53 protein-coding genes (1 of these 53 running past the window's edge) are annotated in these 57,671 nt (G+C 48.4%); 24 read left to right on the top strand and 29 right to left on the bottom strand.

Features of this window, described 5'->3' with window-relative positions; genetic code table 11:
* The 10 genes from PN498_RS11365 to PN498_RS11320 form a co-directional block, all read right to left on the bottom strand.
* Positions 1-561: the 5' portion of an acyltransferase gene (locus PN498_RS11365; protein WP_272062880.1), read on the bottom strand. The gene continues 195 nt to the left of window position 1, outside the view; the window shows 561 of its 756 coding nt (coding positions 1-561); its start codon is at positions 559-561; its stop codon lies off the left edge, out of view.
* A 79-nt stretch (positions 562-640) separates the two neighbouring features.
* Positions 641-1,666 (bottom strand): NAD-dependent epimerase/dehydratase family protein, encoded by a 1,026-nt coding sequence (locus PN498_RS11360; RefSeq protein WP_272062879.1) that lies wholly within the window; start codon positions 1,664-1,666, stop codon positions 641-643.
* 69 nt (positions 1,667-1,735) lie between these two features.
* Positions 1,736-2,524: a class I SAM-dependent methyltransferase gene (locus PN498_RS11355; protein WP_272062878.1), complete on the bottom strand. Its 789-nt coding sequence runs from the start codon at positions 2,522-2,524 to the stop codon at positions 1,736-1,738.
* Between the two features lie 61 nt (positions 2,525-2,585).
* Entirely contained in the window at positions 2,586-3,410 is an 825-nt protein-coding gene (locus tag PN498_RS11350; protein WP_272062877.1) for a hypothetical protein, read from the bottom strand.
* A 125-nt stretch (positions 3,411-3,535) separates the two neighbouring features.
* Positions 3,536-4,090 carry a metal-dependent hydrolase gene (locus PN498_RS11345; RefSeq protein ID WP_272062876.1) on the bottom strand — a complete coding sequence of 185 codons (555 nt, stop codon included), beginning with the start codon at positions 4,088-4,090 and terminating at the stop codon, positions 3,536-3,538.
* Positions 4,090-5,811 carry a glycerol-3-phosphate dehydrogenase/oxidase gene (locus tag PN498_RS11340; protein WP_272062875.1) on the bottom strand — a complete coding sequence of 574 codons (1,722 nt, stop codon included), beginning with the start codon at positions 5,809-5,811 and terminating at the stop codon, positions 4,090-4,092. Before PN498_RS11340 ends, PN498_RS11345 begins: the two co-directional genes overlap by 1 nt.
* Before the next feature lie 383 nt (positions 5,812-6,194).
* On the bottom strand, positions 6,195-6,833 hold the full coding sequence (locus PN498_RS11335; protein ID WP_272062874.1) for a glycosyltransferase family 4 protein: 639 nt from the start codon (positions 6,831-6,833) through the stop codon (positions 6,195-6,197).
* 46 nt (positions 6,834-6,879) lie between these two features.
* Positions 6,880-7,443: a glycosyltransferase gene (locus tag PN498_RS11330; RefSeq protein WP_272062873.1), complete on the bottom strand. Its 564-nt coding sequence runs from the start codon at positions 7,441-7,443 to the stop codon at positions 6,880-6,882.
* A 969-nt stretch (positions 7,444-8,412) separates the two neighbouring features.
* Entirely contained in the window at positions 8,413-8,709 is a 297-nt protein-coding gene (locus tag PN498_RS11325) for a YggT family protein (protein WP_272062872.1), read from the bottom strand.
* Between the two features lie 135 nt (positions 8,710-8,844).
* Entirely contained in the window at positions 8,845-10,233 is a 1,389-nt protein-coding gene (locus PN498_RS11320) for a metallophosphoesterase family protein (RefSeq protein WP_272062871.1), read from the bottom strand.
* 114 nt (positions 10,234-10,347) lie between these two features.
* On the opposite strand from PN498_RS11320, the gene crtD reads away from it, so the two are divergent.
* Both crtD and PN498_RS11310 read left to right on the top strand, forming a co-directional pair.
* Positions 10,348-11,856 carry a C-3',4' desaturase CrtD gene (gene crtD / locus PN498_RS11315; protein WP_272062870.1) on the top strand — a complete coding sequence of 503 codons (1,509 nt, stop codon included), beginning with the start codon at positions 10,348-10,350 and terminating at the stop codon, positions 11,854-11,856.
* Positions 11,857-11,992: 136 nt separating this feature from the next.
* Positions 11,993-12,619 carry a precorrin-8X methylmutase gene (locus tag PN498_RS11310; RefSeq protein ID WP_272062869.1) on the top strand — a complete coding sequence of 209 codons (627 nt, stop codon included), beginning with the start codon at positions 11,993-11,995 and terminating at the stop codon, positions 12,617-12,619.
* Between the two features lie 59 nt (positions 12,620-12,678).
* Here the strand turns inward: PN498_RS11310 and hpsL are convergent, their stop codons facing one another.
* Positions 12,679-14,343 (bottom strand): hormogonium polysaccharide biosynthesis protein HpsL, encoded by a 1,665-nt coding sequence (hpsL, locus tag PN498_RS11305; RefSeq protein ID WP_272062868.1) that lies wholly within the window; start codon positions 14,341-14,343, stop codon positions 12,679-12,681.
* 181 nt (positions 14,344-14,524) lie between these two features.
* Complete coding sequence (locus PN498_RS11300; RefSeq protein ID WP_272062867.1) at positions 14,525-15,901, bottom strand: pentapeptide repeat-containing protein; 1,377 nt, start codon at positions 15,899-15,901, stop codon at positions 14,525-14,527.
* 268 nt (positions 15,902-16,169) lie between these two features.
* On the opposite strand from PN498_RS11300, the gene PN498_RS11295 reads away from it, so the two are divergent.
* Positions 16,170-17,045: an SDR family oxidoreductase gene (locus PN498_RS11295; RefSeq protein WP_272062866.1), complete on the top strand. Its 876-nt coding sequence runs from the start codon at positions 16,170-16,172 to the stop codon at positions 17,043-17,045.
* A 539-nt stretch (positions 17,046-17,584) separates the two neighbouring features.
* Positions 17,585-18,907 (top strand): hypothetical protein, encoded by a 1,323-nt coding sequence (locus PN498_RS11290; RefSeq protein WP_272062865.1) that lies wholly within the window; start codon positions 17,585-17,587, stop codon positions 18,905-18,907.
* A 105-nt stretch (positions 18,908-19,012) separates the two neighbouring features.
* Here the strand turns inward: PN498_RS11290 and psb35 are convergent, their stop codons facing one another.
* On the bottom strand, positions 19,013-19,234 hold the full coding sequence (psb35, locus tag PN498_RS11285; protein WP_272062864.1) for a photosystem II assembly protein Psb35: 222 nt from the start codon (positions 19,232-19,234) through the stop codon (positions 19,013-19,015).
* 483 nt (positions 19,235-19,717) lie between these two features.
* Here psb35 and PN498_RS11280 point away from each other — a divergent pair, with 483 nt between their 5' ends.
* The 5 genes from PN498_RS11280 (at position 19,718) to purU (ending at position 25,031) form a co-directional block, all read left to right on the top strand.
* Entirely contained in the window at positions 19,718-20,380 is a 663-nt protein-coding gene (locus tag PN498_RS11280) for a glutathione S-transferase family protein (protein ID WP_272062863.1), read from the top strand.
* Between the two features lie 119 nt (positions 20,381-20,499).
* Complete coding sequence (locus PN498_RS11275; RefSeq protein WP_272062862.1) at positions 20,500-21,312, top strand: ABC transporter permease; 813 nt, start codon at positions 20,500-20,502, stop codon at positions 21,310-21,312.
* 53 nt (positions 21,313-21,365) lie between these two features.
* On the top strand, positions 21,366-23,288 hold the full coding sequence (locus PN498_RS11270) for a Gldg family protein (protein WP_272062861.1): 1,923 nt from the start codon (positions 21,366-21,368) through the stop codon (positions 23,286-23,288).
* 4 nt (positions 23,289-23,292) lie between these two features.
* Positions 23,293-24,120 (top strand): DUF4340 domain-containing protein, encoded by an 828-nt coding sequence (locus PN498_RS11265; RefSeq protein ID WP_272062860.1) that lies wholly within the window; start codon positions 23,293-23,295, stop codon positions 24,118-24,120.
* Between the two features lie 44 nt (positions 24,121-24,164).
* Complete coding sequence (purU, locus tag PN498_RS11260; protein WP_272062859.1) at positions 24,165-25,031, top strand: formyltetrahydrofolate deformylase; 867 nt, start codon at positions 24,165-24,167, stop codon at positions 25,029-25,031.
* Between the two features lie 58 nt (positions 25,032-25,089).
* Here the strand turns inward: purU and PN498_RS11255 are convergent, their stop codons facing one another.
* A complete protein-coding gene (locus tag PN498_RS11255) occupies positions 25,090-25,323 on the bottom strand; it encodes a DUF4327 family protein (RefSeq protein WP_272062857.1) in 234 nt (77 codons plus the stop codon).
* Positions 25,324-25,896: 573 nt separating this feature from the next.
* Between PN498_RS11255 and thrS the strand changes: the two genes are divergently transcribed.
* Together thrS and PN498_RS11245 are read left to right on the top strand one after the other, a co-directional pair.
* Positions 25,897-27,696 (top strand): threonine--tRNA ligase, encoded by a 1,800-nt coding sequence (gene thrS, locus PN498_RS11250; RefSeq protein WP_272062856.1) that lies wholly within the window; start codon positions 25,897-25,899, stop codon positions 27,694-27,696.
* Positions 27,697-27,973: 277 nt separating this feature from the next.
* Positions 27,974-28,450, top strand: coding sequence for a M67 family metallopeptidase (locus tag PN498_RS11245; RefSeq protein WP_272062855.1), 477 nt, complete (start codon positions 27,974-27,976; stop codon positions 28,448-28,450).
* Here PN498_RS11245 and PN498_RS11240 read toward each other — a convergent pair.
* Positions 28,447-28,887 carry a Fur family transcriptional regulator gene (locus tag PN498_RS11240; RefSeq protein WP_272062854.1) on the bottom strand — a complete coding sequence of 147 codons (441 nt, stop codon included), beginning with the start codon at positions 28,885-28,887 and terminating at the stop codon, positions 28,447-28,449. The genes PN498_RS11245 and PN498_RS11240 overlap by 4 nt on opposite strands.
* Before the next feature lie 273 nt (positions 28,888-29,160).
* Here PN498_RS11240 and PN498_RS11235 point away from each other — a divergent pair, with 273 nt between their 5' ends.
* Entirely contained in the window at positions 29,161-29,697 is a 537-nt protein-coding gene (locus PN498_RS11235; protein WP_272062853.1) for a ferritin-like domain-containing protein, read from the top strand.
* A 159-nt stretch (positions 29,698-29,856) separates the two neighbouring features.
* Here PN498_RS11235 and PN498_RS11230 read toward each other — a convergent pair whose 3' ends face one another.
* The 6 genes from PN498_RS11230 to PN498_RS11210 form a co-directional block, all read right to left on the bottom strand.
* Positions 29,857-30,456 carry a (2Fe-2S) ferredoxin domain-containing protein gene (locus PN498_RS11230; protein ID WP_272062852.1) on the bottom strand — a complete coding sequence of 200 codons (600 nt, stop codon included), beginning with the start codon at positions 30,454-30,456 and terminating at the stop codon, positions 29,857-29,859.
* On the bottom strand, positions 30,453-30,710 hold the full coding sequence (locus tag PN498_RS28585; RefSeq protein WP_442951414.1) for an Asr1405/Asl0597 family protein: 258 nt from the start codon (positions 30,708-30,710) through the stop codon (positions 30,453-30,455). Before PN498_RS28585 ends, PN498_RS11230 begins: the two co-directional genes overlap by 4 nt.
* A gap of 592 nt (positions 30,711-31,302) precedes the next feature.
* Positions 31,303-33,009, bottom strand: coding sequence for a mechanosensitive ion channel family protein (locus PN498_RS11225; RefSeq protein WP_272062851.1), 1,707 nt, complete (start codon positions 33,007-33,009; stop codon positions 31,303-31,305).
* 200 nt (positions 33,010-33,209) lie between these two features.
* On the bottom strand, positions 33,210-34,088 hold the full coding sequence (locus tag PN498_RS11220; protein ID WP_272062850.1) for a YihY/virulence factor BrkB family protein: 879 nt from the start codon (positions 34,086-34,088) through the stop codon (positions 33,210-33,212).
* A gap of 51 nt (positions 34,089-34,139) precedes the next feature.
* Entirely contained in the window at positions 34,140-34,673 is a 534-nt protein-coding gene (locus PN498_RS11215) for a DUF421 domain-containing protein (RefSeq protein WP_272062849.1), read from the bottom strand.
* A 791-nt stretch (positions 34,674-35,464) separates the two neighbouring features.
* Positions 35,465-35,635 (bottom strand): hypothetical protein, encoded by a 171-nt coding sequence (locus PN498_RS11210; RefSeq protein ID WP_272062848.1) that lies wholly within the window; start codon positions 35,633-35,635, stop codon positions 35,465-35,467.
* A gap of 159 nt (positions 35,636-35,794) precedes the next feature.
* On the opposite strand from PN498_RS11210, the gene PN498_RS11205 reads away from it, so the two are divergent.
* The 4 genes from PN498_RS11205 to PN498_RS11190 all read left to right on the top strand — a co-directional run bounded on the left by PN498_RS11205 (position 35,795) and on the right by PN498_RS11190 (position 42,490).
* Positions 35,795-36,955, top strand: a complete 1,161-nt coding sequence (locus tag PN498_RS11205; RefSeq protein WP_272062847.1) for a baeRF7 domain-containing protein — start codon at positions 35,795-35,797, stop codon at positions 36,953-36,955.
* A gap of 682 nt (positions 36,956-37,637) precedes the next feature.
* Positions 37,638-39,401, top strand: a complete 1,764-nt coding sequence (locus PN498_RS11200; protein WP_272062846.1) for an alpha-glucosidase — start codon at positions 37,638-37,640, stop codon at positions 39,399-39,401.
* Between the two features lie 95 nt (positions 39,402-39,496).
* On the top strand, positions 39,497-41,149 hold the full coding sequence (locus PN498_RS11195; protein WP_272062845.1) for an alpha-glucosidase family protein: 1,653 nt from the start codon (positions 39,497-39,499) through the stop codon (positions 41,147-41,149).
* 48 nt (positions 41,150-41,197) lie between these two features.
* Entirely contained in the window at positions 41,198-42,490 is a 1,293-nt protein-coding gene (locus tag PN498_RS11190) for a hypothetical protein (RefSeq protein ID WP_272062844.1), read from the top strand.
* 142 nt (positions 42,491-42,632) lie between these two features.
* Here PN498_RS11190 and recQ read toward each other — a convergent pair whose 3' ends face one another.
* A complete protein-coding gene (gene recQ, locus PN498_RS11185; protein ID WP_272062843.1) occupies positions 42,633-44,867 on the bottom strand; it encodes a DNA helicase RecQ in 2,235 nt (744 codons plus the stop codon).
* Between the two features lie 167 nt (positions 44,868-45,034).
* Positions 45,035-45,442, bottom strand: coding sequence for a tetratricopeptide repeat protein (locus tag PN498_RS11180; protein ID WP_272062842.1), 408 nt, complete (start codon positions 45,440-45,442; stop codon positions 45,035-45,037).
* 600 nt (positions 45,443-46,042) lie between these two features.
* Between PN498_RS11180 and PN498_RS11175 the strand changes: the two genes are divergently transcribed.
* The 3 genes from PN498_RS11175 (at position 46,043) to PN498_RS11165 (ending at position 48,502) form a co-directional block, all read left to right on the top strand.
* Positions 46,043-46,399 (top strand): hypothetical protein, encoded by a 357-nt coding sequence (locus PN498_RS11175; RefSeq protein WP_272062841.1) that lies wholly within the window; start codon positions 46,043-46,045, stop codon positions 46,397-46,399.
* A gap of 91 nt (positions 46,400-46,490) precedes the next feature.
* Positions 46,491-48,005 (top strand): stress-responsive protein Ycf46, encoded by a 1,515-nt coding sequence (gene ycf46 / locus PN498_RS11170; protein ID WP_272062979.1) that lies wholly within the window; start codon positions 46,491-46,493, stop codon positions 48,003-48,005.
* Between the two features lie 146 nt (positions 48,006-48,151).
* Positions 48,152-48,502 (top strand): DUF1257 domain-containing protein, encoded by a 351-nt coding sequence (locus PN498_RS11165; protein ID WP_272062840.1) that lies wholly within the window; start codon positions 48,152-48,154, stop codon positions 48,500-48,502.
* Positions 48,503-48,723: 221 nt separating this feature from the next.
* Here PN498_RS11165 and PN498_RS11160 read toward each other — a convergent pair whose 3' ends face one another.
* Complete coding sequence (locus tag PN498_RS11160; protein ID WP_272062839.1) at positions 48,724-49,065, bottom strand: hypothetical protein; 342 nt, start codon at positions 49,063-49,065, stop codon at positions 48,724-48,726.
* A gap of 261 nt (positions 49,066-49,326) precedes the next feature.
* On the opposite strand from PN498_RS11160, the gene PN498_RS11155 reads away from it, so the two are divergent.
* The 4 genes from PN498_RS11155 (at position 49,327) to PN498_RS11140 (ending at position 53,216) form a co-directional block, all read left to right on the top strand.
* The gene (locus PN498_RS11155; protein ID WP_272062978.1) at positions 49,327-50,100 is read left to right on the top strand and encodes an ADP-ribosylglycohydrolase family protein; all 774 of its coding nucleotides are present in this window, start codon (positions 49,327-49,329) and stop codon (positions 50,098-50,100) included.
* Between the two features lie 24 nt (positions 50,101-50,124).
* Positions 50,125-51,165: an isochorismatase gene (locus PN498_RS11150; protein ID WP_272062838.1), complete on the top strand. Its 1,041-nt coding sequence runs from the start codon at positions 50,125-50,127 to the stop codon at positions 51,163-51,165.
* Between the two features lie 147 nt (positions 51,166-51,312).
* Complete coding sequence (locus PN498_RS11145) at positions 51,313-52,683, top strand: FAD-binding oxidoreductase (RefSeq protein WP_272062837.1); 1,371 nt, start codon at positions 51,313-51,315, stop codon at positions 52,681-52,683.
* 86 nt (positions 52,684-52,769) lie between these two features.
* Positions 52,770-53,216, top strand: a complete 447-nt coding sequence (locus PN498_RS11140) for a hypothetical protein (RefSeq protein WP_272062836.1) — start codon at positions 52,770-52,772, stop codon at positions 53,214-53,216.
* Between the two features lie 11 nt (positions 53,217-53,227).
* Here the strand turns inward: PN498_RS11140 and PN498_RS11135 are convergent, their stop codons facing one another.
* On the bottom strand, positions 53,228-54,193 hold the full coding sequence (locus PN498_RS11135) for a trypsin-like serine peptidase (protein ID WP_272062835.1): 966 nt from the start codon (positions 54,191-54,193) through the stop codon (positions 53,228-53,230).
* Between the two features lie 135 nt (positions 54,194-54,328).
* On the opposite strand from PN498_RS11135, the gene PN498_RS11130 reads away from it, so the two are divergent.
* Entirely contained in the window at positions 54,329-54,862 is a 534-nt protein-coding gene (locus PN498_RS11130; RefSeq protein ID WP_272062834.1) for a hypothetical protein, read from the top strand.
* Between the two features lie 245 nt (positions 54,863-55,107).
* On the opposite strand, the gene PN498_RS11125 is transcribed toward PN498_RS11130, so the two are convergent.
* The 4 genes from PN498_RS11125 to PN498_RS11110 all read right to left on the bottom strand — a co-directional run.
* Positions 55,108-55,473 carry a DUF2200 domain-containing protein gene (locus PN498_RS11125; RefSeq protein ID WP_272062833.1) on the bottom strand — a complete coding sequence of 122 codons (366 nt, stop codon included), beginning with the start codon at positions 55,471-55,473 and terminating at the stop codon, positions 55,108-55,110.
* A gap of 157 nt (positions 55,474-55,630) precedes the next feature.
* On the bottom strand, positions 55,631-56,077 hold the full coding sequence (locus PN498_RS11120; RefSeq protein WP_272062832.1) for a hypothetical protein: 447 nt from the start codon (positions 56,075-56,077) through the stop codon (positions 55,631-55,633).
* A gap of 30 nt (positions 56,078-56,107) precedes the next feature.
* Positions 56,108-56,623, bottom strand: a complete 516-nt coding sequence (locus tag PN498_RS11115; protein ID WP_272062831.1) for a DUF6232 family protein — start codon at positions 56,621-56,623, stop codon at positions 56,108-56,110.
* Positions 56,624-57,453: 830 nt separating this feature from the next.
* Positions 57,454-57,671, bottom strand: a 218-nt coding sequence (locus tag PN498_RS11110) for a hypothetical protein (RefSeq protein ID WP_272062830.1), incomplete at its 5' end; no start/stop codon positions are given.

The raw sequence follows: 57,671 nt of genomic DNA, 5'->3' as shown, positions 1-57,671 counted from the left end.
CATCATGGGAATATCTGTGCGGTCTGTGATGTACCGACCTCCACCGATGTAGCAGTTCCCAGCAATAAGCACAGAATTGCCGACGATGATTCCATTTCCAGACGACAAAATAACGTTGCAGCCAATGTCAACTTTAGCCCCCAGTTTGACAGAACCTGTCTTGCCTTGAACAACGCAGTTTCTCGAAACAATCACATCATTGCCAAACACCAATCCCGCATCGCCTGCACCACTGGCGTCAAGCAATACACCATCATCAATAGCAACGCGATCGCCTAAGCTAATACGATTGGGATGACGCAGGACTACGCTTTGTCCCAAAATGACGCCGCTTCCAAACTGTCTAAACAAACTTTTGAAAAAGCGCTTTCTAAAGACATACCCCAAGCTGCCGGGCAAGTTGGCAAAGAGCAAGGTCGCCAGTTCATAGCGAATGAGGTCAAAGACGGTGCTGTTCCCCAGCACCTTGCTCTGATAGCGCTTCAAGAGAGAGGTGTTGGTAGAGCCGAGCTGTTCGGACAAAGGAACTTTAGAGATTACCTTAATGTCGTCTGAAGTCATCCGCCTTTTCCTTCTCCGTATGCTTCCGTATGCTCGTCATTCAATAGTTGTAATGCTTGTTCAATCGTTTGGATCCAGATTATTTGACTGATAGCCATTCTTGATCCAAATACCATTGGGCTAACTCTTGCAGTCCAGTTTTATCAGGGTGCTGAGTCGAGAACCCCACCATGTTTCTCATTTTTGAGGTATTAAAAGAGCGATCCTTGGTATAGAACGCCAGACGTCTTCTATAGATAGGAGGTTCTATACCAAACGGACGACAGAGAGTCTCCAAGATATCGCCAACAAAAAATAGGGGTGCCTTGGGAAACTGCAAAAACTTAACCTTCACACCATAGTGTTCGCTGATCAGCTCAACCATATCTTTGAAGGCCATCGCCTTCTCGCTACCGCAAATGAACGTTTCGCCAATGGCTTTTGGATGAGTAGCAGCCACCAGAAAGAAATCGGTCAAATCATCGACGTGAATAAAGTGCAACAAGTTACTGCCGTCGCCAATCAACGGCATCCAGCCCTGACTAGCCCATTTGTAAATTTTGAAAAGTCGCTTATCGCCTGGCCCATAGATGCCCGCAGGTCTCACCACGGCAATCGGTAAACCAGTCTCTTGACTGAATTCTTTGATCCAAACTTCTCCTTCAAGTTTGGTCTCCTGATAGATATCGCCAGGTTCTGTGCGATAGGTTTCGTCTGCGGGCGGTTCGGCAACGTGGCCATGAATACCGATGGTAGAGACATGAACAAATCGCTTAAAGTCAGGCTGCTGTAGGGCGGCCTTTGCCAATAGCTGAGTGCTCAGAACATGAACGTTGTAGAACTGGGTATCGGGTGCTTTGGCTTCTCGAAAAGGGGTCACCATGTGGAAGACATAGCTGACCCCAGTCATCGCTTTGTCAATCAGTTCTGGGTCGGCAACATCTCCCTTCAACCAGGTGATCGGCATGCCGTCAAATCGAGAGAGGTTTGATGTTGGACGGGCGATCGCAACGACATCAAGGTCCATTTCAACCAATTTCTTGGTCAGATTAGACCCCGTAAATCCAGTTGCGCCCGTCACCAAAACTTTTGTGCCAGGAGCAATTTGATAGTCCACTTCGCTCATAGTTCAGACTCCGCACTTCATATCAAGAACAATAGAATTTTCAGTTAAGCCAATTTTCGAAAGGGTACCTTAGCTAGTTTTTTGTCCTTTCAGGATGACCGGAGAACCTAAGAGTGCCGTCAGACCAAACGGTCTAACAATACCCTCTAGCAATGAGGACAATTGAGGTGATTTCAGGAGGCGATGCAGCACCATTGGCCAGAAAAACTGGGCATAGCGATCGCTTGGCTGATTGTCTATTGACTTCAAATACTCCAAGATCTGTCGTTCTTCATAAGAAATGTAGGGGCGAGTATTTTGTTCAACGTTCTTCTTGAATTTGAATAGCAGAGGAGCGATGGAGTTAAAGCTTCGGACTGTCGGATAGTCCACCATGATTGCCTGCTTTGCCACACGGTTAAGCTCTGATAGAAATGCCTGCCACTCAGTTACATGGGCTAAGAATCGATAGCTGATCACGACATCGAATGCATCATCGGGATAGGGCAAAGCCAGTACATTGCCAACTTGAAAATGACAAAGTCCCTGGTCAATCAGCGGCTTGATTCGGTTCTGACAGCTTTCGTCACTGCCCAAGACGGTTACCTGATATCCAGCTTTGACTAGTGCCGGTGTTAACTGACCATGTCCACCGCCAACGTCTAAGACACTGCCATTGGTATAAGGGCGCAGCATTTTGAGCGTTGCCTGCTCCTGAACAGACAGCAGCCAAGACCCAATTGACCCAGAGAAACGTGCCGCATAACTATCAGAAGCGGTTTCGATATCAGCAGTTTCCGGAAAGCCATTGGATGAATTAGTGGCGTCGGTGGCAGAGACGCCGCCCGATATCGTGGTTCCTTTGGGGGTTTCAGTCATGGCACTTTCGTATAGTGGGGCATGTGGACCGGGTAATCAGAAAAGATTGTGCAGCGATGTCTTAAGCTCGCAAAGCAATTTGATTTTTAATAAACCGCCAGGGCGTTTCCAGGTTTCCATAGGTGAGAGAGGGAGGCGATAAAGACTGGAGTCTACTCATTACCGAAGCGGCTGGACGGTCTTGGTCCACACTGCCCGACAATTGCAGTCCAAAGCTACCCACTCGTGAACCTTCCGAGGGCAGCGGGAGGGGGTCAGTTCCCGGTAGGATCGGAATTCCTTTCTGCTCAGCAACAGAAAACTGCACGGGGCGTCGCCAACCTAACGGACGCCCACTATTGTCCCCAAGAAAAACCTTAGGAGCATCATTTGCTTGCAAAAAGTCTGCAACTAATTTGCCGCGTTTGCCAATCCATTTCCCTACACCCCATGGCAAGACAGGAATGCCCTTTTCGGTAGCGATCGCGTGGACCGTCTGAGTCAAAGGTTGACCATCTGGGAATGTTTTGTCAGTCAATAAAGCGAGCACCTCAAGACGTTCCTGTGTCACAATCTGCCGCCCTGCAAAGAGAACAAGCTCGATTCCGTTTGGGTGAACAGCCAACAATGAAAATGGCTCAGAAGTAGGCTTTAAAGACCAGTTTCTATCAATTGATATGGGCTTTGACTGCTGGTGTACGGCTTCAAACTGTCGAGAAAACCAGTTCTCACCAGCCATCTCCGTCAGACACAGGAAAGCTAAAAAATTCTCCGCACAGCCCAGTTGAGCGGCTCTGGCTGAAAAATTCTCCGCAGCTTTGGATAATACTTGACCAACGTCAAAGCATTGGTGCAAGTGAACATGAGTATCTAATAGTATTAGCGGCTCTAGGGCAGATGTCGTCATCTTTTGGAGAACCAGTAGGGTTAATAATATAAACGTTTCCTAAACTGCAAAATCCGTTTTTGAGGTTAGTGCAAAGGTGATTGATTTATCGAAATGAATGATTTGAAGTGAACAAATTGTTGATTCTAAAGTGATTTGGAGGCTTTCCTAATATCAGCTTTTCTGTGAAAGCGAATAGACCAATGAGTTATCAGTAGGATGAGTGCAGCATAGGCGGTTTCAAAGAACAGAAAAAGAACGTGACCACGATAAAAAAGACCTTCTGAATGATGAACCTGAGGAAACAGTGCCCATGGCAGTTGAATCGTTGCGTTTGTAATAGGCCAAAAGACTGGAATGCCGCTTCCGCCCGCAGTTAATAGATCCAAAAATAAATGTGACCCATAGCTAACGAGGGCAAGAATCATGACAGTCAGGAATTGCTTCCGTGACTGTCGAGCAAAAATGCCGCTTACTATCACACTACTCAGTATTCCCACTCCGAGGCTGTGGGTAATACCACGGTGGAGAGATAAATCTGAAAGAAGTTGCGGAATGAAATCAATATCAGCGGCGATCGCACTCCAAACCGCTATGCCCAGCATCGTTTTTCCAGACGGCAAAGCTGGCTGAGCGGGAAACCGTCGCCAAAACTGACCTAAGCAATAGCCTGTAACAGCGTGAGCGATCGGGGATGGCATTAAGCAGTCCTCAACTCAGCAACTTCTTGGTCAGCAACTTCTTGGGAAGAACCTTGCGGTAGTCTCTTGGCATAGAAATTGTGTACCTGTTCCAGTTCTTCTTGGTACTGGTGCTCACTCCAAGCCAGTTCTACCGCCATAATCTCTGCACAAAATGCTATGTCGGACTCTTCTGGCTTTCTGGCCGATCCTAAATCAGTTCGTCTTAAAACAACATCCGATAAATGCTGAGCCATTTCCTGGTGGACTGCATACCGAACTTGTGAGGCAAGGAGGTTTTGCCATGAAGAGCGCTCTGACTGGGGTTGGATCCCATCAAGAACTGTTTGATATTCAGTTCCATAGGTATACACCAAGCTCTTCATGGTGCTATCTGATAGACCAGTTTCGGTATTTTGATTTGCTTGCTGAAGGAGTCCGTCAAAATTATCAATAGCTCCCCCGTAGACAGGTGTTTGATGAGTTTTGCTGGCAGGGAGAGAGCGTCTCAGAATGTGTCCAACTCGACCGATAACCTTCTCCGCGACATCTCGGGCTGTTGTGTACTTAACTCCTGAAACAGTTAGCAAACCAGGCATTCCATCCTGACCGTGATCGATGAGGTGATAGTGCTTAGCGAGCTGTACATCTCCCGTTTTCCGAGAAACTCCGCTGCTGGGTAGTAATCCACAGTGGACATAGGAAATATCGCTTAGTGTCAGGTCTGCTGGTGGATAAGCCGCATTGATGTCATCAAGACAGATCTGTAATTCGGCTCCTGAAACGCTCAGTTGTTCAGGAGATTGACGGTAGGGAAAATACCAAGTGCCCAGCATCGAAGCGTCTCGCCACGGCACTGTAAATAAAAATCGACTGCCTTTGTCGACGAGAGCATCTTGATCGCGATAGTCGACCTTGCTGGATAGACCTACTGCATAGTGCTGAATAAATTTCGGAACAACAACGTTGACGGCTTTAGCCAACAAAACGTCGTCAGGTGGTGTTTTGCCTTGAGCTAAGGCTTGAAGTTGATGAATCCAGGGTCCCGACGTGTTGATAACGAGCTTTGCTTGAATATCAAAATCTTGTCCTGTTAGCTCGTCGTGAACAGTTGCTCCGGCGATGCGATCGCCCTGACGAATAAAGTCCTTCACTGTGGCATAGTTCGCAATCTGAGCACCAGCGTCGTGTGCGGATCGCAGAAATGCGAGCGTCAGCCGTTCCGAGTTATAAACTTGAGCATCTGTGAAGAGAGCGCCGCCTGTTAACCCCTCAGCAGACAATCCTGGTAGCTTCTTGAGGCACTCGTTTTTGGCAATGATTTGGCCTGTAGGAATGTGGTGGGACGTATTTTCAATGACCCAGTTGCGATCACAACTAATCAAGTCATTAAGCAACAGCGCGATCGTCATTGCCTCTCTCCCTTTGACCCCATGCCCATAAGTGGGAACCAGAATTGGTAATGGATGGATCAGGTGAGGCGCAATTCGTAGCAGGTTCTTACGCTCGCGAATGGACTCACGCATCCGTTTCAAGTCAGCATGTTGTAGATATCTCAGTCCGCCGTGAATAATCTTAAGGCTGTTTGCGGACGTTGCTGAGCCAAAGTCTTGCTTTTCAACCAGCGCGACTGATAATCCTCGGGAAACGGCCTCCCAAGCGGTACACGCTCCATAGATTCCGCCACCAATAATGAGCAAATCATAAGAACGATTAGCCAGATTTGAAAGAGTGCGCTGCATCGTTGTCTGCCTAAATAGAAATTAAATTCTCACGAAGGAGTTAACAGGGTTTCTGGCATCGAGAGACTCAGGTGCTGGTTAGTGCAGTAGTTTCTATCTGCTCAGATTAGGGTGTGTCTCTGACAATTTTGAGCCGATAGAACATGCCTTTCGCATCAACAGCAACCAAAAGTATCGCTTTAATCAAGGTTATGCAACCACTAACAGCCGTGTGTCTGGGCCTCGCCGCCATCTTCTCCGAACGGAGCTAGTGACGGCTACATCTAGTTAGACGAGCTTTCAGTTTTCTGATGCTCCTTCCTGATGCTTAACTCCAAAAGCTTCCAATCCTGAAAGGCCATCAGCACTGGAAGCTTGAAGACATCAATAAGGTGCTTACGTACCTACGGCTTGACAGTTGAAGTAATGTCTTTTGAAAGGGTTCCCTGTACCCAGTCCAATAATCGATTAGCACGCTCAGTAAAGGCTTCGAGTGAAAAGTTTTCACGAATCATGCTTTGACCAGCCTCGCCCAAGGCCTGCCTCAGGGAATCACTCTGACTCAACTCAAATAATCCTTGAGCAAACGCGGAGGGATTAGGCTCAACCAACATTGCCAAATCATTGGTCAAAACCTGAGTATGGGTCTCAAGATTTGTCGCAATGACAGCTTTCCCACTTCCTAAATAGGAATAGATCTTCATGGGAGTATTTTTCCCCTTAATGCGAGGAGAAGCTAGAATATCTGCTTGTTCCAAGTAATAGGATAAGGACTTAACAGGTCTAGGTCCTAGGAAATGTACATGGTTGGCGATGCCTAAATCTTGCGAAAGTTTCGTGTATGCTTCGATGTCGGATTGCTCGCCACCAATGACAAATAATTCTGCCTTGATATCCGCTTTCACCGACAGACTAAATCCTTGCAGGAGTAAGTCAATACCTTGATAGGCCTCAAGATTACCGACATACATGACAACCAAATTGTCTGAGTCGCTTAGTCTATCTTTGATGACTTCATCGATAATATTTCCGTCGTAACTCATAGCAGCAATGTCTATATCTATGGGAACCAATTAGAAGTAGAAGAACCTATCCGACTAAAGAAACATCCGGTAGAACAACTACCTTACGAGGATTATGGTGTCGAATATCTTCAGCAAGGCGATCGCAAACAGGGATAACAACCTCTGCCTGTTTGACAGCAATCCCTTCCAAGAAACCTAGGACTCTCGAAACAAACGTTAGCTTTGGATACTGCTCAACGATTTGTTGAGACAGGGAAGAATCCATGTCATAGAGGTAAGGAATACCAAAGAGGAGTTTGAGTACGAGTGCAATGAACACGGACTCTTCGACCGCATGAACAAACTGATACTTACGAGTAGTCACCAAGTGCAGTGCTTGAAAAAACATGCAGGTATCACAGACCAGCTTTTTCCAGGAAAAACCAGGTCTGATGTTGGAAATTAGGGGAACACTGGGAGTTCTGATGAGTTGAATATTAGGATGAGTGACGTCTTCACCTTCGTGATAAGTGATCACGTCAAGAACGTCGCCTCTTTCCGAATACACCTTCAGCATCAGATTGACTGCGATCGGTGTTCCGCGATCCTGGTAAAAGGGTTGAGGCGCGAGAAATAGAATTTGTTTCAAACCGCTGCCTGTCCGATTGAATCTTGCCTTGGTTGTAGATGACCTGGAACCGTAGCTTAAATTCCAATTAATCTTTGAGGTCCGACGTCTCAGGTACATGCTTTCTAGCCATCCTAAATCAGAGTTTAGACAAAGATTAGCCCTTGCCACAATGGTAAGAAGACTGAAGTTTCTTGCCTGCATAGGCACTTATTCAGGAGCTTAATCGTGTCAAACAGATGCTCAAGTAGACTCGCGGAAACCTACAATTTAGGGGGCTTTACCACTCTAATACTGCTAGATAATACACGATTTTGATTTAAGCGTCCTGCGGCGAGATGATTCAATATCAAGGGCTGTATTAGCTCAATAGTATGATTTGACTTGAACCCAACGGTCTTTTTATGAGAGATTTCACGCAAACTTTATGGCTACTCAAACGCATATAAAGGCGCTACGAAGGTCTTCCGCAAAACACTTTAGGATTTTTTGATTAACAAAAAATACCAGTTAGTCTGCTATTATTTGAGTATCTTTTAAACAGCTTTACTCCGTAAGCAAAATAATTCAATAAATTTCTTCTATCACAATACAGTTGTGTGCTTTAACACCCGAAATTGATTTTGCAACCGTTGCTTAGACCCGCTATCTAGAATGGCACCATCCAAAAAATTGATATAAGCCTCTGAGTAGAGTTATCTAAAGAGAGTATTATTGAAGCCACGATCGCTTCTATCGGAAATATAGCTTGAGTTAAATAGCCCACTATCTTGTCTCAGCGGAACTGGCAACGGCGATACCTCCCAACAATTTGATCGCTCCTCTACAGTTTCGCTTCATGAAAACTCTGTTCCCAAACAGGCTAAGTTCAAGAAAAATTTATCTAATGAGTGACTCGTCGTCCATAGAGTATCTATCAAAACGTTGTAACCAATTAACGAATTTTTGACGCAATTCACCCAAATAGATCGAGAGTTTGAAGACGGGTAATTATGCAAGAATGCGTAGCAATCCTTGCTGACCCAGTAATATTTCTCGCAGGAGCGTGGCAATGCCAACCCAAATGATGGGAGAAATATCAACACCACCAAAGGGCGGAATCACCTTACGGGTTGGAACCAGCAGGAACTCAGTAGGCCAAACAATCAGATTGAAGGGAAAGCGATCACCCTCCGCCTGAGGATACCAAGTCAACACAATACGCACGATAAAAAGCAGCGTATAAATCCCCAGCAGTGGACTCAGAATCCAATCAGCTAGATGGTTCAGCGTAAAGAGATTATCCATAAAAGCGAATTAGGACAGATGACGTCGTCGAATAGCAGCGCGTGTACTTAAGACTGACACACTGCAATCTTTCTTCATCATAACGATCCTTGTCCTGTTGCAGATCACCCAGATCAGAAGATTTCTGTGGGCCGTCTAAAGTACAAGTGGGTCAAACTCCGTTCTCGTCCAAGTGTCACGGTAGAGTTCAGTGATAAAGGGGCGAATAACAAACTTGGGGCGATCGCCTGCTCGGACATCAATTCGCAGGAAAGAATAAGGCCAGTGAGTATCGCTGCCTATGCCCCAACGACCCATAAACAACTGAGATTTAGCAATGACGGGACCCTCCGTACCATTGTTTTCCCGGAGGGTTGTTTCGCCATGCTGCGCTCGCAATCGCGCACCGCTGCCTCCGCAAACAATCCAATTTAAACAGCGATCAGCATGGCCCGTCTCTACTGTTCTGAGATATTCAAAGCAGTGGGCATGTCCGCTGAGCACCAGATCAACGAGTGGTTCGTGATGTTGAGCCCCCAATTTCTCCGCAACAGCATCCATGACCCAGCGCAAATGCCGACGCGCTGAAAGACAGGACACATCGTGATATTTCGACCCCTCGGTCACGTAGGGAGGATGATGGAAGTAAAGAATTCGCCCTCGAATTTGAGGATTCCTAAGGGAGTTGATTAGGCGATCACGCAGCCAAAATAGCTGTGCCCAGTCGAGTTCCGTAGAAAGGTCGCCTGACGGCTCCTCTGCCTTCAAAACTGTCGCTCCATCCACGTCTACGGGGCGATTGAAAGTGCTGGAATCCAGTCCAATAAAGTCAATATCGCCGTAGCGGAAGTGATAGTAGCGGTTCGGTAAAGACGTAAACTCACCAGGCTGGTAGGTCAATGCGAAACCTGTATCAGTCTCGCTGGCGTAGTGCTGTTCGAGATGGTTTTCGAGATCATTGCCCGATAGGTCTTTGAGATAGTCCAGGAACGCTCGGGCATAGGCGTCGCCTGAAGCCGACCCCCGCAGGCTAACATTGTCGGTTACTGGAACCTTGAGATACTTTCGTAATGGTCTAACTGCTGCGACTAGAAGACCATACGGGAGCGGGACGTTGTAATAATCGTGGTTACCAGGAACCGTCAGAAACGGTTTTTTGAATACTAGGTTGCGATACTCTAGGCAATCGCTTCGTTCGCCACCCACTAACCATTCCTGATACGGCTCGATGAAGTTAGCGGGATATTGGTCAGGGGATCCCATTTGATACACCACATCACCTGTGTGTAGCAGGAAGCGGCACTCTTCCATTTGCTCTGCTAGGGATTGGGCAATTTCTCTTTGGGGATGCCCAAACGGTTGTGGACCAAAACCCGTATCCCCAATGACCAGAAAAGAAAAGGCTGACGTTTGCGCCAGCCCATCTGCAATCTTTAACCGTGTTTGATCGATGCCTCTGTCTTGAACTTGCCGTGCTCCCCAACGGACACGCGATCGCATTCTTTGAACCTTAGTGGATGTAGGCGGATCTAACAGTAGTCCCATAGTGATATCAAGTCCATCTTCTCTGCACTGTAACGATTGTTAAGGGCGATCGCCAAGATCCTGCCCACACAACTCAAGTTAGACTATTAAAAGATGTAACGAATCAAACTTTTCATGGCCGTTGAGCATTCCTTACAAAAGCGCGTTGTCGTTGTCGGAGCAGGTATTGGCGGTCTCACGACAGCAGCCTTACTGGCTCATCGTGGCTATGAAACCCTTGTATTTGATCAGGCCTATGTTCCTGGAGGATGCGCTTCAACCTTCAAAAGACGCGGCTTTACTTTTGATGTTGGGGCGACTCAGGTCGCAGGTTTGGAATTAGGAGGCGTTCATCAGCAAATTTTTGAAACGCTCAATATTCCTTTGCCAGAGGCTTCCTGTTGTGATCCTGCCTGTGCAGTCTATTTGCCTAACGAATCAACGCCGATTTCAGTCTGGCGCGACCCTGAGGCATGGCAAGCAGAGCGTCAGCGACAGTTCCCCCAAAGCGAACCCTTCTGGCAATTATTGAAGACGCTCTTTCAGGCAAGCTGGCGCTTTCAAAGTCGGCAACCCGTTTTGCCTCCCCGCAATCTGTGGGATACCTGGCAGATGATGTCTGCGCTACGACCGGACACCTTCATCACGGTTCCCTTTACCTTTTCAACCGTAGGGCAGTTGTTGAAGGCGTTTGGACTGTATGGCGATCGCCGCCTCAAAACCTTTCTTGATATGCAACTCAAGCTCTATTCGCAAGTGGGTGTTGATGAGACTGCACTCCTCTATGCGGCCACTGCGTTAAGTGTTTCTCAATCACCCCAGGGGCTTTTTCACCTGCAGGGAAGCATGCAGGTTTTAAGCGATCGCCTAGTTGCTGCTTTAGAACGGGATGGCGGCAAACTCCTAATGCGCCATACGGTTGAGCAGATTCACGTGGAGAATGGCCAAACTACAGGTGTAACTGTGCGCAATCAAAAGACGGGCGAAGCGTGGACAGAAGCCGCTGATATTGTCGTGGGCAACGTCACGGTGCAGGATTTGGTCCAGTTGCTGGGAGAAAAAGCGCCTGCTGGCTATCGACAACGGGTCGACACTTTGGAGGAGTCTTCAGGTGCCTTTGTGGTTTACCTCGGCGTTGATCAGGCGGCTATTCCTGAAAACTGTCCGCCCCATCTGCAATTTCTCTATGACTACGACGGACCTATTGGAGAGAACAATTCTCTGTTCGTCTCGGTGAGTCGTCCCGGAGACGGTAGAGCACCCGAGGGAAAAGCGACGATTATCGCGTCTTCTTTTACAGATTTGGGACAGTGGCGATCGCCTAAAACCTACAGCACCCTCAAGCAGGAATACACCAACACGGCTATTGAAAAATTGGGACGATATTTCGACCTGAGTCCCGAAAACGTGGTGCATGTTGAGGCGGGGACTCCTCGGACATTTGAGCGATTTACGGGGCGCGATCGCGGCGCGGTGGGTGGCTTGGGTATGCGGGTCAAGACCTTTGGACCGTTTGGGTTTGCCAACCGTACTCCCATTCCCAATCTCTGGCTAGTGGGTGACTGTACTCACCCTGGTGAAGGAACCGCAGGCGTGAGTTATTCAGCCTTGACAGCAGTACGACAAATTGCAGCCCAGGATTAGACCGTCGGACGAGAAAGAATTGCTCTGGATCAGAGCAATTCCCGGTAGTGCTGTGTAAACAATTTCAAAGAAATTGATTCTTCCTGAGAGCCTATACTATAGGCACAAACCTGTGCCGCTATGTTGGGAGTCAGCAATGGAATGGCATATCAGTGATGCCCAAAGTCTAAGGGTAATAGACCGCCAAATAGGTGACCATTTGTTTACTCCCTCTGAATACGAGCTGGTGCGGCGGGTTATTTATGCAACTGCCGACTTTGAGTTCGCTTCCCTAGTTCACTTTTCAGAACACGCATTGACATCCGGTGCCGCTGCATTAGCTGCTCGGACAACCATCATCGTGGATGTACCGATGGTGCAGGTGGGAATTGCGCCACCCATCCAAAAAACATTTGCGAATCCGGTCTATTGCAGTATGGATGCCTTGACCCGTCCTCAGAAGGACAAGAGTCAAACCGCTTGGGGCATTGAGACGCTGGCACAGCGGTATCCAGAAGGCATTTTCATTGTGGGCGAATCTCAAACGGCCCTAGAAGCCCTAATTGATTTAATTGAAGCTGGTCAGATTCGTCCGGCTTTGGTGGTGGCTACTCCGGCCGGCTTTTTAGATATTGATGTCCTCAAACACCGCTTGCAGGACTCCATGATTCCTAATATTCGCATTGAGGGGCAGAAAGGCAATCCGGTCCTAGCAGTCTCTATTATGAATGGGCTGATTGATTTGGCCTGGCAAGCTTATGGCAATGCGCCTAAGGCTATGTAATCTTTTCCAAACCGTTTTTGGGTCGCTCGTCTTCGAAGAGGACTGGAGAGTGTGGGCAATTATTTGAACTCGACCGCAGCTTGTGATTTTTTGAGCTGCTTGAGTTCTTTTTTAGTCAGCTTTCGCGCAGAGTCTTCCTCTTCGCTCTGTCTCAAGCGTTCCTGGCGGTCAATATCCGGTAGCTTCAGGGCAATGCCTGCTGCTAGCCAGTAGTAGACGTTAACCGGATCGACATCAAGTGGGTAATAGTAAGGAAAGTAGCTGATGAACAACACGAAGGTGAACATCGAGGCTCCATATCCGCGTAGATTGGGATCTTTGATCGAGCGATAAGCCTTAAACGTCGTGATAACCAGGACGGTGTAGACCCCCAACATCAAAAACAGACCAATTGGGCCAATCTCATAAAGAACTTTGGAATGATAGGTTTCAACGAGAACGGTATCTCCGAAAGTCCGAGCGGCGTTGGTTGCCCTTCCCAAGCCTCGACCCAGTAAGCCTCGCTGTTTATTTATTGCCCACTCAATCTGCTCGATAATAAACGTCTGAGGTGGAGCAGCATTCCAGCGAGACTGAAAGCTTTCAAAACTTTGAGTTACAACTTCTGAGTATTGGATAGCGGCAATGCCAAGAATCACCGCTAAAGCGATACCGATGGGCAAGAAGCGTTTGAGATTGAGAATCTGACCCGTTAGAAAGAGAAGCAGAATAATAACGAAAGGGACGAGGGCAAGGGCAATTCGTTGGCCTGAGAGGACCGCCATGATGAAGACCATTGCCATGGAGACGAGGCCTAGGATACGCCAGAGGGGAGAGCGATCGCTAAACGACGTGCCGAAAGTGAAAAAGGCACTTGAGATTAGAAACCAACCCCACTGCCACGGCGCAACAAAGGTACCTGGTAAGCGTATTTGTCCCTGTGCCGGTGCGTATAGTAGTGCTCCTCCAACGAGGCATCTGGAGTCGAGTGATGCCTTAAACAGTTCATCTCCTGTTCCTATAGTTCCTTGACAGTACCCTGTTTTCAACATCAAATACTGTAGCAGTGCTAGTCCACAACAGATGATGATCAGAACCACCTGAGAGCGCAGCAGAAAATAGAGGTCTTGCTTAGTTCGAATTAAATAATAGATGCAGGTAATCAGCAGCAGATATCCGACCAGGGCCTTGATTCCCAAAACACCAACCAACAGGGGAATTCCACCAGAGTTAGACAACTGCTGGGAGCCATTCACGAACAGAAAAACAGCAGTTAGAAACGTGCCGTAGATAATCAGCGGGATCTTCAAAGCGGCGGGAATGATAAGGGGCTGCTTGTACTTAGCACAGAAGAGAACAACGGCAACGAGTGCGGGAAAAAAGATGGCGTCTTTTGCCAGCTGAAGAATAGCGCTGCCGCCTAGGGCATAGGTGACGGTGCCGCTAAAAGGCAAATAGAAGATGAATCCATAGATGGCATAGCGAGGGAAACGAGCTGAAAGCGCTAGACAGGCGATCGCCAGTCCGGCACCGATACCCAATTTAGGCTCCAGGACGAAGCTGGCGACCAAGGCAATGATTGCCGAGATGATGGCCACAGTCGTCGCGTATTGAATGACGGCCTGACGGTTTCTAACCCGTTTCCTCTCAAGCTTGCGCTGTTCCTTGCGAGAGAGTTCTGGCGTGCCGTTGTGGGATGCTTGAGAGTGATTTCCGTCCTTTTTTTGGGCTCGTTTCTTCCGCATGTAACCAGCAAAGTGAGTGATAGCAACGATGCCAAAAGGCTCGACGGAGCGATCGTAGAAGGCACCGTTTCAAGAAAAGCTTGGAGGCGTCTGTGCTTTGAGCAATATGCCCTAACTGGGCGAAACAGACTCACCCCTCTAAAACTTTTACAGAAAAGTATACGCCAACCCGCAAGATTTCCTACCGGCCCAAACAATTAGGAATGCCTTCGCAACCGCCTGGAATGGTTTCACGGGTTTTTTCGCCGCCCCAGCGACAGCAGTACTGGCGCTGCTCCTCAGACATCCGCTTCACATTGGAGAAGTCAGCGTCCTCAACGACCGCTCCGGTATATTCTCCAGTCTCGAAGCTAGGTGGAGCTATCCGACTACGAGGAGAGGCGACATCAGGAGACCCATGAAAGAATTTCGCCCCCATGATGTCGGCTTTTGCTAAATTTGCCTGATAAAGAATGGTTCGCACAAAGTTGGTTCTAACTAAGTCGCAACTGCTTAGATCGGCCCGAATCAAATTGACATCACTTAAATCGGTCCATCTTAAATCGTTGTTGCCGAGGTTAGCATTTGCCAAAATCGCACCCAAATCAATGACTTTGACGCCTCGTTCACGGTCTTCGGCGTATCCCCCTTTGCCATCTAAAATGGGACGTCCCAAATGCTCATCACGCTTAAGCGGTGTCAAAAGTTTCGAGCGAGACAAAAATCGAATAATTTTGGCTTTTCCAGGTGCATCGATACTGCTCAAAATAGCGGCAGTTCGAGCCTCAGCAATGATGCGCTCTTGAGGCCAATCTTCTAGCAGTCCTTCATCATCAAGCACAAGGTCTGAAATGCCTTGAAAGTAGGCATCAATGGTTTGCTGCTGAGTAATTCGATTTTGCTGAACGGTCAGATCACGGGAAATGATGTACTGCCGCCATGCGACAAACAGGGCCAGTAAAGCGACAAAAATTTGCCCGATCGCTCCTAAAAAATCCCCAAAGGATCCTAAGATAGTCCACGGTAGCGTCACACTCCAAGTCTGAACAGAGCGATTGATCCCGATCGCTTCCGATAAGCCATATAGTCCAATGACAAAGGCGGGAATGGCAACAATGATAGAGCGTTGCTGAGGCGACAAATCTGAGAGCAAGCCCTGTAAGGACGGCCACATCAGCCCCCAAGACAGCACCAGCGTCAACAAGGCACCAATTAAGGTTAGCCAAGACAGATTGAGAACAACTCCCGAAACGATACAAGCAATGCCGCCCAAAATGACTATTACGGCAGGTGGGCTTTTACTAAGTTTCGCACCCCCACTAGTAGCTGCGTTGTCTTGAGAAGTCAGAAGAGCAGTTGCCTCCTCCTGAGGACTGACTTTGCCATTTTGAGCCGATGCCGCAGGTGCAGCAGGAACGATTCGTCTTTGAACTGGATGCGTTTCGGTCCCAACGCTCTGAGAAACGTCTTCATCAACATTCTGACTACTAGCCTCTCCATTACTGTCAGAAGAGGCTGGAACCGAAGTGTTATCGTTCCGAGCACTTTTTTTATTCTCAGGATAAGGACCAGAATTCATGGAGGAGTTCTTTCCAAGACCAGATTCACCGCTCAATGTAGCCTGTTCTGACAGAGTTAGACAATTCTTCTTAGGTCAGACGTCATACGGATAATCTATTTATAAACTGGAGCGAAAGATGGACGCTTAGACCATAAAACACAAGTATTTTGATAAGCGTCCCAATGATTACAGCTGCACGTCTGATTGACCTATATTTTATCGATTAACGTTGTTGCAATCCGTACAGAAAGTATTAGCGCGTCAACCGACGGCAATGGAGTGAAGAGTGCGATCGCTTTTGATTACAGGAGCCAGTGGTTTTCTAGGAGGGCACGCCTGTCAACAGTTGGGTAATGACTGGCAGATTTGGGGAACTTATCATACTCAGCCCATTACTTTGACAAATGGCACAGCCCAGCCCCTAGACTTGACTGATAAAGCCTCTATTCGGACTTGTTGGGAAACCGTGAAGCCAGAGGCAGTGCTGCACTTGGCTGCCATTTCAAAGGCTGATCAATGTCAGCGGCAACCTGATATCAGCCATCAGGTGAATGTAGATGGTGCGGTGGAACTAGCTAAGCGCTGTGCCGCAGACGGTATTCCATTTGTTTTTGCCTCAACTGATTTGATTTTTGAGGGGACTCAACCGCCTTACTTGGAAGATGATCAGCCTACGCCTGTGAATATTTATGGGCAACAAAAGGCTGCTGCTGAGGTAGAGATTGCAACCCTCTATCCTGACGCGGCCATCTGTCGATTACCACTACTGTTTGGAGCCGCAGCCCCTACAGCAAACTGTTTTTTGCAAGATCTTCTGGCTCAGGTTGCCGCCGGTGAGACCTTGAATCTTTTCACCGATGAGGTTCGCACACCTGTGGACGCTGCCGATGCGGTTCGTGGGTTGAATTTAGTACTACAAGAGGGCATTACGGGATTGCTGCATTTAGGAGGGCGGCAACGTCTCAGCCGATACGAGTTTGGTCTGATGATGGCGCAGGCTTTTGGCTTTCCCGAGACGGTTATCAAACCTTGTCTTCAGTCTTCAGTACAGCTCTCTGCTCCTAGACCCAAAGATGTTTCTCTCAATAGTGAACAGGCGTTTTCACTGGGCTATGCGCCGCAGGCCGTTGAAGAAGCTCTACGGGCGATCGCAGCAGCTTGACACTGAAGATGTGGCTTTGGCTCTCTAGGCTTGTGACCCAATAACGTTCGGATGCTGAAGGCATGGCTAGATGGCTCGCCGTTTTGTTCTAACGGAACTGGCGACGACTACAAGCCAAACCCTTATAGGACACGGGCTATGAAGTAAAGCCGTTGGTGAGTCAGGCAGTGTTGTCCAGCTGAGGCGGTCATCGCAGGAAGCCGGATTCATCTTACGGGCCTAAGATTCCGGAGAAGACCTACCAATCTTCTGACTGTCTGTCAGAAAAGAAGGTTTCCAGGAGTGTCCGAATGGATCGGACTGAAGCGCTTATAACAGCAGAATACTTTGACCGTAAGGGATCATAGCGTCTGACAAAGGACGGTGCTAATCGTTCGTACTGGCATGAGATGTCCACTCAACTGTCACACCCTCAAAGAGTGACACACCCCCACATCCCCATCCCAGGGTCCCTAGCTACAGTAAGGTTACTTCGACAGAAGTGAATGCGATTGACGCCCCAGGGCGATCGCCCCAACCCCTAGTTTTGTGCGCTACCAATGCTTATGAATCGCTCAATATCGACTGCTTCTATAACGACCCTTTGCACTCAGCAGCCCGACTACGTAGGCGGGAATCAATCCAGTAACGTATCGATTGGTCATGCAGGAGTTCATTCTACTTCTTCCCAGACCAATCCTGAACCTATTAAAGATAGTTCTCCGGAGGTTCCTCAGCCCTCTCCAAGATTCGTTGATTGGATTATGGACGAGTTTCGACAAAGTCTGCCGGACAAAGTGAGTAGCTTGAAGCCTGTTGCGACTCGGCTAGCCAATGAGGTAGAACGTATCTGCCGTATGAGTTCTCGGATTCAATCCTCGGGCGAAGTCGAGCACTGGCAGCAATCCCTTGCTCGCCATCGAATCACTAAATGTTTGGCCTATTTCAATCTTGGTTCCAGTCGGGGACGGGTGGAACTGCATAGCACACTAAGTGCGATCGCCTACCGCTACATTGCACCTCGTAAGGCTCAGCTTGGTTTTGATGGACGCTACACCTTGTTAGAAGACTTTTTACAGGGCTTCTACATTGAGGCATTAAAAGCGTTTCGTCGAGAGAACGGAGTGGATAAAGACTATTCTCCCCGGACACGCTTAGAGCTGTCAGAGTACATGACTTTTTGTGAGCAGTATGCCAAGCGCCGCATCACGATTCCAGGCGCGGTCAATCAGCAAATTATTGTTCTGAGAGCGCAAACTTTTGCCCGTCGGCAGCCCGACGAGACTTCCGTTGACATCGAACGGGCTATGGAGTCAGCTAAGGCTGATGAAATGGATGGTGCCAGTCGCTCGACAGCACTTCAACAAGTGCGAGAACAAATGGTGACTGACTCCATTGATCCAGCTGATCAAGTGCTGCGCGATCGCATTATTCAGGAACTCATTGAATATCTAGAGGCTCAAGATCAGCACGACTGTATCGATTATTTTGTGCTGCGATTACAAGACCTACCCGCTGCTGAAATCGATGAGATCCTAAATCTAACCACTCGTCAGCGGGACTATCTACAGCAACGCTTTAAGTATCACGTTGAGAAGTTTGCTCAGGTCCACAACTGGCAGCTCGTGCACCAGTGGTTGGGTATTGACCTGGAACATAATTTAGGTCTATCTGCTGATGAATGGGGAGACTTTGTTGATACGCTTGAGCCATCTCATCAGCGCTTGCTTCAGTTGCGTCGCAGCCAAGTTAGAGCAGGCCAGCTAGAAATGGATGCCGATGAGCTTTCTGAGCTGTTGGACTGCACGCCCAAGCGCGTGAACCGTCTATGGGGACAAATTTTGAACCTCGCCTGGAAATACCGTAATCAGCGAGGAGGCTAATGTGGCAGAGCATCAATCCAGCGATCGCTCTAAAGAATGTGCGATCGCTGTGCCACCTATCTTTGGCTTAGGACAGTTAGCGTTTGCCCACCTCCAAGCCTATGATTAGCGCTCTGTCTCGGTCTTCTGAGGTTCTACATTCTTATTAACATCGGGCACCCAATCTGGTTTTTGGGCATCTTCCCAACCAGCAGGCTTTTTAGAGTTATACCAGGCAATAGAGCCAGCAGTTACGGCGGCAATGAAGCCTCCTACCAGAAGCAGGACCAACGTAGAGTTCAATGCTGCGGTGTAGCCCACATCCGCTAGGGTCAATAATCTAAACATGAACCTTGTTCCTCTTTTTTTAACTTTTGATAGCGACTTGTCAAAAACCGCGCAATCTGTGTCTTTCCAAACTCAAAAAGTTACAGAAAGCAAAGACAGTCAACCCCCAGCTGAATAGCTGAACCTACAACACCGTTATGCACGCGATTCTCGATCACTTATGAGGCGAAGTATATCAAAAGGTCTCGTACTCAAACTCTGGCCTGAGAAAGATATAGTTTTAGCCATCGAGGAAGTGCACTTGGTACCTGGTCCATAGCCAAACGGCTCACCGTCTTGCCCTAACGGAACTGACGAAGGCTGTAGCACTTCTACTTGATTTTTTGGAAGAGGGGATATCAACAGTGGCTTAGAACGATTCGGTAGTCGTTCAATGCACATGGCTTCGAGGTCAGCTGCTTTCTTATATAAATTGGGTCTATCAATGAGGTCTCTATTTCCAAGTTCTAAGATGGGCAGATACTGACCATTGGAGGCAGTTGAATGCTGACTTTGTACCATACCCCTCTGTCTGTAAACTCACGACGAGTTTGGGTTGCTCTGTTGGAAAAGGAACTCCCGTTTGAAACGGTAGAGATGCAGCTTTCTGGCGACCAAATGCAACCCGACTTCCTCAAGCTAAATCCTTTTCACCACATCCCTGTGCTAACGGATGACGGGTTTACGGTAATTGAGTCTTTTGCCATCTTGGATTATCTAGAAGCAAAATATCCAACGCCTTCACTACTACCCAAACCTGCGGAAGCGATCGCTACCGTTCGCATGGTAGAGATGGTCACTCTGAATGAACTGGTTCCAGCCTTCAATCCACTGGTTAAAAAAATGATGGGTTTTGGACAGGAGGATGAAGCAAAAATTAATCAAGCGCTACAGAAAGCAGAAGTTGTGCTCCAGTTCTATGCTGACAAATTGGGAGAAGGTCCCTTCTTCGGCGGTGAGCAGTTGACCTTGGCTGATGTGGTTGCAGGCACTTTCGCTCCCTTTTTTGAACAGCTTGGACTTCCGATGACACAGTATCCATCTTTGCAAACGTGGGTAACTCGGCTCATAGAACGTCCTGCCTGGAAGACAACGCAGCCATCCCAGGCCGCCGTTGATGCTTTTCGAGAGCGGATGCAGATGCGGATGGCAGCACAGGAACAGTAGAAGATCTAAGAGTTCGCCAGCTTTGGCTATTCTTGTACAGGCGCAGATTGAGTTCTTGCAACCTAAGCGGCGGACAAAATTCTAAACTTTTTGAGATAGCGCTAAGGAGTTCAACAACCGTGCAAACAGTCCTCAGCAACCTGCTAGCGGTTTATCGCCGTGAATTACAAAGCTATTTTGGGTCACCCCTTGCCTATGTGATTGCAGGGGTTTTCTGGCTAATGGGCGGCTTTTTCCTCGTCGTCATTCTTTTCAGTCCTGAAGCGGGACTACTGGCACAGGTTGCTCAGCGAGACCAAGTCCGACAGATGGGTGCTACTCTAGCGCCACTGGATGTAGCGTATGAATTTCTGCGAGCTTATTTGGGCGTTTTGGGATCGCTCTCCATGTTCGTGTTGCCTATTCTCTCCATGGGGCTGTATGCGGAAGAACGCAAGCAAGGAACCTTAGAACTCTTGGCAACTTCTCCTGTCACTAACTGGGTCGTGGCACTTGGCAAGCTTTTAGCCGTCGTTACCTTTTATGTCGGAATGGTATTGCCGTTGATGCTGTGTGTGGCGATCGCCCTGGGCAATGCTGAACCGCCTGTTTCTGCCAATCTTTTGCTGGTAGGCAATCTGGGATTAGTTCTCCTAGCTGCCAGCGTGTTGTCTTTAGGCATGTTTCTGTCGTCTCTAACCAGTAGTACAGTCGTCGCAGCTTTTATGACCTTTGCTCTTGTTGTGTTTCTGTGGATTGTAGATGCCATAGCCAGGGCTGTCCCTGGCTGGGTTGGTGACTCTCTCAATCACCTCTCAATGTTGAGGCACTTCACGGGGTTCACCCAGGGGATTCTTGACTCCAGCAGCATCATTCTCTTTTTGTCCTATAGTCTTCTAGGGCTTTTTCTTACCGCTCAGTCAATTGAAGCGCTGCGGTTTCAACGCAACTAGGCTAGAGCCAATCTTTTTCGCGGGTAGCAGATCACCATTACGACATCGGAAGTATGAAAGGGATTGCATTTTCAGCAAAATGGTTGAAATTTCTAACTTGGCCCGGTTTGGCCTGCATGACGGCTGGCTTGGTCTCGGGTGGCTTAACGGGCTGGGAACTGTTACCAACGGCACTCCTGATTTTGGGTATTGGGCTGTTGCTGTTGGGCTTGAGCTTCAGCGGCAGTCAAGCCGGGGCTTTTTGGCAGCAGCGATCAACTCAAGCGGGAACTAACGCGACGGTGGCGACGATCGCCGTTCTGGTCATTTTGGGGTTGGTCAACTTCTTGGCCGTTCAGAATTCAGCCCGATTTGATTTCACCGAGACACAGCTTTTCACCCTAGCTCCGGCCTCTAAAAAGATTACTCGCAGTCTTGAAGAACCTGTTCGCATCGTCATTTTCGATCCGGTTCAAAATCCGACTGATGTCGAACTTTTGGAAAGCTACCGTCGCGAAAGTGACCAGTTCAGCTTTGAATACATTGATCCCTTTGCTAGTCCAACTGTTGCCCAAGCCTTTGGCGCTAATCAAGCTGGGATGGTGTTTCTGGAAGCAGGAGACGATCGCCGGTTTCTGCAAATTATTGGTGCGACGGCTGGTGCTGATGGCTCAGGCAGTGCGGCTGGCCTGTCTGAACGACAGATCACGAATGCGTTGGATCAGGTCGTGAGCGATCGTCGCCTGGCGGTCTATTTTGTGGAAGGACACGAAGAACCACCTATCGATGGCTCCGAAACAGGGTTTTTGCAGGCGGTTGAAAGTTTAGAGGACAAAAGCTATCAGGTTCGTCCCCTCAACTTAGCTGAGACTCAAACCGTTCCTGAAGATGCCAATGTTGTAGTTGTTGCTGGCCCGGCTCAAGATTTCTTCCCGGCTGAAGTCGATGCCCTCAAGGATTACCTGACGACAGGCGGGGGACTGCTGCTGCTGCTGGACCCCAGAGCCGATGCTGGTCTCAATCGCCTGCTGGATGATTGGGGTGTGATTCTAGACGATCGCTTGGTGTTAGACACCTCTGGAGCGGGTCAGTTCGCTGGCTTAGGTCCTGCTGCTCCCATCGTTTCAGATTACGGTGACCATCCAATTACGCAAGAGTTTGGTGATGGGCGATCGTTCTTTCCCCTGGCTCGTCCTGTCGAAAGTCGGGAACTGCCCAATACGACAGTGACTCCGCTGCTGCTGACCAATCCCCAAAGTCGAGCGGAAGCGATTTCAGACGAAGGAGACCTCAATTTTGATCCCAATGCTCCTCCCGAAGGCCCCTACGTATTGGGTGTTGCCCTGAGCCGACCCGCTGAAGATAGCCCTGCTGAACCGAGTACCAGTCCTGAAGAAGGGACCGAAGACAATGCTGAGACAGAAGACAATGCTGAGACAGAAGACAGCGATACCGCTGAGGCAGCCGATGCGGAAGCTGAATTAGATACAGCAGAAGAATTAGACCCGGCAGAGGAGAACGATGGGGCTGACCCTGCCTCAGAATCTGTAGAGGATTCTCCAGAACCTGAAGACATAGACGCAGCAGAGAACACAACTGAAGAGTCGGACGATTCAACCGAGACAGAGGTTGACGGCGCAGATTTACTAGAAGACGATGCCTCTGCGGCACCAGACACGACTCCTGAGGTTGCAGACGATGTGACTGAACTAGAAGACGCTGAACCGGAAGAGTCGCGACTGGTGGTGATTGGTAACTCTAGCTTTGCCGTTGATGGTTCCTTTAATCAGCAACTTAACGGCGATTTGTTCCTCAACACGGTCAACTGGTTGGGGCAGGAGGCTGATGCAACGCTCTCCATTCGACCTAAAACGGTGACTGATCGCCGAATTCAAATGACAGGCCAACAAGCCTGGGGATTGAGCATCTTTTCGCTGCTGATACTGCCGCTGACAGGGTTGGTATTAGCAAGTTTGATGGCGTTACGACGACGGTAGAGATATGAAGCTACAGCGCAGCACAGTGTCTTTAGTGGCAGTGGCTTTGCTTTTGGGTGGCGTAGTCCTGCTCACTCAGGCTCGGCAGTCCAACCCAAACCACTCAACAACTGCACAAGGAGAGTCCGAAGCCTCACCTGTATTTACATTCGACGAGGCTGATGTCGCCGAACTGCACGTCGAAACCAAGGGCCAAGCTGTCTCCTTCGAGCGAGATGAGGAAGGACTTTGGCAGATGACGGAGCCAGAGGAACATCCTGCTGAGGAAGCGGCGATCGCCTTTCTCCTCAGTCGCCTGACGACGGATGGCTTAGTGCAAGCGATTACCTTAGATGCCGACAACCAAGCTGAGTTTGGACTAGAAGTCCCTTTCGCCACGGTAGATTTGACCCTGACCGATGGCAATACTCACTCGCTAATTCTGGGAGATGCTGACTTCAGCGGTCAAAATTATTACGCGCTGATAGACCCGGAAGCCTTTCCGTTACCAGAAGCATTGGGAGAGGTCGATGCCGCGATTGTTTCAGAAAACATCATTAATGGTGTTGATCGTCCCCTAGAAGAATGGAAGGCGATCGTGGAAACGCTTGCTCCTGGCGAGGAAGATACGTTAACGAATGACGAAACATCCGATACTGATGACGATGATCCTGAAGCCTTTCAAACAGCAGAGGACTCTGAACCGTCTGAAGCAGAAGACCTAGATGAACTCGCCGCAGAAGATGATTCAACCAATTCTGATGAGGCAATCGACAACTCTGAATCGGATGAAGACTCCACTGACGATGCTGAGCTATCTGAAGATGCTGATGTTAATACCGCTCCAGAGTAACTTTGCTCAACGTCTGCACTAACGCCCCTGATCCCATCTAAAGTATGACTCACCGCCCTCCGTCACCTTCCGCCACCCTATTAATCTCTTGCCCAGATCAGCAGGGACTTGTGGCAAAAATCGCTAACTTTATCTACTCGAATGGCGGAAATATTATTCATGCCGATCAGCATCGGGATGAACCCAGTGGTCTTTTCCTATCCCGGATTGAGTGGGGCTTAGAGGGGTTTAATCTGCCCCGTGATTTGATTGGACCTGCCTTTAGCGCGATCGCCCAACCGCTACAGGCTCAGTGGCAGCTGCGCTTCTCAGACGCCATTCCTCGCATTGCTATTTGGGTGAGCCGCCAAGATCACTGCCTGCTGGATCTGCTGTGGCGTCACCAAGCCAAAGAATTTGCCGCTGAAATCCCGCTCATTATCAGCAATCACACCACCCTTAAACCCACTGCCGACCAGTTCGGCATTGATTTTCAATACCTCCCTGTTGCCAAGGAGACCAAAGCCGAACAAGAGAAGAAACAGCTTGAGATTCTTAAGCAATACAAAATCGATCTAGTTGTGTTGGCAAAATATATGCAAATTTTGAGCGGTGATTTTTTGACTCACTTCTCCAAAGTCATTAACATTCATCACTCTTTCCTGCCCGCTTTTATGGGAGCGCAACCGTACCACCGTGCCCACGAACGCGGTGTGAAGATTATTGGAGCAACGGCTCACTACGTTACTGAAGATCTAGATGCCGGGCCAATCATCGAGCAGGACGTTGTACGGATTACCCACCGCGACGATGTCAAAGATCTTATTCGGAAGGGCAAGGATCTCGAAAGAATTGTCCTTGCCCGGGGCGTTCGACTGCACTTACAAAACCGCGTTTTGGTCTACGGCAATCGCACTGTTGTTTTCGCCTAGAGTACGCCATCTATTGAGGCTGGAGAGTTTGACGGACGAAGAGGAAAGCGATCGCGCTTTACTCATCTTCCCAAGACTCAACCGCCAGCAAATCGCTGATGGGATCCTTAGTAGAAAAATCAAAGTCTTCTAATTCTTTGCGCCAGTGGGACCATTCATCGCCAAACAGAAACGCAATTTTCCAAATACTGTCGCTTGGCTTTACGACTTGTCGCTTGACCAACGTCTGCACTTGCCTTTGAAACTTGGCCATCGGGTGAATAACCTTTTGGCTGGTTGTGGTTTCACTCATATTCGCGTTTGAAAAACCTTTCACAAAATTACAAAAACAGTCGGATCGCCTCTCAAGGGCTTAGTAGAAAAGAACTTCACTCGCTGCAAAGCTTGGCATAGACGCTCAGCACTCGCTTTACCGTGCTAAACACTCACTCAATCTTCTCCCGTAGCGGTGAAAAAAGTCTAAACAGCCTCTGAAACTATTGAAACGCTGCTTATTTCGTTTTCAGTTGCACAAGATAGCACAAGAACGTACATCATTCGAGGAAACTTAAGCTCGGTTAACCGAACCAGTCAAACCATGATGACTCTGCCCAGGCGTCAAATCTGGCACTGTAAACGCCTAGATAACATAACACTTCAAATTGTCTCCATCAGGAACGCAGACGAATATATTTGAAAACAGCCGTATGAAGATAAGAACACCTCTTTGCGGACACAGAAAATCAAAGACCAGTGGCATCTCTACAGTTCAGGATCAGCCTCAACATAACTGCGGCTGCAAAGATTACACTGAAGATGCTGCAAACAGCATGAGCCTTTGCCTTACGCTGTAGAATTATCGTTCTGACATCTCTTCGCTCTTCCTATGGACCACGCAGGCGACTCCTCTGAAAAGATCCATTTACCTCGCACTAGCGAATCTGAAAATCTTAGGCGCATCCGTCACACCTTTTCTCATGTGATGGCAATGGCAGTGCAGAAATTGTTTCCTAAGGCACAGGTAACCATTGGTCCTTCGATTGACTATGGCTTTTACTATGACTTTGACAATCCGGAACCTTTTACTGAGAAAGACCTGAAAGCAATCAAAAAGCAGATGATCAAGATCATCAATCAGGGGTTATCGGTCGAACGCGAGGAAGTTAGCCGTGAGGAAGCCAAGCGCCGTATTGCAGAACTCAACGAACCCTACAAGCTTGAAATCCTAGAGGGGCTAGAGGACCCCATTACGCTGTATCACCTTGGCGATCAGTGGTGGGATTTGTGTTCGGGTCCCCACGTTGAGTCCACTAAGGTTTTGCATCCTAAAGCCTTTGAACTAGAGAAGGTGGCAGGGGCTTATTGGCGTGGTGATTCTAATCGAGCACAGCTTCAGCGTATTTATGGAACGGCTTGGGAAACACCAGAACAGTTGGCAGAGTACAAGCGACGGCGTGAAGAAGCGAAGCGCCGTGACCATCGTAAACTAGGAAGGGAATTAGGGCTGTTCGTGTTCAGCGATGTGGTGGGACCGGGATTACCCTTGTGGACCCCTAAGGGCACGGTATTGCGATCGACCTTGGAAGATTTTCTTAAACAAGAGCAGGTAAAGCGCGGCTATCAGCCTGTGGTGACGCCTCATGTGGGTCGAGTGGACTTGTTTAAGACATCAGGACATTGGCAGAAGTATAAAGAAGACTTGTTTCCTATGATGGGCGAGTCGGAAGACGAGGGATTTGTCCTGAAGGCGATGAACTGTCCCTTCCACGTACAGATTTATCAGTCTGAGCTGCGCTCCTATCGGGATTTGCCCATTCGCCTGGCGGAATTCGGTACTGTATATCGCTATGAGCAGTCAGGAGAGTTGGGCGGTCTAACGCGAGTACGCGGCTTTACGCAGGATGATGCTCACCTATTTGTAACGCCGGAACAGCTAGATGACGAGTTTCTCAAGGTTGTTGACCTAATTCAGGCAGTGCTAAAGGCTTTGAAGATGGACACATCTTTCAAGGCACGACTCAGTTTCCGAGACCCTGACTCTGACAAATATATTGGCTCTGACGAAGCATGGGAAAAATCTCAGAATGCTATCCGTCGAGCCGTTGAAACATTGGGTATGAGCCATTTTGAAGGCATTGGTGAAGCCGCTTTCTATGGTCCCAAACTGGATTTCATTGTACAAGATGCTCTTGATCGACAATGGCAGCTGGGCACCGTTCAAGTTGATTACAATTTACCTGAACGGTTTGATTTACAGTATGTCGCTGAGGATGGTAGTCGTCAGCGTCCTGTAATGATTCACCGTGCTCCTTTTGGGTCTTTGGAACGGCTGATTGGCATTTTGATTGAAGAGTACGCAGGCGATTTTCCAGTCTGGCTGGCGCCGGAGCAAATTCGTTTACTGCCAGTGACGTCTGAACTGATGGGCTACGCACAGCAGATCGTTGACCGCATGAGGCAGCAAGGCATTCGGGCTGAGGTGGATACCAGCGGCGATCGCCTCGGTAAACTCATCCGCAACGGCGAGAAAGGCAAGATTCCGGTCATGGCGATTGTGGGAGCCAAAGAGCAAGAGGCCAATGCTCTCAGCATTCGAACTCGTGCTGCTGGAGAACTGGGCGTAATTCCTGTCGATGAAGTGATTGAAAGATTGCAGGCTGCGATCGCTGCTCACGGCGATTTCTAGCCACTGCCGTAACGTTCAATCCTGGCCAGATGCGATTCCTAGACATTCCGGCAGAAATAGGCTCACCCTTTCAAAACAACAAGAAAGCTTATCCGCCTTGGTCTTGAATTCTGCATTTTGACTTTCGCGTAGCAGTACTAGCCGCTGTTTGGCTTCTCATGAGGCGTTTCATCCCTGCCCCGGGGAACCTTCTCCGTAGAGTCTCGTCTCAGCAAGTATTGACCTTTACGCGAATGTGAAGAGGTAGGGATTGGTTACTCCCTACCTTTTTTTGTTGATGGCGTTAATTTTTCAACCGGATCAGATTCATACCATGAGGGTCCACGCGGAACAGACCTATCCGGAGGAATGCTGCGGCTTGCTATTAGGGACTCATGACCCAAAGCAGGGCGATCGCCAGGTTTGTGAACTTCGACCCTTAAATAATGATTGGACGACATCGGTTAATCCGTTTGCCGATAGTGATGCATCTACGGTCAGTAAACGTAGCCGATACTGGGTTGATCCCCAAGCCTTGATGATGGCTCAACGATATGTCCGTGAGCAAGGGTGGGTTGTTTTAGGCGTTTATCATTCGCACCCTGATCACCCTGCTGTACCATCTGAGCGCGATCGCCAGTTGGCCTGGTCAGACTATTCCTACCCGATCTTGTCCGTCATTGCGGGCAAAGTCACAACGATTGCGAGTTGGCGGTTAGACGACGAGGGGCGCTTTCAGTTAGAAGTTGTTATTGACAGTAAGAAGCAATATTAGGGGTAAACACAATCCGAGCAAATCCCGTAGACAATAAATTGGCAATCCAGAGGGGAAAACCCTCGACTGATGGCTTCATCAGTGCCTAAGTTGAGGACTGAAGCGTCTTCGAATTCCTGGACTTTGCCGCATTGTGTACACACTAAATGATGGTGAGTACTGGCTAAAGGATTACAAAGCTCATAGAATTTGCGCTCCTCAGCTAGTGTCAGCTCTCTCAATACACCCAGATCCACCAAAAGATGTAGCGCTCTGTAAACGGTTGAAACGCCAATCTTTTCGCCATTCCCCGAAAGCTTCTGATAGATATCCTCAGCGCTGAGATGTTGACCATCAGGAGCCTCTTTGATAACTTCGAGTATTTTTTTGCGCTGGTTCGTGAGACGAAACCCTTCTTGATTTAGGAGAACTTTGAAGACTTCAGATTTCGAACTCATGAGAAACCATTTTTGATTGACACAACCCAAATAATTGACTATTGAAAAATGTTTTCAGTACAACTTTCCAAACTTATCGATAGTGGTTTTCAATACCAAGAAATACGACAAAAAGATGAGTAGATAACCCCTGATAATTTGCCTTTAGTTAAGCTGAAAAAATCTGAAAAGAACGATAAGCTCAATAGGTACTTACAAATTTCTAGATCTATACTTGATAGATCCAAACGAGTCGTTTGAAGTTTGTATTTTGCTAATAGCGAGGGAGAGAACATGCCAATTACAGAAACCCTTTTACAGAATTATGGCGAACTTGCGGGGAATGTCATTCTTCTGGATAAACCAGTTACAGAGCCTATTGTTGAAGGGCTGGGAATCGCCTACGCGAGCTTTGTAGCGCTTTATCTGCAATACCAAAAACAACATTTTGTTGTAGAAGGTTCTGAATATTACATGCTCCATGAGTATTTCTCTGAGAGCTATGAAGAGGTTCAAGAACATGCCCACGACGTTGGAGAAAGACTGCACGGATTGGGTGGCATTCCAGCGCTCTCGTTCAGCAAACTGGCTGAATTGAGCTGCTTCGAACCTGAGGGAGATGATATTTATCGCTGCCGAGTGATGATAGAGCATGATATTAGTGCTGAGCAGTCCGTCATTGAAATGCTTCGTCGTTTGGCGAGTCAGGCAGAAAGTTTGGGCGATCGCGCTACTCGCTATTTACTTGAGCAAATTTTGCTGAAAACTGAAGAGCGTGCTTATCATCTCGACCATTTCCTGACTAAAGACAGCTTGAAGTTAGGTTGGTAAAACATCAGAACTTCAGACCAACTTTCCCACATCTTCTGAATCCCGGAGGTGTGGGATTGGTTTAAATAAATTGCTTTGACTGACTTTTTTTGGCATTTTCGTCAAAAAAGACGGTTCGTATAGCTACTCTTACCCACCAACTCTTCAATCATCTACAAGCTATGAATTTTTGGAAATCAAAGAGAGTGCTCGTTCCGGTGTGACTCCGTTAACGACTTTGTTAGACGATGAAAGACGTATATTAGGACCTTTCTTACACGCTTTCATACAGCCGACGCCTTTGACAGAAACATGCTGCAAATCAGGATTGGTGTCTGCTGCTGACTGCAACGTTTGTAAGATTTGCTTACCACCCTGCTTGAAGCATTTTCCTTTGGTACACACTTGGACACAGAGCGATCGCGGAGATTCCAGGGTCTCAGCCTCTGGCTTGGGTTGGGGTCTGTCTGCCCAAGCTTCTCGCAGCGCCGCCGCCTCAGTATCAACTAAAGGCATGATGTTGATGCCGCGCCACTTGTCTTCGTCTTGGTAAGCCCAGACCTGAACGAAGGCACTGGGAGACAGCTCACACACTAAGACGGGCCGTAAATACTTTGGTAATTTGATGGCATAGTCTTGGCGATCAGTTCGAACGACGAGACCTTTGATCTTGCCCTTTTCAGATCGCAGTACTTCTACAAACTGACCTTTGAGCACGACGCCTCGGGGGCGGCCTAGCTCAGCCTTTGATACTAAATCAATTTCGTAGTTCGATTTCATCGGTCCGTTACGTGCCTCCAACAGTTTTCTAACAGCTCCACAGTCCTATCGCGAGAGAGTGTCAATCTTCGAACAATGCTCCAAACTTGCAGGGCTGCTGTCGGGCTTTCGACTACAACTTGTAGGGGTTGTCCACAACTGCAATGGCAGGTGATTGAAAGCTCCTTCAAGCGAGCGAATGCATTCCAGCGCTCGATTGGATCAAGCTCCAGAGTAATGGTCTGACTTGGCAAATCTGTTTCAAGGGTGTCCATAGACTCTTGCGTGTAAGGAAGACAGAAAAGAGCGGTGCAATGGTTAATGTTGCTAGGAATACATCTGACTAGACCAAGTCATTTCCTACATCAATAAAAGATCTCTATATCGTTGTTAATCCGAAAAAACCCTTGGCAGGAAAGGGTTTTAGAGCCTTCGGCTACAAGCTAAAGTCGCAATTGGCTTTTCCTTATTGAGTTTTACTTACAATAAAGTACCCAATCCTGGTTTTTATTGCAAGCTGTTTTCAATAAAAATGTTGTTTGGCGAACAATCCTGATGTCTTGTAGGCTGAAATCCTTACATAAGATATGGCCGTTCCCGGTTCCATCAGGACAGAACGGCAAGCTATTACCAGCATTCGGACGCTGTTGGATGCCTAGTGGTCTGCCAATTTTGAAATCGTGAGTGAGTTATCCCGGCAAGTGCTGAGACAAACCATACGTTGCTCTGACTCTCGGTTCAGCAAGTTGCGTGCATTCGCCCCCGGAATGGGGGCTTGGGGGGCAAAGCAGTCAGTCTCGACTCAACTGCAAGATTTGGATTGACTCACAGTTTCGAGCTTGACGCTGCAAGAGTGCATCCAGTTAGTTAGCGATCGCCGCCATCCCCATCTCCGTCTGCATCACTACCCTCAGAGTCATCGTCGCTGGGCACTGTACGAGGCTGTCGGTCGGTCCTAGCTTCGGTCCGTTTACCGTTGTGCTCTGTCTTCTGATCGCTGCTTTTCTCAGATCCGTTATTTTCCAGGGCGATCGCCCCTCCCTTCAAATTAACCATCAGCTCATCAGCAGAATGGAGCCAAATGTCGCGCTGGGGAAAAGGAATCGGATTATCGGATTCTTGTACTGTCAGCATAAAGCGACGCCGATATTCCCGCGAAACATCCCATTGTTTCATCGGCTGAGTTTTGATCCAAACGCGAATAATCAGGGCGCTGTCCCCAAAATCATCTACACCTAGAATTTGAGGATCTTCCAGAATAAGTTCTCCCCATTCAGGATCCGCCTTCAGCTCATTACCAACCTGACGGGCAATCTCAATCATTTGATCAATGTCAGCATTGTAGTGAACCGGGAGCTTGAGATCGGCTCGTGACCAAAGCAGTGAATAATTGGCTACACGGGTGATCTCGTCAGTCGGAATGGTAATCAGTCGTCCTTCGGCATCTCGTAATTGAGTAATTCGCAGATTGAGATTTTCGACAACGCCTGCATCCTCTCCAATCTTGACCACATCACCAATGGCAAACTGATCCTCCAGCACAATAAAGAACCCCTTAATGGCCCCTTGCACCAGATTTTGCGTCGCTAAGGACAAGGCCAAGCCAATGATGCCCACGCTAGCAAGTAGCAGCCCGATCTCAATTCCTGTAACGCTTAGAGCGATGACAAAGCCGATCGCTATCCATACAAAATTGGCAATATTTTTGATGACGCTCGATAGCGTTGATATCCGAAGTCGAGTGCGGCGAGAGTAGGTCCCACTCAGACCTTCCTCATCGGTCATTCTGATTAACAATTTATCGATAATCGCATAGGTTAGGCGTACACCCACATAAGCCACCACTACGACGATCAGAATAATGATCGGTACTTTCAGACCAGATAGAACTTCTTCTTGAATTGCCCGCGTTTCTGGAAACCGACCGAGCGTCCATAGCACAGCACTCGCGATCAAACTCAGCTGCAGGACGGGCAACACCAGTTCTCGAATATCTTCTAGATTGTGCTGCTGATTATCAGAAACCGTATTTTGATTAAGCGTTGTGCTCAAACCTCTCATACTCCATCGCAAAAGCGGATCAGATAAGAGGCTTAGCAGCAATATCGCCAACATAGCGACTCCGACGGCAATCCCAGCGTAGATAAACTGTCTCTCACGATAAGCAGGCTGGCGCTCTTGATAGCTACGAGCCAATGCATTGGGAATAGTTTGTCCTAGCCGTTCAACCAGTGCGGAAGCTGTTGTTCCCTGTAAGTTGGCGTCTTCCTGAGTAATGGTCATCAGGTAGTCAGTATTGACATAAACCTTGGGTTGTCCCTCATCCGTGGGCTGATTGGAAACAATCGCAGACGGATTTTCGAGACTTAAATACTGATCTCGGATCTGCTCTAGGTTGTTTTGAATTTGCTGACTGCGATAAGTGACTATTGACTGAGGAGCCGCAACTTGGAAAACATCATAGCCATCTAGCCCGACCCACCCTAGAGTGTATGAACTGTTCCCACCGCCGCCAGTTCCGGGAAACTGCATCAAAACAGGGGAATTTGCCCACCCTGGCAAGGCAGTCATCATTACTATCAACAGGGAGCATAGAAACAACGTGATTCGGCGAGCGAGTCGGGAAGATCTCAAGGAAAAGATCTGGAACATTGATCTACGCATAGAAAACACAGTGTGAGTCGGCAGGTAATCGAGAGAGTTCGAGCAGAATCGCTACTGGTCTAGCTAGGAGTGAAGGCTAATAAATTGCTGGTAAAAAATCACCAAGAGATCTACTCTCGGACGGCATACTGGTTAGGAATAATCTGAGACCCAAAGCGGCGGGCATACACCTGAGTCAACTCTGCACCAAAGAACAATATTTGGGCTGAATAAAAGACCCAAACCATCAAGACAATGACTGATCCTGCAGCGCCGTAAGCAGAACTGACGCCGCTGTTGCCTAAATACAGTCCGATGGCGAATTTTCCTATAGAAAATAAGAGTGATGTCACAATACCGCCGAACCAGACGTCCCCCCAGCCAATCTTCACGTCGGGCATGAACTTGAAAATCATGGCAAAGAGAAGCGTCGTGATACCAAAGGAAACGACAAAATTCAAAAGCTGAGTCAGAGAGTCTAGCCCTGGCGCGACACCTTGAAAATAGTTGGAAAACCCACTGATGACTGAGCTGATGACTAAGGACACTAGCAGAACGAAACCAATGCCTAGAATCATTCCTAAGGAGAGTAGCCGTTTGTGAATAAAGCCCATCACCCCCATGTCAGGGCGCGATTCCACGTTCCAAACGGTGTTGAGTGCTGCTTGAAGCTGGGCCAGCACACCAGTGGCTCCTACAATCAGCAATCCAATACTGATGGCGGATGCTATCCAGCCTGAGTTGCCTCCGGGACGATTGGCGTTGTCCAGCACGGTACGAAGCAGATCGGCACCGTCGCCTCCAATTACAGACTGAATTTGCCCCATAAGCTGCTCACGAACTGTAGCGCTATCAAAAAACAGGCCTGCGATCGCAATCAATAGAATTAAAAGTGGTGCAATGGAGAACAGGGTGTAATAGGCTAAAGCCGCAGCTAGCCGGGCCGCATTGTCATTATTCCACTCTTGAAAAGCTTCCTTTAATAGTCGCCAAACCTGTTTTGGACTCATTACGCCGCTCCTATTCAATGTCAATGCGTCTGTGGAAAGAACTTGAGAAAACTAGCGAATATTCAGCCTGGCGTTGCGAAAACCGCTAACGTCCGCCAATGCAGAATCGCTCTTTTCATCATTAGTTTCTTTGATGACGCTGAAAGTGCCATCTGTCTCCAGTACGACTGCGGCCACTGTTTCGAGGGCTGATATCCCCTTCGAGCGAACAGCAGCCCGAATCTCTCCTTGGGTTACTCGTTCTTTTTGCAAAGCCTCTTCTTGAAATTCGCCCTGGAACAGCAACAAGGTCGGTTCACCTTTGATGAGCTGGCGAATGAGCTGCGATCGCACCGATAACCAGGTCAGAAAAAATTGCCAAATAACTAATAGCCCCAACCCCAAAGATCCCTGCGCGAGTGTCGTTTGCTTGGACATCAAGGTCGTTGCCAGGACGGACCCAAAGGCAACTGTGACGACAAAGTCAAAAGCGTTCCATTTAGATAAAGTCCGCTTACCAGAAATTCGCAGCAGCAGAATGAGTATTAGGTAAGCCAAACTGCCAACGATTAGCGTATGTGGCAAGGCACTCAGATCGTCAAACATACTCCTTTACGCCTTTTTCTTCAAAATCACTACAGTCCTTAGCTTCCGGTCTTAACACTACAGTGGGATTAACAGCGCAGGAGAGAAAGGCATTGCCTGAAAAATACTGACAGCTAATGCAGCGCAAGCCTGAATTACTTTCCATCATTGTTTGGATCCCTTTGTTGCGGTTGGAGATCCTGGCCTGTCTGATCCGCCGTCTTATCCTCTGGACTCTCCGGCAGAGCAAAAAGCTAACGCTTAGAGATACCAGAAACACGGTTGCAAACGCTATCCCATCACGGGCTTGAAGCGTGATAGGACTATCGGAACGGCCTGTTTGGGATGAATGGGTCTGAGTTTGAGCAACCAAAGAGATCGATTGAAATCCCTCATACTGACTGAATGCTTCGGACTTAGAAGACGGGATGGTGTGAAAAGCCATACTCTCTAGCTCACAAACGTTGGGGAGGGTGTAAATTCGAATAGATCTCTAATGGACGAGCACTAGATAAGCCGTCGCCAGTTCCGTTAGGACAAAGCGGCAGGCCATCCGGCGACATGCTAAGCACTCGGATGCAGGAGTGCACAAGCCTAGAGGGCTAAAGCGACAAACACGAAAGCTGTCTTTTGAAACCCTAAACGTTCCTATCCGAAAGTGACAACGCCTAAAGGAGGTTTTCAATAAAAAAGCCCGGTGACAGGAAACATCAACCGAGGCTTGCAAGTTACTTAACCAATAGTTGAATGGAGCTAAATTCTGAAGGAACAGAATTGATGTCTAGTCGAATAAGCGCGATCGCAGAACCGCTCTATTCATCAGCCTCTTCCATATCCTCTTCAAGATCTTCATCGAGTTCTTCACCCTCTACTTCCTCAATGGGCTCAGTCTCGTCAACTGCCTCTGGCTCTGCCGTACCACAGGCAACACCAAACAGAGAGAGACCCAGAAAGGCTAGAACAAGCCAACGGGTAGGTTTCATAACTGTAACCCTCAAAAAAGACATGAGTGACAGCCTACAAGTTTCTTCTGGATAGCGTCTCTATCTAACGATGTAAACAAACAATCCACCTGGCAGAAGCAACCTGCTTTTCCCTTTCGCTATTCTGCCTTTGAATAGCGGACAGTAAAAAAGAGGACTATGAAATTTCTATCTTGGTCAGATTTTCAATCATTGAGTCAGTCTGCGAGCGACTCCTCAGTATCTATTTATTTACCGACCCACGTTGCAGGTTCTGAGATTCAACAAGATCCTATTCGGTTAAAAAATTTACTCAAGCTAGCAGAAGACAAGCTTCTTAGTCGAGGCATGGATCAGCGTGATGTTGACAAAACACTTCACGACGCATTTGCACTGTTAGAGGACGATCGCTTCTGGCGTCATCAAAACAAAGGGCTAGCTCTGTTTCTGTCCCCTGATAGCACTGAAATGTATCGTCTTCCGTTGGAATTTGAATCTTCGGTTCAAGTCTCAAATCGATTCTACTTGAAGCCTCTGCTGCCACTGTTTTTCAACAATCGTTACTTCTATCTTTTGGCACTGAGTCAGAATCAAGTCCGCTTTTTTCAAGCCACTCAGCATCAAATTAGCGAGCTGCCACTCAACGACACGCCGGAGAGTATGGCAGAAGCTTTGAAATATGATGATCCTGAAGAGCAGCTACAGTATCACAGCGGATCGGGTAGTGGCGAACAGCCTACTTATCATGGACAAGGGGTAGGGACCACAGACGATAAGACTGAAATTCGACGCTTTCTAAATCAAGTAGATAAGGGTTTGCACAGTTACCTGAATACTGAAGATGCACCGTTAGTGATCGCATCTGTTGAATTTTTGCAGCCTATCTATCGCGAAGTGAGTAGCTATTCCAACATTATTGAAGAGGGCGTTTATGGCAATCCCGATGCGGCTAAGCCTGATGAACTCCGAGAAGCGGCGTGGCCCAAAGTCGCTAAGCTGGTAGAACAATCCTATGAGGATGCACTGGGTCAATATGAGGAAATGCAGGGAACCAGACAAGCGAGCGATCGCTTGTCCGAAGTGATTGCGGCTGCTTGTCGAGGCCAAGTAGATACCTTATTCGTGGCTGCCAATGCTCATGCTTGGGGAAAAGCGGATACCTTTGCCGGTGATGTTGAAACCCATGATGAACCTCAATCCGAAGACCATGATCTGTTAGACATTGCAGCTGTTCAAACGGCTATGCAAGGGGGCAAGGTTTACATCTTAGACGAAGAGTCTATGCCTGACAGCTCGAAGGCAGCAGCAATTTTCCGATACGAACTCCCGGCGGGGGTCTGACCTTTAGAGAGAATGCAGCGTGTTTGTAACCATTGTTCAGCTTGAAAACTGATGCTAGGGACTGTCATCATTTGGCGCCTAAATGTTTTGTTGGAGCAGGTTACAGCTTTTAGCTAATGAATCGAGAACGGGTGCAGCAAGGCTTGTGCAACAAGACTTCTAGAATTAATTGATGATGCGCTCTAAGGGAGGACTAACACGAATAAGCCACTAGGCTGCTATGGCTAGCACTAGATGAACAATACTGACTTTGCCGGTGCAGATTCTGTATAAGTCCTCCGGGTTCTGGTGTTCTAAGCGAAGTTTTTCTAGCTAATTCAATCTCATCAAAGTTAAGGGATAGCCTAATTCGCTATCCCTTTTTTATGTAAATTAGTGTTGAGATTTCCTTGAAATAAGTCTTTTAGTCTCCCTTTAGAAAGAGTTAATTTTTCAATATTTAAGTCACTATGTAAGAACATTCTTTCAAGTATTCAACGAAATTTTTCTTGAGAACTTCAATTTAACCTCTGAATCTTGAAGGGATTCAGCGTGAGGAAGCGGGGCTTTTTGACGCCTTCTCACTTTGTTTTTGTTCATTTGAAATAAAAACTTATTAGCTTTTCATTGCAGTCGAATGTTCTTCACTGTGAATAGCTATTGCTTTTTGTATTTGGACAACCTTTATTTTGGATAAGTTGATATGCAGACCGTCGAATGGTGGCAAAACGCCGTTATTTATCAAATCGTACCCTGGAGCTTTTTAGACACTGATGGCGATGGCCGAGGCAACTTGGATGGCATCATTGATAAGCTCGATTACATTGCAGCATTGGGCGTTGATGCTATTTGGCTGACTCCCATTTATGAGTCGCCTATGGACGATTTGGGGTATGACATTACCGATATGCTGGACATTGATCCGGTGATTGGTGACCTCAATGTTTTTGACAAGCTAGTCAAGTTAACCCATGCACGGGGACTCAAGCTCGTTGTCGATCAGGTTTGGGGTCACACCAGCGATCGCCACTTCTGGTTTCTTGAAAGCCGCAGCAGCCGCGATAACGACAAAGCTGACTGGTATGTTTGGGCAGATCCTAAAGCTGACGGTTCACCTCCCAATAATTGGTTGTCTGCGTTTAATGGTGATACTGCTTGGGCTTGGGAACCCCAACGGGAACAGTATTACCTATTCCATTTCTTGAAAAGCCAGCCTAAGTTGAACTGGGAAAACCCTGATGTTTTGGACGCAATTTTAGAGCGGGCTGAGTTTTGGCTAGATCAGGGAGTCGATGGTTTCCGAATCGATGCCCCCAACTTCTTTCTTCACGATCCAGAGTTACGGGATGAACCCATGCGTCCAGAGGGTTCGCCATGGCCCGATGGCATTGATCCCAAAAATCCAATGGCGAAGCAGATCTTTCAAAACAGTTTCTGTCGCCCAGAGTCGATTGAAGCACTCAGACCGATTCGCAAGCTGGTTGATCGATATCCTGGGACAGTCACACTTGCCGAGGTGACACTTTGCGAAGATTCCATCATCCTTTCTAGCGAATATGTCAAGGGTACTCACTATGCTCACCTGGCCTATAACAGTGCTTTGCTGGTTGATCAGCCTATTAGTGCCAAGCTGATGAAGGATACCCTGACCAGGGTCCAGAGGTACTTTGCTAATGGCGGTAACTGCTGGATGGTCGGCAATCACGATTATGGTCGGCTGCGATCGCGCTGGGCAGGTCATGATCAAGACGGCAATCCCTATCCTGAAACGTTTTATCACCAAGCTGCTGCCATGCTGGTTGCGATGCCCGGTGCTCTCTGTCTCTATCAGGGAGATGAATTAGGCTTAAGCGAAGCCCGCATTCCTGAGGATATTCCTGTTGATCAGATCCAGGATCCTTTCGGCAAGGCGCTGTATCCCGATGTGCCGGGTCGTGATGGTTCGCGCACGCCAATGCCTTGGCAGTCTGCCGCTCCCGGAGTGGGGTTCTCTAGCCGGGAAGACACATGGTTGCCCGTTCCTGAATCCCACCGCAGTCGTGCCGTTGATGTTCAGACTGAAGATCCAGGTTCGCTATTAAACACTTGGCGACGATTGCTGCACTGGCGCAAGAATCAGCCTGCTTTGATGCAGGGTAGCTGTCGCATTTTGGATATAGAAGATTCCATTTTTGGTTTCATTCGCGAAACTCAGCAGCAGCGTCTTCTGTGTTTGTTTAATCTGAGTCCTGAAACGGCCTACTTCAACCTAGATGAGAGCATGCTGCCTGGTGTAGACGCAGTGGGGGCAGGTCTCTTGGCTAAACGCAATGGCAATATGTTGCGGTTACGGGGCTATGGCTATTATTTCGGAAATCTACAGCCACAATCGCAGCCTGCTAACAGTAGTTCGGCTAAAGATACCTTGGCTGATGAAGATGTATCGGAGTCTGAATCTGCTTTTGTTAAAGAAGAAATATCGCTGTAGCCGACTACCCATCAGGTTATTTTCGGCGTGTGGCGATATGCTTAGGGCATAATTTTGTCCTAGTATTGCTGACGCGATCGCTATCCTTATTGTTTATGCCCACGCCGAAAACTTGGTGGCGTAGTGCCGTCATCTACCAGATTTATCCCCGCAGTTTTGCTGATAGTAACAACGATGGTATCGGTGATCTGCCTGGCATTTTGCAGAAACTACGCTACGTTGCCGACTTAGGGGTCGATGCTGTTTGGATTTCGCCCTTTTTCAAATCTCCGATGAAGGATTTTGGATACGACATTGCTGATTATCGAGCAGTCGATCCTATTTTTGGAACACTTGATGATTTCAAAGCTGTCCTCTCGGCAGCTCACGATTATCACCTCAAAGTCCTGATCGATCAGGTTTGGAACCATACCTCAAATGAGCATCCTTGGTTTTTAGAAAGCCGCGAGAGTCGCAATAATCTAAGGTCAGATTGGTATGTCTGGGCCGATCCTCAACCGGATGGCTCTCCACCCAACAACTGGCTCTCCACCTTTGGCGGTAGCGCTTGGACATGGGAACCGCGTCGTCAGCAATATTACCTACATAACTTTCTAACAGAACAGCCTGACCTGAATTGGTATAACCCTGCTGTTGTCGAAGCCATCTTAAACACTGCCCGCTTTTGGTTAGACCTGGGCGTGGATGGTTTCCGGCTAGATGTAGTCAACTTCTTCGCCCACGATCGCCAACTTCGCGACAATCCTTTGCGATCTGGTGACAAACCGCGTCCGGCAGGTGCGTCTCCTCAAGACCCTTTTTTCAATCAGGTCAACCTCTATAATCTCTGCCGGCCCGAAACGCTGTCATTTTTACCGATGATTCGCCAACTGACAGATAGCTATGGCGCAACCACCCTAGCGGAGATCAGCAGCGCGGAAGATACCCTTGCAGCGTCTAGTGAATACGTCAACGGAGCGAACCGTTTGCATACCGCCTACAATTCGTCCTTGATGACTGACGAGCCATTGACGGCGCAGCGCTTGAATCAACTGATTCATCAGGTAGAAGAGCTGTTTCAAGCCGGTATCATTTGCTGGACAGCTGGAACCCACGATTTTCCTCGCTTGAAAAGTCGCTGGAGCAAATACCAGCCCGATAACGTTTTTCTACAAAGCGCTTTTGATCGAATGTTCATTGCGCTAATTATTACCCTGCGAGGAAATTGCTGTATCTATCAGGGCGAAGAACTTGGGCTGACTCAGGCCGATGTGCCTTACGAAAAGATGCAGGATCCGTTTGGTATTCAGGGCTATCCTCACGTTCTGGGTCGCGATGGTTCCCGGACACCGATGCCGTGGATATCCAGCGCCACCCAGGTGGGCTTTACGACGGCACCTGAGCCTTGGCTGCCCATCCCTGAGGATCATCGATCGCTATCGGTAGATCTTCAAGAGGCGGATGAGACTTCGCTTTTACATCACTATCGACAGCTAATTCGCTGGCGCAAGCAGCAGCCTGCTTTGCAAGATGGGAAGCTCCATTTGCTGACCCTGTCAGATGAGCGACTGGTTGGCTTTATCCGCGAATGTGACGAACAAAAGCTGCTCTGTATTTTCAATATCAGCCCTGAAACGGTTTATGAGGACCTATCTGCCTTTCCCAATCGTCATATCACAGGGTATGAGGTATTCAGCGATCGCACGTATCACAATAAACTCGAATTACCGTCGTTTGGCGTTTATTTTGCCAACTTAAACGGGAATTAGCCGTGCTTTCGCTGACTACTCTCTTTCAAATTTGATAGGAGTCACCGGATGCCCTTTAAAGGACTGCTTAGAAATGTTGGTCTTCTTTCGATAACGTTTGCGCTGGTAGGACTCAGTGCATGGTTTCTACCGAGTCAGGCTCAGCTACCAGAGGTCGCGACCCCTCCTAATGAGACTCCTGCGGAGCGAGTGAATGCTTATCTGGCTGATGCCCGTGTAGAAGAGGGAGCCATTGCCCTAGCGATTGAATTAGCTGTTGATTCTCAAAATGATGATTTGCGCTTTGCCACAGGCTTTTTACAGTTCACGAATGCGGTTGAAAATCTGGGGCAGTCCTGGTACGAATATGGCCTACGATCGCAAAGCGGTCTCAACCAATTTCTCCCCTTTCTACGAATCCCAATCCCACAGAATCTTGATCCTACTCCCCTAAGTAATCAGCAATTCCGACAAATTCTAGAGCAGTTTATCGAAGATGTTTCGCTAGCTGAGGAAACCTTATCGGCAATAACTAACGATACGGCTCAGTTAGGCATCTATCTAGGACGTGCCTACTTCGACTTTGACACAGACGGTGAAAAATCTCCTGATGAATCGCTCTGGCGAATTTATAGCGGTATAACTAGGCAGACCGAGATTACAGAGGAGCAGGCTGCTGATTTCTTGATTAATTTAGACGCAGGGGATGTGCGGTGGTTAAGAGGCTACTGTCATCTGATGACAGCCGTTCTCGATTTTTATCTGGCGCATGACGATTCGAGGTTGTTTGAACGGGTTGCTCACCTATTTTTTGTAAATCCTGAGCTGCCCTATGAGTTTTTAGTAAATCCCAATGCTCAAGAGGTGCAGTTCGATAGCTTCCTAGACGCGATCGCGCTCATTCACCTCATCAATTTTCCTGTCATCGACAGTCAGCGCACGGAATCTGCCCGCGATCATCTGCTACAAGTGATTGACCTCAGTCGTCAAACCTGGGATTTTTATCTACAGGAAACTGACGATGACCATGAGTGGATTCCTAACCCCAATCAGACGGGTGTCATCCCCGGCGTAGAGGTGACTCAAGAAATGGTCGATCAGTGGATCGCCTTTTTGGATGAGGCTGATTCCATCTTGGCTGGTGACCTCTTGCTACCGTTCTGGCGCGGCAGCGAACCCGTCGGCGTAAATCTGCGGCGCGTGCTGGTGGAGCCGCAAACATTCGACATCGTACTTTGGTTTCAAGGCACGGCTGCGGATCCCTACTTGGAAACCGGAAACATCACCGATCCTGACTTTTGGTGGAGGCTATTTGACGCCTTTAACGGACAGTTTGTCTCTTTTGCCCTTTGGTTCAACTAGGCCAATGTCATTAAGGAACGGGAACTTATTTAAGTATCAACTTTGAGCTTTGGATTCGCCGATGACTCAATCATTCAAAACTCAAAAGTGAGAACTTAAAATTCATTCCTAAGGGGAGAGATGAAGATAGGACGAGATGAATTTACCCTTCTGTCTTTTGTCCTTTTTCTTGAAGCGTCTCAGTGTGCTGCGATCGCTCCCGTCGAAGCAGCCCTCGAACGAGCCGAATGTCGTCGTAGGAATAGGCTTCGCCTAGACGATTGTAAGCACCGCTGAGCCATCCGCCGTCCGTGGCTTCTAGCGCCTCCCGGATGGGGCCTTGTTTTTCAAAGGGCACTAAATCATCCAAGTTGATGGCTGCTCCTGCTTCAATTAACGCTGCAATATGGCCTACGATAGTGGTTCGCCGCAGGTTCCGAAGATCAGCAATCTCATCGACAGAGTGCCCTTCCTGATAAAGTTTGAGGGTCATAGCCCGTGTGGTGTTGATGGTCGGAGACGATGAGTCCGACGAACTTCGCTGAGTGCCAAAACTAGATGTATTGCCTTCAATATCGTTTTCTTCGCAGAAGGCATTAATCTCATGGACAAAAGCCTGACCATATTGCTCCAGTTTGCGGCTACCCACACCGGAAATTCGACCAAAGCGGGAGAGCGATCGCGGCATATTTTGGGCCATCTGTCGCAAAGTGCTTTCGGTGAAGACAATGTAAGGGGGCACACCTTGATGATCGGCCAGCCGCTTGCGAAGTGTCCTCAGCTTGGCCAAGAGGCCCGTTTCGACAGCTGAACCCATGGCTCCCTCAGTTCCAGGCTTGTTCAACTCATCGGGGACTGCAACCTGAACCGAAAGCTGCTTGCGAAGGACCTGCCAGCTCGCTGCATTCAGCTTCAGGACGGGAAAGCCATCCGTCGTCTCATCCACAAGTCCTTGGTGCAGCAGAGAACGACCTAAGAGCTTCCAAGCCTCGGTACTGCGCTCTTTGCCAATGCCGTATGTCGATAACTGATCATGTCTGAGTTCGCGGATACGCTTTTTCTGAGAGCCTCGCAAGACGTCAATGATGTGAACCATGCCAAATCGTTCTCGACAGCGAGCCACACAGGACAGAAACTTTTGGGCTTCAATAGTCCAATCTTCTAACGGTTTGGGATGACAACAGTTATCGCAGCGATCGCACTGACCAGGAAAGGTTTCACCAAAATAACTGAGCTGGATTTGCCGCCGACAGACCGTGCTTTCTGCATAGTCCAAGACTTGACGCAGCTGCTGACGGGCAATGTTTTGCTCTTGCTCCTGTTGTTTTTGGTCGATGATGAAGTTGATGAGAGATACGTCGCCATAGCTAAAGTAAACGATGCAGCGGGCAGGTTCTCCATCACGGCCAGCTCGCCCTGATTCCTGATAGTAGCTTTCTAAAGTGCGTGGCAAATCGTAGTGGGCCACTAAGCGCACGTCAGGTTTATTGATGCCCATACCAAAGGCGATCGTTGCGACAATGACTTGCACATCGTCTCGAATGAAGCGGTTCTGATTGGTTGTTCGTGTCTCATCAGATAGTCCAGCATGGTAGGGTAGCGCCGCAATGCCATCCAGCTGTAATCGGCCTGCTAGTTCTTCAACCCGTTTTCGGCTAATGCAGTAAACAATAGTGGCTCCTGAGGCGTCCTTGATTTGCCCGAGGAGATGAGCGTAAGCATTTCGGTCTTTGGGTAAGACTTCGTAATAAAGGTTTTGACGATTGAAGCTAGCAACAAACGTATCGGGGTCGGTGAGCTGTAGCTGCTGACAAATGTCTTGGCGCACACGAGCCGTTGCGGTTGCCGTCAGCGCCATCATCGGCACATTGGGGAACGTACTTCTAAGACGATGCAGCTGACGATATTCAGGTCGAAAATCATGTCCCCATTCGGAAACGCAATGCGCTTCGTCGATCGCGAATCCTGAAATGCCGATGCGTAGCTGGAGCTGCGTTAAGAACGGCCAGAACCCTTCACTTAATAATCGCTCTGGGGCTATGTAGAGTAATCTTGTCTCCCCCTTTAAAAGGCTCTGTTCCCGCGATCGCAGTTCCGCTAAATTCAAACTGCTGTTCAAAAAAGTGGCGGCAATGCCATTGTTTCGCAAAGCGTCTACCTGATCTTGCATCAGCGCAATCAGAGGAGACACGACGACCATGACGCCTAACTTTAGTAAAGATGGCAGTTGATAGCAGAGCGATTTACCTCCCCCGGTCGGCATAACCACCAGGCTATCTCGGCGGCGCAAAAATCCCTCAATAATGGCCCGTTGTTCCAGCCGAAACTGGTCGTAGCCGAAAAAGTGTTTAAGAGCCGATTCTAAAGATGGAAATTGAGTAGATGCGGCTAGTGTCATGAAATATCTATGGCAAGTATTTTTCTAAGCTGATTTGCGCAAAACATTTTGGGCAATTTCAAGCCGAAACAATTAAAGCATTGATAGTCGCTACCTCACGCTAAGCAACGTATCTCAACGCTTCACTACGACTGATATTCATGCAGCTAACATACCATCTTTGAGTACTACTGTACCCATGAACGCAGCAATCTATTGTTTCTGACGTGCTTAACCAACGACCTCAAAAACTGAAATCGGTCAGAGCCGGCATTAATTGTTGGGGGCGGACCATCCAAACGTTCAGGCTTGGGAGGACAATCCTCTAAACGCGCGCGCTCTAATGCCTTGCTATAGCAGGCATAAGCATCTTTATGACGCCCCAAACGGTGAAAGGCAACGCCTTTGAATAACCATGCCTGAGCATGATTGGGGGTAAAGGTGAGAGCGCGATCGCAAACTTGCAGCGCCTCTTCACTCCGACTCAAATGAATCAAGCAAACGGCTTGATTCACTAGATTATCTGAATTGTGAGCTGACTGAGGCGCTTGGCTGAGGCAATCAAGCGCTGCCTCATAGTGGCCTTGATCGAGCAAACTTGAAACCTCTTCAGAGTAAGAAGCCGATTGACATTTCGAAAGAGAAGAATCTGCAATCATCCTGGAGACTAAATCAATATGTTTTTGGGGAGCTGAACACACAAAAAGCAAGATTCCCAGATAGATAGCCAGAAACAGCAATGTCTTAGATTGAGGGTTAAACCCCGCCTAGATCAAGAACATTCACACCAAAATCTGGAGAACCATGGACCCTGACGAGGACTTACATTCTATCGACTGAAAATCAACCCATTCGCTGACATCACTATCACTGGGTTGACTATCCAAACTTTTTAGATGCATCCTCCTACCTAAATGCTCTTACAAAGAGCTGGTATGACATTGGAATGACTATCAAAACTTAATCATGAGATTACGTTTGTTTGCAGAATAATACCCCAGAACAAGAAAACTCCTGATACTGACAAAAGCAGGAATCATTCCTGAATTTGTTAGGCACTTTAGCTCGCTCTTACCATCACCATTGTTACGCAATGTAAAGAAAATGCCGTCATGACAGCTTGACAGCTTGACAGTTTGGGAAGAGAGCCGTTAACTTGTCATCCATAACCCGGGTCAAACAACGTAGAACGCAACATGGAAGACCAGCAAAAGGTTACGAAAGTCACTCTCTACTTCCCTCAGGATTTGCACCGACAGCTGAAGATTCGCTCTGCCGTTGAAGGCGAGCCAATGTCTGCACTAGCTGAGCGTGCCCTCCAGTTTTATTTGTCTCATTCCGAGGTGGTTGAGGACTATTCGACTCACGGGAGTACGTATAGAACGTATAGCTGCCCCAGTTGCTCTGAAGCCGTTGTGATGAGAGATGGTGAGCTTGTGTCCGTTAAGGAAGTTGCTTCATCCTCTGCCTCCTCGGATGAGCTTTGTGTTGATATGCAAGAGGTTGTTTCTGAAGGATCTCGTCCCGAAGAGGGACAGTTGGTCCACTGCTAGTCCGCAATTAGCTGATTAGCATTCTCATAATTGTTTTTGTGATCGCAGAGCGCCTCAATTTGAGGCAGATGTTATGCCAGGAGTGGTATTTATGCGAGAGGATCTCAACATACTCATACAGGCGCAGTATCCCCTGGTTTATCTGGTGACCTTCGAGGAGGAGCGTGCTGAACAGGCGATATCGAGTGTTGCTCAGCGTCTCAAACCTCAAAGACGGCTTTACACCTGGACGATGACTCACGGCATTGTTGAGTACGGCCAGCCTAAAAATGTGACTCAGCATAACAGTACAGTTTCTCCGGAAGCTGCAATCGAGTGGGTGATTCGGCAGCGGGAGCCAGGAATTTATGTCTTCAAGGATCTGCATCCCTTCAAAGACTCCCCAGCAGTAACACGGTGTTTGAGAGATGCGATCGCGGGATTCAAAGACGCTCAAAAAGCAATCATCCTGATGTCACCTATTCAGGAGATTCCTGTGGAGCTGGAGAAAGAGGTGGTTGTTCTGGACTTTCCGCCTCCAACGATGGGTGAGCTGAACCAGGTTCTTAGCGGCGAATTGGATGTTGCTCGTAGTAATCGCATCACAACGGACACTCGTGAGAAGCTTCTGAAAGCGGCTTTGGGCCTAACACGAGACGAAGCTGAGAAGGTTTACCGTAAGGCAAGAGTCACTGCTGGCAAACTGACCGAAAGCGAAGTTGATATTGTTCTCACTGAGAAAAAGCAGCTCATTCGCCGTAATGGCATCCTTGAGTTTATGGAAGTCGATGAAACCATCGACTCTGTAGGCGGTCTTGAAGAGTTGAAGCACTGGCTAACCCAACGCTCTAACGCTTTCACTGAAAGGGCTAGAGAGTACGGACTGCCTCAACCCAAAGGGATGTTGATTCTGGGGGTTCCTGGATGCGGCAAGTCACTCATTGCTAAAACAACGTCTCGCTTGTGGGGTTTACCACTCCTAAGATTAGACCTTGGTCGAGTTTACGATGGCTCTACGGTTGGTCGCTCCGAAGCAAACTTGCGGAATGCTCTTCGCACAGCCGAGTCTATCTCTCCTGCCATTCTTTTCATTGACGAAATTGATAAAGCTTTTGCCGGAAGTTCAGGGTCGTCTGACTCTGATGGTGGAACTTCCAGCCGTATCTTTGGTACGTTTCTCACCTGGATGCAGGAGAAGACGTCTCCAGTGTTCGTAATGGCTACGGCAAACCGAGTAGAGCGTTTGCCAGGTGAATTTCTTAGAAAAGGCCGTTTTGACGAAATATTCTTCGTTGATCTGCCTAATGAGGAAGAACGCAAGGCGATTTTCCAGATCCATCTTCAGAAGCGTCGTCGTGATATTGAACGCTTTGACCTAGATCAGCTTGTTAAAGTTTGCGATGGGTTCTCTGGTGCAGAAATTGAGCAAGGCATCATCTCAGCAATGTATGAAGCCTTTGCTCAGGACCGAGAGTTTACCCAACTCGACATTATTGCTGCAATACGATCAACTATGCCCCTGTCCAAGACGATGAACGAACAGGTGACGGCCCTGCGCGATTGGGCACGTCAGCGGGCACGTCCTGCAGCAGCCTCCGTCGCTGAATATCAGCGAATGGAGTTCTAAAGGCTTTTTCTCTGAACCACTCAGGGAAAAGGGCTAGCAATTTCGCTAGCAGTTCACACCGAAGGTTGATAAGGGATCCATCCCTGTCCGTCTTCTCTCTCTTAAACCTCGTTGTCTCTCTCAAGTTCTCTTCAGGAGGAAACACCATGTCTCATTTCAGCACCTTACGTACGAAAGTGACCGATGCTGCAATTCTTAAGCAGTCTTTGTGTGACCTAGGCATCTCGGTTAAGACCGAAGCTGATGTCCGTGGTTACAACGGTCAGCGCGTTCGTGCGGACCTAGTTGCTGTTCTCGAAGGCGAATACGATCTAGGCTGGTCTCGCAATGCTGATGGCAGCTTCGACCTAATCGCTGACCTCTGGGGTGTTGCTAAGAAGCACAACCAGACTGAGTTGATCAACTCTATCAACCAGAAGTACGCAGTTAATAAGACCTTGGCTGAAGTCAAGCGTCCTGGCTTGCAGAACGCTAACGTCAAGTTGGTACTTCAGTAGGTCCAATTGCGTTCCCAGATTCTTTGGGCTGGCCCGTAGCGGGTCAGCCCTTTTTGTTTGCCCGCTTTTAGCCCAAAGCAGGCTTGACTAGGGGGTACATGGGATTTACGTATGCCTCCCTTGTACCCCCTAATTCTGAGGAATGTTGAGTCCGACTTCCTTATATTTAAATCGAGTCCAAATTGAATTGCGTCAGTCTTGAAATGCTCAATTCCTGAGCGTCAAGGGAGTTGCTCGGCGGCGTCTGTGCTGAGGGGGACGAGAGCGCCTTGGGGGGTGAGGCCGAGCAGCATGGTCTCGCCCGGAGCGATCGCCTGCCCTGTAATCATGCATCGCTCTGCTCGTTCTGCCGTTGCGGGAATCGTAGCGCGAATTTCTTGGCTGCTGACCGTTCCGCTACTGCTGCCAGACTGTTGTTCCACGTAAGCCCAAAGTATTTCCCGGATTAAAGCTTGATAACCACGGCTGCCAGCAATGGCCTTCAAGCTATCCTTCAGATCCTTTTCCAAACGGATACTGGTAACTTCCATATCAGTTGTGGATGTACGGGAAATAGTGGGCATGGGTGTGGACACCTCCTGTAATCAGCAGTTCGTCATCAAACTACTCCATAGTTTAATGATTTTTGTAATACAAGTGTAGTATTCCCAGAATAAAGTAACACTGTCCGGAGGTAGGAAGCCAAAAGACGTAATTTGCGCTGTCGTTTGATGGAGCCGGACACAATTCCATAAAACGCTGTATAGAATTGCCGCTGAATGGTACCCATCCTGAAGATCCGTCTGCAAAATAGAGAAAACAGACCCTTCAGGAGCTAGGTGATTATGCTGGGCGCGATCGCAGGCGACATGATCGGCTCTGTCTATGAGTTCAACAATCGCCGCACTAAAGACTTTCCCCTTTTTATTAAGGACACGACGTTTACCGATGACACCATTTTGTCTGTTGCCGTTGCTGATGTATTGATGAACGACGGCAATTATGCTCAAGCCTTTAAGGATTACTACTGGCGATACCCTAATCCTGCGGGCAGCTATGGAGCACGTTTTCACCAGTGGGCTGCTTCGCCAAGCTTGAAGCCTTACAACAGTTGGGGTAATGGTTCCGCCATGCGAGTCAGTCCAGTAGGTTTCGCTCTAAACACCTTGGACAGTGTTTTAGATGAGGCTGCAAAAACGGCAGTAGTAACCCATAATCATCCAGAAGGTGTCAAAGGGGCGCAGGCGACAGCTGCCGCAATTTTTTGGGCCCGGACAGGCAACAGCAAAGACACGCTCCGAGTCAGGTTGACTGAGACCTTTGGCTATGATTTGGACCGCACTGTAGACGAGATTCGCCCAGATTATGCGTTCAATGAGTCCTGTCAGGGAACAGTACCTGAAGCGATCATCGCGTTTCTAGACTCTACCGATTTCGAAGATGCCATTCGTAATGCGGTTTCCCTAGGCGGAGACTCGGATACGCTGACCTGTATCACAGGGGGCATTGCCCATGCGTTTTATGAAAAAGTGCCTGAGGATATTCGTCAGCAGGTTCTGGTACGCCTAGATGACCCGCTGCGACAGGTTACTGAGACATTTTGCGATCGCTACTGTTAGAGCCATTTAATTAACCACTGACCGATGACGACTCCAATTCAAACGCCAATCCCTGCGTTCCTTGATGAGCAGAAAGTTGACCAAGTTTATCGCGTACCTTATCAAGAGCGAGCTACAGAAGCCCATGTTTGGGCTGAGCAACAGGGGATTAGAGCAGCTAGTCAAGACGATTTTCGAATCTGTCTTTTATTAATTGATGTTCAAAATACCTTTTGTCTGCCGGAATTTGAGTTGTTTGTGGGTGGACGCTCTGGCATGGGAGCTGTTGAGGATAATCAGCGACTTTGTCGATTCATTTACGAAAATTTAGGTGTGATTACCGCGATCGCACCAACGATGGACACCCATACGGCGGCCCAAATCTTTCATCCCCTCTTCTGGATTGATGCCAATGGCAAGGCCCCTGCTCCAATGACGATGATTGGCTATGAAGATGTCGTCGAAGGCAAATGGCGAGTCAATCCAGAAATGGCTCCTTATATGGCTGCTGACGATATTCAACAGTTTGCTCTGCATTACACCCGGCGTTTGACTCAAGACAGTAAATATCCCCTTACGATTTGGCCTTATCATTCGATGTTGGGCGGCATTGGCCATGCCTTGGTATCAGCGATTGAAGAAGCTTGCTTTGTTCACTCCATCGCTCGGAACAACCCAACGCAGTATGAAATCAAAGGGAGCAACCCACTGACTGAAAATTATTCTGTCCTCAGTCCAGAAGTATTGGAGGATAGCCAAGGGAGTGCGATCGCCCAGAAAAACCAGGCGTTCACCGACAAGTTACTGTCCTATGATGCGGTGATTGTGGCCGGGCAGGCAAAAAGTCACTGCGTTGCCTGGTCGGTTGATGATCTGCTGGCTGAGATTACCTTGCGTGACTCTAAACTTGCCGAGAAGGTCTATCTTCTAGAGGACTGCACCTCTCCTGTTGTCGTCCCTGATGTTGTCGATTTTACAGATGCTGCCAATGAAGCTTACCAGCGCTTTGCGGATGCCGGGATGCACCGAGTAACCACACAGACGCCCCTGCGGGACTGGCCTGGTATGTCGGTCAGTGAATCCTGAAAACTAGACGCTTCTGAACCGACTTGACTGTTAACCATCCCGTAAGGGCGCTCCTTTGAGCACTGCGATTGGAAGTGTGCAACACTACGACAGATCCTTTCACAAGACAGCACTTTTGAAGTCTGCTACTCACCATTCTGAAACGACATGACTATGACGGCTGCTCCGAACATTGACTGGGATACCTTTGTGACCGTGTTGGGCGATATCGACGTAGTGCGCGATCGCGCTCAAGTCGAAAAGCTCTCCAAAGATTACTACTACTTCAGCCCTATTTTGCAAGCCCAGCTAGCCGACAAGACTGCTGACTTGGTGGTGAGACCCACGTCTGAAGCTGAAGTCCTGACGGTTGCAAGAGCATGTGTCGCGGCGAAAGTGCCCCTCACGGTTAGAGGTGCAGGCACAGGCAATTATGGGCAGTGCATTCCCCTAGCCGGAGGCATCATTCTTGATCTGAGTCGGCTAAACGCGGTGAAGTGGGTTCGTCCGGGGACGGCCTGCGTTCAGGCAGGGGCCAAGCTGGCAGCGATTGACAAGGTGACTCGTCCTCAGGGTTGGGAAATTCGCATGTATCCCTCGACCTATCGCACAGCGACGATTGGTGGCTTTATTGGCGGGGGCAGTGGGGGCATTGGATCGATTACTTATGGACAGCTGCGCGATCGCGGCAACCTTACCGCCGTCCGAGTTGTCACATTAGAAGATGAACCCCGCATTATCGAACTGCGCGGCGATGATGTTCAACAAGTCAACCACGCCTATGGCACCAATGGCATTATCACCGAACTCGAAATTCCCTTAGGTCCGGCCTATCCCTGGGCTGAAGTTATCGTTACTTTTGATGATTTCATGACCGCTGCACGGTTCGGTCAGGCTTTGGGAGAAGCCGATGGTTTGATTAAAAAACTCATCAGCGTCCACGCTGCCCCTATCCCCAGCTACTTTATGGGACTGAAATCCTACCTGCCGGAGGGCTGTCATGCCGCTCTGCTAATGGTAGCTGAGCCATCTATGGAGCTATTCGAAGCTTTGGTGAGTGAATTGGGGGGAACCATCACTTATCACAAATCAGCTGAAGAAACTGGAAAGAAGACGCTCTTAGCGGAATTCACTTGGAACCACACCACGCTGCATGCCCGCAATGTCGATCCCTCACTAACCTATTTACAGACGCTGTTTCCCTATGACCCCCAGCTGAAGCTAGTGCAGCACATGTATGAGCATTTTGGGGATGAGGTGATGATGCACCTAGAGTATTTCCGCGTGGGTGGCGCTGTCATTCCAGCCGCTTTACAGCTTGTCCGTTTTTCAACCCCAGAGCGGCTGCAAGCGATTATTCGCTACCATGAGGAAAAGGGCGCTTTTATTGCTAATCCCCACACTTATATTTTGGAAGATGGCGGGCGCAAAGAAATCGATACGGTACAAGTTGCCTTCAAAGCTCAGGTTGATCCGTACGGACTACTGAATCCAGGCAAGATGCGCGGTTGGCTGGAACGCCAGGCCGCGAATGTGTAACCTTTGATCAGCGATCGCTTGGCTAAGGTGAGCTGGGTACTTTAAGCTCAAGATGGTGTGGTTGATACCTTTGTGCTAGTCAACTCATGCGGCGATTTAATTCACAGCCTCCTAGACTAAACGACCTGAGCACTCGCCTATGGCTCGGATTCGGTGCTGTTGTTGCAGCTGTCCTGTTTATTTTTCTTCTCAAGTTGCTATTGCCATGGTTAGTGGGAGGGGCTGTAGTATGGGGTCTCTGGTTTTGTTGGCAGCGGCATCTTGATTTTCAGAAGCGACTTTATATCTGTTTCTATGACCATCTAGAAATGCACCAGGGACGGATCAGTGCCTTGGACTTTGCCATGACTGCTCAAATTAGCGGTCCTCAGGCCCGTACCTTCTTGGATGCCCGCGCCAAAGATTTCTTTGCGAACTTTGAGCCCACTAACTACGGAGACGTTGTTTACACGTTTCACAGAACAACCTCCTATTCTGCGAGTTCTGCTTCTACGAGTTCTACCAAATCTCCTCCTCAGCTTCCTAAGTCCTAACATTACCGAAACTACCGAAGTGCCGCTGCTCTGGCAGCCCAGCGCGATACTGGAATGCCTCGGTTGAGCACATCGGTCTCTTCGCCCGTGGGTAGGGTGACATTTTCCAGAAGAGAAACGCTGCCGGTGTGGAGTCCCAGAATGTAGTATTCACCATCTTCAAAGAGGGCAAACATGGGTGCACCGGAGGCGCCTGGATTGGTGTCGCAAGTGTGGATGAGACTCCCTGAAAACTCTCCTTCCAACAACTCAACTAAGACGCTACAGCTGGCGCTGAGACCTGCTGTTTCCCCCGGAGCCCCAAAACTGCTGAGCATGGGGGTCGGAAAATCGGCAGAATAGCCGACTACGCTGATTTGTCCGTCCATCTCCGTCAGGGTTGTTGAATCGGTGAAATCGGTTGTCCGCCAGCCCAGATAGCCGTAGATATTGCCTAAAGGTTGGTCAAGACTGAGTAACGCCCAGTCTTCAGCAGTATTGTCTGTGTAGGGACTGGCACCGTAGTCATAGGCGACGACTTCGGCGATCGCGGGCGCTTCTCCCTGAATGACATTGGGGCGGAATGTGATGGTGTGCGTCGTTGGTTGGTCAGTTTCTGGATCAATCAAGCAATGGGCATTGGTTAGCACGAGATTAGGGCCAATCAGCGACCCCGTACAGGATCCCAGTACCTCGGAGCCGTCAGAGGCAACCCAGTCAATTCGGCCAATAGCCGACCAAGGATATTTTTGGCTGAGAACCGGCGTGCGATCATCGGTATGGACCACTGCTCTCAATGAGCCGTCGATAGGCCGCTGGGTTGAAACGACGCCCTCAGGAACATAAGCCTCACCGCCAATTTCTGAGTCTGTCAGCGCTATAGGCTCCAAAGTGACTTCTAAAGGACGCTGGGCAAATAAAGGTTTTGTAATGGCTGTGCCTGTGACCACGACTATCCCCAGGCTCAGAACGGTTGATATTGGCCGAAGACGCAACATAAGTCCACTCACTTGCTCACACAAAAAATTCGTTAATCACCCATGACGTGCCATTGCCCCACTATCTTAGAAGCAGCTGAGGACACCCCGTTTTCAGAAAAGTGTCATTATAGGCATTGATGTAAAAGCTTCGGAATGCTTTCTCGAAGAGGCATCTCGATTGAGCCAATCTGCATTAATGTTGAAGACACTATGGATGATCTGCAACAACAAATTCAAACCCTGATTCAAGACGCTCCAGATGATGGAGTCACTGGCCCCACTGTGGAAGCGATCGCGCCGGTGCTACTCACATTTGCCAGCGGTCTTAAGCATGCTCAATACTATGTTTTGCAAACACTCAATCAGAATTGGGTGATGACAACGCTGGGTAACCGCAAGCAACCCAATACTCGTAAAAATGTTCTATATGGTTTTCCAACCCTGAAAGATGCGGCCTCAGATCCCCTCACCTCTAGGGATCCCCAGATTATGGCAATTCCAACACCAGTGACGCGCATTCTATTTCAAATGCTGGCGCTGAAAAGCTTGGATAGCGTTATCTTTTTCGATACTCCCGGCAACCTAAAGCAAGGCACTGAAGTTAGGCGACAAGACTTTCAGGCGATCGTCCAGGCCCATTTGAAAGAATCTCAGGGATACATTGACCCAAATGCCAATATTGGTTGAAAAGATTTAGGCTGAGCTCATTCTGGGGAACTCAACGCAGTTCCTATGTGATGCTGGTTCAGGCGACTGCGACTTGTGTAGGGGCACTCAAACGGGGAGGACACCGCCGTGGGGCTCCAACACAATGCTAATCCAGCCCTCTAGCGACCCCAAAATTGCCTGGTGCAGCATTTTCACTCTGCCCATCAATTACCGGGCCGTGATAGGTGATTGTCCGTCCGAAAATGTTATCCACAGTTTCCGAACTAGGAAGTCCGCAAGATCTTCTCCATCTTGCGTCCCTTTGCAAGCTCATCCACCAATTTGTCCAAGTATCGGGCCTGTTGGGTCAAGGGTGTTTCTATCTCTTCTACTCGATACCCGCAGATGACACCCGTAATCAGACTGGCATTTGGGTTAATCGTTGCTTCAGCAAAGAATTGCCGAATCGTGGCGTCATTTTCAATCAGAGCTTGCAGTTTGGTCTCGCTGAATCCCGTAAGCCATGAAATTACCTGATGAAGCTCGTCAATGGTTCGACCCTTCTTCTCAACCTTCGCAACATAAAGCGGATAGACTGAAGCAAATGTCATGTTAGCGATTCGTTCATCGTGTTCATGCGTGGTCTTCATGTCTGGCTCCTCATCGCTTGTGTGACAAGCAAAATTGATTGTCGAGTCATCAGTGTGTATAACGTTCCTGGTCAGCGGCGGCCAAAAACCTTTGCGTCACCACTAAGACCTTGATAGCATCCGCTGCACCAGGGTTGTTATGCCGTGCCGCACTCAATTACTCCGACTTTATCCAGCCTTTGACAACAGCTTTACCAACATTGACATACGGATTGTCCAAAAACTCCTCAATTGCAGCTTCACCACCTGCTTGCAAGGCACCAACCACACGACGCTTAAAATTGGGGGTGGTTTCATCGTTCACATAAGCCATCTTTTCAGTTTCAGTAGCAGTCGGATTGGTTTGTTCCAATTGCTTGAGAAGACGCTGAATCTCCACTGCTGCATTGGCAAGAGTCTGCTTTTGCTCAGATTGAATAAATGTGTTGTTGTCTGAACGAGCATATTTACCTACAGCCCCAGCTTGACCAACGGTATATGTGTCTCCAGTGTTACTCATGTCTAAATCTTGACCAATTCGAGTCTGTACATTGCCATGTGAATCGCCTTGAATTATGTTTCCTGCAAAACTACTGCCACTGATATTCACAGATTTATGTTCCATATGTCGGATTGATTGGTGATTAGTACGTTTTCAAAACTTGGTGCTTTGCGAATCATCATCTGAATTGAATAAGACATCTTTAGCATTACCTTGTATGAAGTTACCTTTGACCTGGCTATTGTTAATTGAAATCTGATAAGTTGCGTCTTTCTCAGTTTCAATAAACTCATAAACTACCGAAATTACCTGCTTGAGTCCCGCCTGATCGGTTGTAACAAACAATTTCTTGTCACCAGAATTCAGGGTAAGCAGAAAGCCATAATGCTTGGGTTTAAAAAAGTTCCAAACCCCTCCTGCAATTCCTGCCAACACCAGTAGCCAACCAACCTCAATATTAAATGAATTGAGAATCAGCCCAAAAATAAAGGCAACTATAATAAGCCCCCAAGAAATTGTTCCGATATCAACTTCTCCTTCACCAAATCCAGCAATATTATGAGTTTGGTAGACGTTCCTTGAAAATCTTACCGTTCTCTTAGTAACAGTAATAACTTTGTTCTTCTCTAGTGTAATATCCTGACTACCAAATGGACTCGATGCTGCCATAGATTATATCTCCCAATAAACCCAGTGATATTTACGAACTCTGACAGATAACTTCCTGCTACATCCCAACCGAGACTTGAAGCGGCATAACTATTATTTGGACTGAAACTTTCGGTTTAAGATCCCAAACTAAGGCATTTAGGATGAAACTTTCTGCATAATTCCGGCTCTCGTGGTTTAGCCTGATGAGTTTTCGGCATAACTATTTTGTAGAGGGAAAGCTTCCACCTAAGATCCCCATACAGGTAAATAGGTGGAATGATTCAGTATAATCATCCCTCCGATTCCAGGTTGAACCTGTTCAGAGTTTATTCATCATCTCTTTTCAGACGATCTATCCAGGCAAGCAGAACCTCGTCCTGAGAAACTACTCGACTGGGTTCGGGATGCGGTTCGCTTGAGATTTCTGAGAATAAAAATACCTGGCTGTGGTGCATTACACGGCGCTAATGACACCCTACCAGGGATAACTTCTTTCCTGGAGATCTCCTACAAGCATTATTCCTACTGCACAGAGCAAACCTGCGTGCAATGGATTCGCCGCTTCACCTTGATCTTTTGGCAATTCATCCCCTACGAGGAGCGGCAGCCTGATATCAGTTGGGATTGAGCTTATAAACTAGGCTGGGCTCTCAACGATAAACGTCACAAAGCCTGCGCCATTGGACTGGACGAGTGGGTGCAGGGGTTTATGCTTCTGGCAGTACAGTGGAGTCGCTCCTGGTTACCGGATTGATCGCCTCCCCCTTTTCCTCCCAGTCCCCCGGTTTCTCATCAAGGCTCAAGCTCATGGTGCACCTTCTGATAAAAGCCGGGGGACTAAATTCTGGCTACTCGAACAGTCTGTCGCGCTGCAAGTACCGCAACACATCGCCGGGGTCTTGGCGGATCAGCACGCCGTTTTCGGGCACGTCAATCTTGGGACTCCACTCGATGCGCTCGATGCAGTTCCGCACGTGAAACAGGTCGATCGCGCTTTGAGTATCGGCTTCGGTGCCAACGAGATAGAGGCGCAGCCGCTTGTGTCGTCGCTGGGGATGAGCAGGAT

It is taken from the genome of Oscillatoria sp. CS-180, from assembly GCF_028330965.1.
In the GTDB taxonomy this organism is placed as follows: Bacteria; Cyanobacteriota; Cyanobacteriia; order Phormidesmidales; family Phormidesmidaceae; genus Halomicronema.
Note: the sequence above shows the minus strand (reverse complement) of the source record. Positions and strands in the feature narration are given on the sequence as shown.

Excerpts from the sequence above, each read along its gene's own strand:
- PN498_RS11325 (WP_272062872.1), bottom strand. The coding sequence starts at position 8,709 with ATGGATAATCTCTTTACGCTGAACCATCTAGCTGATTGGATTCTGAGT.
- PN498_RS11225 (WP_272062851.1), bottom strand. The coding sequence starts at position 33,009 with ATGATGACTGCCTTGCCAGGGTGGGCAAATTCCCCTGTTTTGATGCAG.
- PN498_RS11350 (WP_272062877.1), bottom strand. The coding sequence starts at position 3,410 with ATGACGACATCTGCCCTAGAGCCGCTAATACTATTAGATACTCATGTT.
- PN498_RS11210 (WP_272062848.1), bottom strand. The coding sequence starts at position 35,635 with ATGAAACCTACCCGTTGGCTTGTTCTAGCCTTTCTGGGTCTCTCTCTG.
- PN498_RS11195 (WP_272062845.1), top strand. The coding sequence starts at position 39,497 with ATGCCCACGCCGAAAACTTGGTGGCGTAGTGCCGTCATCTACCAGATT.
- PN498_RS28585 (WP_442951414.1), bottom strand. The coding sequence starts at position 30,710 with ATGGACACCCTTGAAACAGATTTGCCAAGTCAGACCATTACTCTGGAG.
- PN498_RS11160 (WP_272062839.1), bottom strand. The coding sequence starts at position 49,065 with ATGCCCACTATTTCCCGTACATCCACAACTGATATGGAAGTTACCAGT.
- recQ (WP_272062843.1), bottom strand. The coding sequence starts at position 44,867 with ATGACACTAGCCGCATCTACTCAATTTCCATCTTTAGAATCGGCTCTT.
- PN498_RS11205 (WP_272062847.1), top strand. The coding sequence starts at position 35,795 with ATGAAATTTCTATCTTGGTCAGATTTTCAATCATTGAGTCAGTCTGCG.
- PN498_RS11175 (WP_272062841.1), top strand. The coding sequence starts at position 46,043 with ATGGAAGACCAGCAAAAGGTTACGAAAGTCACTCTCTACTTCCCTCAG.
- PN498_RS11245 (WP_272062855.1), top strand. The coding sequence starts at position 27,974 with ATGGCGTTAATTTTTCAACCGGATCAGATTCATACCATGAGGGTCCAC.
- PN498_RS11200 (WP_272062846.1), top strand. The coding sequence starts at position 37,638 with ATGCAGACCGTCGAATGGTGGCAAAACGCCGTTATTTATCAAATCGTA.
- crtD (WP_272062870.1), top strand. The coding sequence starts at position 10,348 with ATGGCCGTTGAGCATTCCTTACAAAAGCGCGTTGTCGTTGTCGGAGCA.
- PN498_RS11310 (WP_272062869.1), top strand. The coding sequence starts at position 11,993 with ATGGAATGGCATATCAGTGATGCCCAAAGTCTAAGGGTAATAGACCGC.
- PN498_RS11125 (WP_272062833.1), bottom strand. The coding sequence starts at position 55,473 with ATGAAGACCACGCATGAACACGATGAACGAATCGCTAACATGACATTT.
- PN498_RS11115 (WP_272062831.1), bottom strand. The coding sequence starts at position 56,623 with ATGGCAGCATCGAGTCCATTTGGTAGTCAGGATATTACACTAGAGAAG.
- PN498_RS11120 (WP_272062832.1), bottom strand. The coding sequence starts at position 56,077 with ATGGAACATAAATCTGTGAATATCAGTGGCAGTAGTTTTGCAGGAAAC.
- PN498_RS11335 (WP_272062874.1), bottom strand. The coding sequence starts at position 6,833 with ATGAGTTACGACGGAAATATTATCGATGAAGTCATCAAAGATAGACTA.
- PN498_RS11270 (WP_272062861.1), top strand. The coding sequence starts at position 21,366 with ATGAAAGGGATTGCATTTTCAGCAAAATGGTTGAAATTTCTAACTTGG.
- PN498_RS11360 (WP_272062879.1), bottom strand. The coding sequence starts at position 1,666 with ATGAGCGAAGTGGACTATCAAATTGCTCCTGGCACAAAAGTTTTGGTG.
- PN498_RS11230 (WP_272062852.1), bottom strand. The coding sequence starts at position 30,456 with ATGAAATCGAACTACGAAATTGATTTAGTATCAAAGGCTGAGCTAGGC.
- purU (WP_272062859.1), top strand. The coding sequence starts at position 24,165 with ATGACTCACCGCCCTCCGTCACCTTCCGCCACCCTATTAATCTCTTGC.
- PN498_RS11215 (WP_272062849.1), bottom strand. The coding sequence starts at position 34,673 with ATGTTTGACGATCTGAGTGCCTTGCCACATACGCTAATCGTTGGCAGT.
- PN498_RS11345 (WP_272062876.1), bottom strand. The coding sequence starts at position 4,090 with ATGCCATCCCCGATCGCTCACGCTGTTACAGGCTATTGCTTAGGTCAG.
- PN498_RS11235 (WP_272062853.1), top strand. The coding sequence starts at position 29,161 with ATGCCAATTACAGAAACCCTTTTACAGAATTATGGCGAACTTGCGGGG.
- PN498_RS11130 (WP_272062834.1), top strand. The coding sequence starts at position 54,329 with ATGCTTTCTCGAAGAGGCATCTCGATTGAGCCAATCTGCATTAATGTT.
- PN498_RS11140 (WP_272062836.1), top strand. The coding sequence starts at position 52,770 with ATGCGGCGATTTAATTCACAGCCTCCTAGACTAAACGACCTGAGCACT.
- hpsL (WP_272062868.1), bottom strand. The coding sequence starts at position 14,343 with ATGCGGAAGAAACGAGCCCAAAAAAAGGACGGAAATCACTCTCAAGCA.
- PN498_RS11240 (WP_272062854.1), bottom strand. The coding sequence starts at position 28,887 with ATGAGTTCGAAATCTGAAGTCTTCAAAGTTCTCCTAAATCAAGAAGGG.
- PN498_RS11145 (WP_272062837.1), top strand. The coding sequence starts at position 51,313 with ATGACTATGACGGCTGCTCCGAACATTGACTGGGATACCTTTGTGACC.
- PN498_RS11300 (WP_272062867.1), bottom strand. The coding sequence starts at position 15,901 with ATGAATTCTGGTCCTTATCCTGAGAATAAAAAAAGTGCTCGGAACGAT.
- PN498_RS11135 (WP_272062835.1), bottom strand. The coding sequence starts at position 54,193 with ATGTTGCGTCTTCGGCCAATATCAACCGTTCTGAGCCTGGGGATAGTC.
- PN498_RS11265 (WP_272062860.1), top strand. The coding sequence starts at position 23,293 with ATGAAGCTACAGCGCAGCACAGTGTCTTTAGTGGCAGTGGCTTTGCTT.
- PN498_RS11150 (WP_272062838.1), top strand. The coding sequence starts at position 50,125 with ATGACGACTCCAATTCAAACGCCAATCCCTGCGTTCCTTGATGAGCAG.
- PN498_RS11155 (WP_272062978.1), top strand. The coding sequence starts at position 49,327 with ATGCTGGGCGCGATCGCAGGCGACATGATCGGCTCTGTCTATGAGTTC.
- PN498_RS11320 (WP_272062871.1), bottom strand. The coding sequence starts at position 10,233 with ATGGGACTACTGTTAGATCCGCCTACATCCACTAAGGTTCAAAGAATG.
- PN498_RS11340 (WP_272062875.1), bottom strand. The coding sequence starts at position 5,811 with ATGCAGCGCACTCTTTCAAATCTGGCTAATCGTTCTTATGATTTGCTC.
- PN498_RS11190 (WP_272062844.1), top strand. The coding sequence starts at position 41,198 with ATGCCCTTTAAAGGACTGCTTAGAAATGTTGGTCTTCTTTCGATAACG.
- ycf46 (WP_272062979.1), top strand. The coding sequence starts at position 46,491 with ATGCGAGAGGATCTCAACATACTCATACAGGCGCAGTATCCCCTGGTT.
- thrS (WP_272062856.1), top strand. The coding sequence starts at position 25,897 with ATGGACCACGCAGGCGACTCCTCTGAAAAGATCCATTTACCTCGCACT.
- PN498_RS11255 (WP_272062857.1), bottom strand. The coding sequence starts at position 25,323 with ATGAGTGAAACCACAACCAGCCAAAAGGTTATTCACCCGATGGCCAAG.
- psb35 (WP_272062864.1), bottom strand. The coding sequence starts at position 19,234 with ATGTTTAGATTATTGACCCTAGCGGATGTGGGCTACACCGCAGCATTG.
- PN498_RS11220 (WP_272062850.1), bottom strand. The coding sequence starts at position 34,088 with ATGAGTCCAAAACAGGTTTGGCGACTATTAAAGGAAGCTTTTCAAGAG.
- PN498_RS11280 (WP_272062863.1), top strand. The coding sequence starts at position 19,718 with ATGCTGACTTTGTACCATACCCCTCTGTCTGTAAACTCACGACGAGTT.
- PN498_RS11290 (WP_272062865.1), top strand. The coding sequence starts at position 17,585 with ATGCTTATGAATCGCTCAATATCGACTGCTTCTATAACGACCCTTTGC.
- PN498_RS11165 (WP_272062840.1), top strand. The coding sequence starts at position 48,152 with ATGTCTCATTTCAGCACCTTACGTACGAAAGTGACCGATGCTGCAATT.
- PN498_RS11355 (WP_272062878.1), bottom strand. The coding sequence starts at position 2,524 with ATGACTGAAACCCCCAAAGGAACCACGATATCGGGCGGCGTCTCTGCC.